The sequence below is a fragment of the Pseudolysinimonas sp. genome, assembly GCF_039912695.1.
Taxonomy (GTDB): Bacteria; Actinomycetota; Actinomycetes; order Actinomycetales; family Microbacteriaceae; genus Pseudolysinimonas_A.
This window is the reverse complement of record NZ_JBDSPJ010000022.1, coordinates 338,842-394,553: the sequence shown is the minus strand read 5'-3', so window position 1 is coordinate 394,553 and position 55,712 is coordinate 338,842. Positions and strand designations below refer to the sequence as shown.

Below are 55,712 nucleotides of genomic sequence, written 5' to 3'. Positions count from 1 at the left end.
TCGCGCGCGCACTCGTCATCCTGCTCGAACGGGCCAAACTGGTGGTCGAACCCGCGGGGGCTGCCGGCGTTGCCGCGCTGCTCACCGGCGCGGTCACCGCGCTCGGGCCGACGGTCGTGCTGCTTTCGGGCGGCAACATCGATCCGATGGTGATGGAGCGGGTCATCAGCCGGGGTCTCGCCGCCGACCACCGGTACCTGAAGGTGCAGATCCCGCTTCCCGATCGACCGGGGCAGCTCGCCCGCATCGCCGAAATCATCTCGGATGCCAACGCGAACGTCGTCGAGGTGTTGCACACCCGACACGGCTCCGGCTTCGAGATCAACGAGGTCGGCATCGACATCCACATGGAAACACGCGGTCCCGAGCACGCCGAACTGGTGCTGGCACGGCTTCGTGAGGCGGGGTACCGCCCGCACATCGGGGAGAGCTAGCGCGGCTTGTAGGTCTCGACTGCGACGATTTCGACCGCGATCTCTTTGCCCGACGGCGCGATGTACGACGCCCGCGCGCCGACCTTCAGGCCGAGAATCGCCTGCCCGAGCGAACTGGTCGCCGGATAGACCTCGATCTCGCTCGTGTCGTCGGCGATCTCGCGGCTGCCCAGCAGGAACGTGCTCTGGTCTCCTGCGATCTTCGCCGTCACGACAGTGCCGACCTCGACGACACCCGTAGATTCCGGGGCCTCGCCGACTGTCGCCGAACGCAGCAACTGGGTGAGCTGCCGAATGCGCGCCTCAATCTTGCCCTGCTCGTCTTTCGCGGCGTGGTAGCCACCGTTCTCTTTGAGGTCGCCCTCTTCGCGCGCCGACTGGATCTTCTTAGCGATATCCGAGCGCGCCGGGCCCTCAAGTTCGGTCAGTTCGGCGCTCAGTCGGTCGAAGGACTCCTGCGTGAGCCACGTCGTGGCAGCGGTGTCAGACATGCGAACTCCTCGTGAGACGGGCGGGACGGAAACCAGCAAGGGTGCCCCGCAATGAGTCAGCCCGGCCGAAGCCGGGCAGTTGGACAATGCTAGGTCAGCCAGCAGCGGTAGATCAACCCGGTCAGCGCCGGTTCCGCCGTGCGCACGACCTGGGTGAACTGGCGAGTGCGGGTGTCGCTCGGGGCGAGTTCGACCACCTTCCAGCCGACGACTCCGAAGTCTTCGTTGAGCGCCTGGAGTGCACAGGAGACGGCTGTTCCCGGTTCGGTCGTGACCTCGAACCTCACCTCGACGGTCTGATCGGGGAGGTTTCGGTAGCCGAGGTCGCGGGATTCCAGGCTCGCCGTAGGGCTGAACAGTCCAGCCCAGAGAACCCAGACGACGGCCGCGATAAGCACCGCAACGCCCGTGACGACGGCGAGAGTCACGCGTCGTCGGCGCGAACCGGCCGTGCGACCGTAACGCTCGGCGACATGGATGTCGCTCATCTCACCTCCGGTTACCCTGGAACCAGGCTATTCGCATCGGGAGGGCTTTCGTGTTCTGGTTGCTACCGCTCAGCACTCCCGACCCTGGCGAGGTCAACCCCAACGTCGTGACCCCGGGCGTCACGGGCTTTATCGTGACGTTCGCTCTGGCCGTGGTCGTCGTGTTGCTGATGATCGATATGGTGCGTCGAACCCGACGCCTGCGATATCGAGTCGAGGCGAACGTGCGGCTCGACGCCGAAGAAGCGCGCGCCGCCGAGAAAGACGCCTGACGGGTCTCGCCGCCCGACTCCTGCCCGCCCCGCCGCCGACGCCGCCCGTCGGCCGACACGTGCCTTCGCGCGCGCCAATCGGTCCACCTCACGGCTTCGGGAGAACCACTTTCGACGCGCGAACCGAGTGAATCACCGCGCCGCGCACGCGAGGGACTACCAGCCGAGCGGGTGGGTGAGGATCAGCAGCGTCGCCGTCCAGTGACACATGAATGCGATCACCGTGCAGGTGTGGAACAGCTCGTGAAATCCGAACACGCCGGGGATCGGGTTGGGCCGCTTGAAGCCGTAGAACAGGGCACCGGTCGTGTACGCCAGTCCGCCGACCGCGATGAGGATCATCGCCACCCCGTTGAACTGCACGAGGTCGCCGACGTAGAGCAGAGCCGCCCAGCCTAGGAGCAGGTACAACGGCACGTACGACCAGCGCGGGGCGCGAAGCCAGAACACCCGGAACGCGATACCGAGAAGTGCGCCGCCCCACACGAGGCAGAGCAGCACAATGCCTTCGCCAAACGGGAGTGCGGCCGTCGCGAGCGGCGTGTAGGTGCCTGCGATCAGCAGAAAGATGTTGGCGTGGTCGAGACGACGAAACACGGCCTTGACCTGTGGGCTCCAGTTGAAGCGGTGGTAGAGCGCCGAGATGCCGAACAGCAGAACGGAGGTCGCCATGAAGACTGCGGCTGCGGCCTTGGCGGGTCCACCGTCGGCGAGCACGATGAGCACGATTCCTGCGGCAACGGCGAGCGGAAACATCCCGGCATGAATCCAGCCGCGCCAGGTCGGCTTCGTCTCGACTGGTGGATGCTGCAGCTCGTCGTCGAGCAGCGGAATGTTCGGGATGTCGCCGCCGACGTCAGCGCCGGTGGTACCGCCCGTCTCACCCTCGGCGACGATTTTGATGCGCGGAGGGGTCATGCGGGTGAGTGTACGTTCTCGTCCAGCCGAAGCACCGGGAACACTCGACTACCTTGGGGGGGTGCCACAACGAAAGGGCTCATCGGGCGTAGGGCTCTTGTATGGCCTCTACTCCGCACGGCTTCGCCGAGAGCTGGTCGACGCATCCCTGCCGCACCACGTCGGCATGATCATCGATGGCAATCGCCGCTGGGCACGGGAGCGAGCGCACGAGACCGCGGCCCACGGCCATCGGGCTGGAGCCGCGAAGATGCACGAGTTCCTGGGCTGGTGCGACGGGCTCGGCATTCGAGTCGTGACGATCTACCTGCTGTCCTCGGACAACCTCACGGGACGTGACCCCGAAGAGCTTCGACAACTGTTCGAGATCATCGCCGCCCTCGCCGACGATCTCTCGCGGTCCGGCGATTGGCGGGTACAGCACGTCGGTCGCGATGACGGCCTCCCTCAGCCTCTCGTGGAAACCCTGAAGGCCGCCGAAGATCGCACCCGTGACAACGTGGGCCTGCACATCAACCTCGCCGTGGGGTACGGCGGGCGCCGGGAGATCGCGGATGCCATGCGCAGCATTGTGAGCAGCCACGGCAAAGGCGGCGGGACGATCGACGACCTCGCCGAGATCCTCACCCCGGAGCTGATTGCCGACCATCTCTACACTCAGGGTCAGCCCGATCCCGACCTCATCATCCGCACCTCAGGCGAGCAGCGACTGTCGGATTTCATGCTCTGGCAGAGCGCCCACAGTGAGTTCTACTTCGTCGAGGCGCTTGGTCCCGACCTGCGTGAGGTCGACTTCCTCCGAGCGCTGCGCGCCTACGCGACCCGTGACCGGAGGTACGGCACGTGACCGCGCTTGAGGACTACCAGGCCGGGTTCTCTGAGGAGCCCGGCTACCTCGACTACGCCCGGATCGCACCGGTCGGCCGCGCGGTGCTCGAGGAGCAGACCGCGCTCGGCACCGTGCTTGCAACGGCCCGCTTCGGATCTCTCGGCGTCCTGCTCGGCCAGCACGACCGGATGCGGCGGGCCGTCGCCGCGGTCGGTGGATTCCGACCGGACCAGGTGGTGTTCCAACCGAACACGTCGCAGGGTCTGATGCACACCATGTTCGGCATCACGGGCGGGGTCGCGCTGTCGCCGACCGAGTTCCCGTCCCTGACGTTCGCCGTATCGCGAGCCACGTCGGCGTTGGGTGCTGTTGTTCCGCTCTGGCTGCAGACGGATGCCGGCCGCGTCACCCCTGACATCCTCCGCGACCAGCTCACCCCGGATGTTGTCGCCGTCGGCGTGAGTCTCGTCGACTTTCGCACGGGCTACCTTGCGGACCTCGACGGCATTCGGGATGTCATCGGCGATCGTCTCCTGATTGTTGACGCGAGCCAAGGGTTCGGCGTCGTCGAGGTCCCCTTTGCGCTCGCCGATGTCGTCGCCGCCAGCGGTCAGAAATGGCCGCGCGCGGGAACCGGCACCGGCTTCCTGGCTCTGAGTGATCGGGCGCGCGAACAGCTCACCCCCGTCTGGTCGGGTCTCGCGGGAGCAGAAGACGGCTTCTATGACGGGGTCACGCCATCGCTGCCCGGAGCAGACGCCTTCCAGGTTTCGCACGCCGAACCCGTCGCAGCCGCCCGACTCGCGGCCGCGCTGGAGCAGATCGCTCTGGTGGGGGTGCCGGTGCTCAACTCGGCGATAGCTCACTCGGTATCTCGGCTGATCGACCTCGCCGACGAGTATGCGGTACCGGTCGTGTCGCCGCGAAACGAATCCGAGCGTGCCGGCATCGTCGTGCTCGAGCCGACGGCCGAGCAGCTCACGATACTCGTGGCCTCCCTGCACAACCACGGGGTGACGGTGACGGTGCGCGACGCGACGGTTCGACTGTCGGCGCACGCCACCGTCGATGAAGAGACCTTCTCGATGCTTCGCGCCGCGTTGGTCTCGTTCGCGACGACGATCTAAATCCGCGTTTCGAATCGTTCACACGCCCGTAACGCGCGGGACGCGTGTCGAAACGCGGCTGGCCCCGCGCGCGGGGTTAGCGTCTGGACATCAGGCACGGCGCCTGGTCGGAGCGGCCACGTAAGTTCGCATCCGAGTTGAAGTGGCCGCCACGAGACAGAGCCGGGGAGCATCCCCGGGGATGGAGTGGGAGTGCCCGCACTCGACAAGCCTCAGCAGAGCACCTCCGCCGGAAACGGTGGATCGACGAAACCGAGGCAGGGGGAGCGCACTTTCGTGCTCGATACCTCGGTGTTGCTGAGCGATCCCAAGGCGATGTTTCGGTTCGCGGAACACGCTGTTGTGCTGCCCGTCATCGTCGTGTCGGAACTCGAGGCGAAACGCCACGATCCCGAGATTGGGTACTTCGCGCGGCAGGCCCTGCGCAACCTCGACGAGTTGCGCATCCAACACGAACGACTGGACTTCCCGATGGCGGTCGGTGACGACGGCGGCTCGTTGCGGGTCGAACTGAACCATTCGAACCAGGCAGTTCTGCCGTCGGGGCTACAGCTCGGCGACAACGACTCCCGCATCCTCGCGGTCGCGATGAACCTCGCGAACGACGGACTCGCGGTCACGGTGGTCTCGAAAGACCTGCCGATGCGCGTCAAGGCTGCGTCGATCGGCCTCGCCGCCGAGGAGTACAAGGCAGAACTTGCCGTTGACTCCGGCTACACCGGCATGGCCGACATCGACCTGTCGAGCGAACAGATGTCGGAGCTGTACGAGAACGAGGTGCTGTCCTCGCGCGCGGTGGCTGACATCCCGATCAATACCAGCCTCGTCGTCCATTCCGACCGGGGCTCCGCTCTGGGTCGGGTCACCGGCCGCGGACAGTTCAAGTTGGTGCGCGGCGATCGGGATGTCTTCGGCCTCCACGGTCGCAGCGCCGAACAGCGCCTCGCGATCGACATGCTGCTCGATCCCGAGATCGGCATCGTGTCGCTCGGCGGACGGGCAGGCACCGGTAAGTCGGCGCTAGCCCTCTGCGCCGGCCTGGAGGCCGTCTTGGAGAAGCAGCAGCACCGCAAGATCATGGTCTTCCGCCCGCTGTACGCGGTCGGTGGCCAGGAGCTGGGCTACCTGCCCGGCGACAAGGACGAGAAGATGAGCCCCTGGGGTCAGGCGGTCTTCGACACCCTCGGCGCGCTGGTCAGCGACAACGTGCTTGAGGAGATCGTCGAGCGCGGCATCCTTGAAGTGCTGCCGCTCACCCACATCCGCGGACGCTCCCTGCACGACGCCTTCGTGATCGTTGACGAGGCGCAGTCGCTTGAGCGCAACGTGCTGCTGACGGTGCTCTCCCGGATCGGTCAGAACTCCCGAGTCGTGCTCACCCACGATGTCGCTCAGCGCGACAACCTTCGGGTGGGACGCCATGACGGTGTCGCCTCGGTGATCGAGACCCTCAAGGGCCACCCCTTGTTTGCCCACATCACCCTGACGCGCTCCGAGCGGTCGGCCATCGCGGCCCTCGTCACGGAGATGCTGGAGAGTAACGAGCTGGCGTAACCCCCCCCAGGCACGGCCCGTCCAAGTTCTCGCGCCTTCGCGCGCGCCAATCGGTCCACCTCAAGCGTTCAGATGGACAACTTGGTGCGCCGGAGCGTTAGCGTTCCGTCATGCAGGTTCTCGATCCGACCACCGCCGACGGCTACGTCGAGCAATTGAGCGTGCCCGACCTCTCGGTGGGGATGTACCGCATCCCGGCGGGCGGCGTCGACCCACAGTCGCCGCATACCGAGGATGAGATCTACGTCGTGACGGCTGGCCGGGCCACCTTCGTGGGCGACGACACCGGCTCAGTGCCGGTCGGTCCGGGCTCGGTCATCTTCGTGCCCGCCGGCGAGGGGCACCGATTCGTCGACATCATCGAAGACCTCGCCACGGTGGTCGTGTTCGGGCCTGCGGAAGGATCCCGAGCCTGACCCGCTGGCGCGGCTAACATCGCGGCATGCGACGGATCGGGTGGCAACTGCCGGTCGTGATTGCGATCGGGATGCTGGCCTGGGTCGCGATCGGACCGGTCGTCGCCGCGATCCCGGCTCTCTACATCGCAGCGGTCGCGCCCGAACTGACCCGGTTCGACCTCACCCAGCACCGGCTGCCGAACCGACTTGTCGTGCCGGGGCTGATCGTTGGCGTCCTCGCCGGAGCGGGATCGTGGGCGACGACCGGGCATCCACGTCTCGTTCCGCTGATCGCCGGTGCCGCCTACGGGGGCGTCCTGTTCGTGCTCGCGATCGGCGGCGGGATGGGCATGGGGGATGTGAAGCTCGCCGCCGTCCTCGGACTTGCGTCGCCGACATCCCTCGTTGCGATCGCATCCCCGCTGCTCGCGTTCACCCTCGGCGGGCTCGTTGCCCTCGTGGTGTTGATCGTGCGCGGCCGGGGAAGCCGGATTGCGTTCGGACCGTTCCTGCTGCTGGGTTACGTCGGCGCTCTGGTCGCCTGCGTGGTGATGGCGCCCGCTGCCTAACTAACCGATCCGACGACGGTGGATGACGGTCGCGACCGCCACGGCGACCGCAAGGATGCCGACACACCAGGCGAGCGCGATCGGCAGTTCGATGCCCACGGGCTGCTGCGTCAGCAGAGCCCGGATCGAGTTCACGATCGAGGTCACCGGCTGGTTCTCCGCGAACCAGCGCACCGGCCCGGGCATCGACGCTGTGGGGACGAAGGCCGAACTCAGGAACGGCAGGAAGATCAGCGGATACGAGAACGCGCTCGCGCCGTCGACCGTTTTCGCGGTAAGGCCGGGGATCACAGCGATCCAGGTGAGCGCCAGGGTGAAGAGGGTCACGATTCCGGCGACGGCCAGCCACGCGAGCGGCCCCGCGCCCGAGCGGAAACCCAGGATGAGGGCGACTCCCACCACGAGCACGACGGAGATCAGGTTCGCGACGATCGAGGTCAGCACGTGCGCCCAGAGCACCGCAGACCGTGCGATCGGCATCGACTGGAACCTTTCGAAGATTCCCCTCTGGAGGTCGAGGAACAACCGGTATGCGACATACGCGATGCCCGACGCGATCGTGATGAGCAGGATTCCGGGCAGCAGGTAGTTCACGTATGAGCCTTCGCCGGGTCCGGTGCCGGTGTCGATCGCCCCGCCCAGCACGAACACAAACAGCAACATGAAGGCGATCGGCATGATCGCGGTGGTGATGATTGTGTCCGGGCTGCGCAGGATGTGGCGCAGCGATCGGCCCGTCAGGGTCAGCGTGTCGCCGACGAAGTGCGTGGTCATTTACGGTCTCCTTCCGGGAGGTCGTGTTTCCCCAGATCGTGCGATGTGCCGGTGACAGCAAAGAAGACGTCTTCGAGCGTGGGCTGCTTCTCGACGTACTCGACCTTCGCCGGAGGGAGCAGCTTCTTCAGCTCGGCGAGGGTGCCGTTCACGATGATCCGACCTTCATGCAAGATGGCGATTCGGTCGGCGAGTTGCTCGGCCTCCTCGAGGTACTGGGTCGTCAGCAGCACCGTGGTGCCCGCGCTGGCGAGCTTTTTCACCGTGGCCCAGACCTCGAGCCGAGCTTCCGGGTCGAGGCCCGTTGTCGGCTCGTCGAGGAAGACGACGGGCGGTTCACCGATCAGGCTCATCGCAATGTCAAGTCGCCGGCGCATGCCGCCCGAGTACGTCGAGACCTTGCGATCGCCGGCCTCGGTGAGCGCAAAACGTTCGAGGAGGCCTTCGGCGATCGCCCGCGGGTCACGGAGGTGCCGCAACCGGGCGACGAGGATCAGGTTCTCACGTCCGGTCAGGATGTCGTCGATGGCCGCGAACTGCCCGGTGAGACTGATCGACTCGCGCACCTCGCTGGCCTGCCGTGCGACGTCGAAGCCGGCGACATCCGCCGATCCGGCATCGGCCTTCAGCAGAGTCGCGAGGATCTTGATGACGGTGGTCTTGCCGGCTCCGTTCGAGCCGAGCAGCGCGAAGACGCTGCCGCGCTCAACCTCGAAGTCGACGCCCTTGAGAACGTGCAGTTTCCGATACGACTTTCGCAGATCCGTGACCCGGATGGCTGTCGCCGTGCTCATGAGTCCCCGTCCTCACGGGCTGCGTCATCGACGGCCTGGACGAGCCGAGCCCGGGCCTTCGCGATCCAGCCGCCGTCGGAGTAGCTGCGAGCGAAGGTCTCGGCGAAGTCGGCCGGGTCGTCCCCGACGATGTCGCGGATCGGAGTCCCATCGGTCGCCGCTCGCTCGAACAGGTCGGCGAGGCCATCCAACATCGCGGCCGCGCGGGGCCATTCGGTCGGCGTTTCGCCGAAGTTCCAGAGGTACTTCTCGATTGCGCCGACCGTCGCGCGGTAGCTGGCGGGCAACTGCTTGATGCGGGCGCGATACACGCGCCATTGCTTCTTGTCCTTCAACGAGCCGGTAACCAGCTCGATCGGGTTCTTGGCCATGGTCTATTTCCCTTCGGTTCGGAGTTGTTCGAGTCGTTCGGCGAGGAAGTTCCAGGTCGCCCAGAACTCGTCGAGGTAGGTACGTCCTTGGCTATTGAGCGAGTACACCTTGCGCGGCGGTCCCTTCTCTGACGGGACCTTTTCCACGTCGACGAGGCCGCGTTGCTCGATGCGGACGAGGAGCGCGTACACCGTGCCTTCGGCAATGTCGCTGAACCCGCTGTCTCGTAGCCAGGCCGTGATCTCGTAGCCGTACGCGTTGCGCCCGGCCAGGACCGCGAGGATGAGGCCTTCGAGGGTGCCCTTGAGCATCTCGGTCATCTGCTTGGCCATGCGACCTCCCTTCACTAATCAGTAACGCTGAGTACCGGTACAAAGTAACACTTAGTACCGGTAGTTAGCAACACTGAATACCGAAGGGATGCCTGGCCAGTTCGACGGCGCTCGCGCTACAACGACACGAGCGCCCCGGTCGAAACGGGGGCGCTCGTGTGGTGCTGGACCGTGGGCGGTCGGCTAGCTGGCTTAGTCATTCGCGGGCTTTGGCCCGGCTTAGTCATTCGCGGGCTTTAGCCCGGCTTAGTCATCGACAAGACATCCAGAGCCTTGTCCAACTGCTCGAGCGTGAGTTCGCCGCGCTCCACGAAGCCGAGGTCGATCGTCGCCTCGCGCACCGTCATCCCGTGTGAGACCGAGTGCTTCGCGATCTTGGCCGCGTTCTCGTAGCCGATCAGCTTGTTGAGCGGCGTGACGATTGACGGCGACGACTCGGCCTGAGCGCGGGCCCGGTCGACGTTCGCCACGAGGCCGTCGACGGTTCTGTCGGCGAGCAGACGTGTGGAGTTGGTGAGCAGGCGGATCGACTCCAGCAGCGCGGTTCCCATCACCGGGATGGCGACGTTGAGTTCGAAGCTGCCCGAGGCGCCGGCCCAGGCGATCGTGGCGTCGTTGCCGATCACCTTGGCGCAGACCATGAGGGTCGCCTCCGGGATGACCGGGTTGACCTTGCCGGGCATGATCGACGAGCCGGGCTGCAGGTCGGGGATGTGGATCTCACCGAGCCCGGTGTTCGGGCCTGACCCCATCCAGCGGATGTCGTTGCAGATCTTGGTGAGTGAAACGGCGAGCACCTTCAGTGCGCCGGAGGCTTCGACGAGTCCGTCGCGCGCACCCTGAGCCTCGAAATGGTCGAGTGCCTCGGTGATCGGCAGGCCGGAGGTCTCGGCGACGATCGCGATGACCTTCGGCGAGAAGCCCTTCGGGGTGTTGATGCCGGTACCTGTCGCGGTGCCGCCGAGGGGAACTTCGGCAACCCGTGGGAGCGCCGCGTTGATGCGGTCGATTCCGAGATGGATCTGCCGCGCGTAGCCGCCGAACTCCTGGCCGAGCGTGACGGGAGTGGCATCCATCAGGTGGGTGCGGCCCGACTTCACGACCAAACGCCACTCATCTGCCTTCTTCAGCAGCGACTTCTCGAGGTGCTGGAGGGCCGGGATGAGGTCGCCGATCAAGGCCCCGGTCACGGCGACGTGCACCGAGGTCGGGAAGACGTCGTTGCTGGACTGCGACATGTTGACGTGGTCGTTTGGGTGCACCGGCGAGCCGAGCTTCTGCGAGGCGACGGTCGCCAGCACCTCGTTGATGTTCATGTTCGACGAGGTGCCAGATCCGGTCTGGTAGGTGTCGACCGGGAACTGATCGTGGTGTGCCCCGCCGATGATCTCGTCGGCCGCGGCGACGATCGCGTCGGCGATTGGGGCGTCGAGGATGCCGAGCTCTTTATTCACGAGGGCGGCGGCGCGCTTGATGCGCGCGAGCGCGACGATCTGGGCGGGCTCGAGGCCGGCGCCGGAGATCGGGAAGTTCTCGACAGCCCGTTGGGTTTGCGCGGAGTAGAGGGCGGAGGCGGGAACCCGCACCTCACCCATGGTGTCGTGCTCGATACGGAAACCGGAATCGGACGTCGAGGTCTCGGTGCTCACGGTGACGTGGCCTTTCGTTGAAACGGTCTTTCGGCGAAACGGGCGGTTAGGTTTCGACCGAACCGAGAATGACATCCGGAATCACGCGACCCTCGAGGAGCCGGTAGTTCGCTCCGACGACTGCCAGCGTACTCATCGCAATTGCCGCGCCGATCAGTTCGGAGCGCTCCAATAGTTCAGCCACGGTGTCGCGAAGATGCTCGCGTCCGACTTCGAGGATGTCGGGGTGCGGGTCGGGGTCGCGCGCGAGCACGCGCCGCACCGCCGGGGCGATCGGTTCGATCAGCTGCGCGATGTGCGGCGGGAGGGGGACGGCATCCGGCTGCTGGGCGTCGATCGCAGCGCGTACGGCCCCGCACTCATCGTGGCCGAGCACGACGATGAGCGGCACGTGCAGCACGGCAACCGCATATTCGAGCGAACCGATGACCGAATCCGAAATGATCTGGCCGGCGTTGCGCACCACAAACAGGTCGCCCAGACCCTTGTCGAAGATGATCTCGGCGGCGAGGCGGGAGTCGCTGCAGCCGAACAGGGCGGCGTGCGGCTCCTGGGCTTCGGCGATTTCGGTACGTCGTTCAACGTCTTGCCGAGGATGCTGAGGTTCGCCCGCGACGAAGCGCTCGTTACCGCGCGACATCTCGCGCCAGGCCTGGGCCGGGGTTCGCGCGCTCACGGTCGACCCTTCGCAATGGCGGTGGCGAGCACGGCGAATTCCTCATCGGATGCCGTGCCTCTGAGCACGATCGTGGAGGAGCCCGAGACTGTCGTGAGGGCGTACGCCACGTTCCCAGGGTCGGGTGCGTCGCGACGGTCATAGGCGGCCCAGTCGAGACCGCCGAGCTGGATGTCGCCCGACGACCGGGCGTTCGCGACCTGGTCGGCGAGCCACGAAGGGTTCGCGTCGACTCCCTGGACGAGGCCGATGTAGGCGCCGCCGGGTGTCAGGAAGCCGATCTCCCAGCGCACCACGCCATCCGTCGTGCCGGTGACGAGTTCGGCGCGATTCGCGGTCCAGTCGGCCGGCAGGTCCGGGATGACGAGGGTGTCGGAAACATCGGACTGCGCCGCGGCGCCCACCGAACGAAAGTCGACGGTCAGCGGCGCGACTGTCGGACGTACGACGACCACGACCAGGAAGAGCACTAAGCCGAGCGAGGCGACCACCGCGAGCACCAGGTTGAACGTGGTCTGGTTGGCCTGACGGGCTGCGCGGCGTTGGGCCGCGTTCGAGACCGCGGTAGCTGCGGGCTCGGTGGAGGTCGGAGCGCTCACGACGCGCCGACACCGGGGTCGGTCGGCGCAACGCGCGCCGCGTCAAGTCGAGCTTTCGCGCCGATCAGCCATTCCTCGCAGCGCCGAGCAAGGGCCTCGCCGCGCTCCCAGAGGGCGAGTGATTCCTCAAGCGAGGCGCCGCCCTGTTCGAGGAGGTTGACGACCTTCACCAGTTCATCGCGGGCCTGCTCGTAACTCAGATCTTCGAGCGGGGGAGTGTCGGCCACGGCCTCCACTCTAGCTTTGGTCGGCGACCGGGGTTCGGTCGTCATCCACCGTCGCCGCCAGTTCGCCGCTCGCCAGCGTCAGCCGTATGCGTTCGCCGGCCACGGCATCCGCTGCCCGTCGCAACACTGCGCCCGAGGGGAGTCGGGCGATCGCGTACCCGCGTTCCAGCGTGCCCTGCGGCGACAGAGTGCGCAGTTGCCCGCGCAACTCGACGATTCGCAGGCCGGCGCGCTCGAGGTGATAGTCGACGAGTTCGGCACCGCGCGCAACCCACCGGGTCAACTCCTCAGCGCGGTCGGACACGATGCGATCCGGGTCAGCCAGCACTGGACGAGATCGGATGCTGGCGAGCCTGTCGATCTCGGCGGACACGAGTCCGGTGGCGCGCACCGCCATCCGACCTCGAGCCTGCCGAACCCGTGCCAGCTCGTCGGAGATGTCGGGAACAACCCGCTTCGCGGCGTCGGTCGGGGTCGACGCCCGAAGATCGGCGACATCGTCGAGCAGCGGGTGGTCGGCTTCGTGCCCGATCGCGCTGACCACCGGGGTGCGGCATTCAGCGACGACCCGGATGAGGCGCTCGTCGCTGAAGGGCAACAGGTTCTGAAAGTCGCCGCCGCCACGGGCGACGATGATCACATCAACCTCGGGGTCGGCGTCGAGCGACTTGATCGCGCCCGAGACCTCCGACCAGGCTCGGTCGCCCTGCATCGTCGCGTACCGAATCCGAAAGTTCACCGCCGGCCAGCGCAGTTGTGCGTTGCGCAGAACGTCCTTCTCAGCGTCGGAGTCCTTTGCTGTGACGAGGCCGATGCAGCCCGGCAGAAACGGCAGCCGCTGTTTGCGATCCAGGTCGAACAGACCCTCGTCGGCGAGCTTGCGGCGTAGCGCCTCCAGCTTGGCGAGCAGGTCGCCGACGCCGACATGCCGGATGTCGTAGACCTGCATCGTGAGGGTGCCCCCTTTCGGCCACCACTCCGACTTGACCAGCGCGACAACTCGATCGCCCTGCCGGAACTCCTCCTTGAGTTTCATCAGGGTCGTCGACCAGACCCGGAAAGACAGGGTGACGTCTTCGCTGAGGTCTTTGACTTTGCCGTAGGCGTTGCCGCCGGAAAGCCCCCACTGGGTGATCTCACCCTCGACCCAGACCGTGCCGAGACGCTCGATGTACTCCTTGAGCTTTCCCGACATCACGGCGACCGGCCAGGGCGCCTCGGGCGAGGAGCGCTGGTCGGATGCGTTGTCCTCAGCCACGCGGTCAGGTTAGCCGAGGCGGGGGACGCAGCCACCGTCCACGGTTCTGGCAGACTTGACCTGACCGTTACATCAGGCGGTCATCGAATGGCCAGGAGTGTCCCATGAATGTCATGTCCAGATTTGTTGTCGTTCCCGTTGTGGCGCTCGCCATCGTCTTGGGGGTTTCTTCGTGCTCGTTGACCCCCGGATCCCCGGTTGTCGCGGCGTCGCAGCCGGCGGCGCAGACGGTGACCTACACCTCCCCAGACTTCGGCTACAGCGTCGACTTCGGCGGCACGGCCGTCGAGAGCTCAGTTCCGCAGTCCGTGGGGGGCTACAACCTCGTCATCAAAATCGCGAGCTGGACCGGAGGCGACCGGGTACAAACCGTGAGCGCGCTTAAATTCCCGGATGGGCTGATCAGTACCGTTAACGACGCGCTCCTCACTGCCTCTCTTGAGGGTGCCGCCACCTCGAGCCAGGGAACGCTTTCCGACCAGAAGTTCATCGATGTCGACGGTGAGCGCGGAGCCTCGGGCACCGTTACGGTTTCGTCGGGCGTCGTTCGCGTCGTGGTGTTCTTCCACGACGGTGCGCAGTTCACGATCTCGACCGTGAACGGCAGCCAGGACCAGCAGGATTCGCTGGTCGGGAGCTTTGTCTTCGGCGCCTGACGCACCCGGGCGGCGCGGACTCGGTCGGTCTTCGTAGACTCAACCTGTGTCCAGCATCACGAACGGCGCAGTTGTTGTGGCCGCGCCCCGCGCCCCCGCGGTCCGCGGAAGGCTGAGCGACCTTCCGATCGCGGGTGCCAAACGCGTGCTGCTGGCTGCGCCCCGAGGCTATTGCGCCGGGGTAGATCGCGCCGTGATCGCGGTCGAGAAGGCTCTCGAGAACTACGGCGCTCCCGTGTATGTGCGCAAACAGATCGTGCACAACGTGCACGTGGTGAGCGAGCTCGAGCGCGGCGGGGCGATCTTTGTTGACGATGTCGCGGAAGTTCCCGAGGGCGCCCACGTGGTGTTCAGCGCTCATGGAGTCTCACCGGCGGTCGTGTCAGCCGCAGCGGCCCGCGGGCTTCAGGCCATCGACGCGACCTGTCCGCTGGTAACCAAGGTGCACCGCGAGGCGACCCGATTCGCGAAACAAGACCTCGACATCCTGCTCATCGGCCACGTCGGCCACGAAGAGGTTGAGGGCACGATGGGTCACGCGCCGGAGCGCACGACGCTCGTCACCTCGCCCGACGATGTTGCCGGGCTTGAGGTGCGTGATCCCGACAACTTGGTCTGGATCTCGCAGACCACGCTCAGCGTTGACGAGACGATGGAAACCGTGCGCCGGTTGCGGGAGCGCTTCCCGAATCTTCAAGACCCGCCGAGCGACGATATTTGCTACGCCACCCAGAACCGCCAGGTCGCGATCAAGAAGGTCGCTCCGCAGGCTGACCTGGTGATCGTCGTCGGGTCGGCGAACTCGAGCAACAGCGTGCGTCTCGTGGAGGTCGCCCTTGAGCACGGCGCCAAGGCCGCGCACCGCGTCGACTACGCGAGCGAGATCCAGCAGTCCTGGCTCGACGGCGTTCAGACCGTTGGCGTGACGAGCGGCGCCTCGGTGCCCGAGGTACTCGTGCGCGAGGTTCTCGACGATCTGGCGGATGCCGGCTACCGCGACATCGAAGAGGTGAAGACCGCGGAAGAAGACTTGATGTTCTCGCTTCCCAAGGAACTGCGCCGCGACGCATCGGGTCAGACCGATAGCCGCGCGCTCGGCGGGCGAACTCGCACATGAGCGAGGAATCGCTGCGTCCCGCGTCCCGACCCGCCCCCCAGTACGGCGAATACGCCACGCCGGAGGAGGTCGCCGCTCTGCGCGGCACCCCGCTCGACGCACAGCTCGTCGTCACGCCAGCTCCGCCGAACGCACCCCCAACGAACGCACGTCCGCCGGTCTCTCGCGACGTGCCCGTCGTGCCGGTGTTGCGAGCCCGCCGATTCGATCCGATGATCACGATCGCCTTGCTCGTGTTCGGGGCCGTCAACGTCGTCCAGACGGCTCCGTACTACCTCGCGTTTGACAACCTTCTCGAAGTATCGACCGCTCACACTCCGCTCGAGAAGATCGATTTCGGGGAGGCGGCCCGCGTTGGCGGGTATTGGCTGCTCGCGATCGGCGTTGTCCTGATGGTCGCGGCGGTGGTGATTTCCTTCGCTCGGCTCCGTCGCTCGCGGATCACGTTTTGGGTGCCGCTCACGGCCGCGGCTCTGATGCTCGTCGCCACCGTCGCGACGCTCGCCGTCGTGTTGGCGCAGACTCCCGGCGCTTTCTCCACGGTCGGCTGAGGATGCGCGTCGGCATCCTGCCCCGCGAGACGGCCTCGGCCGTTATCACCGGGGCGATGTCGGTCACCGGCTGGGCGGTCGCTGCCGTCATTGTGCTGCTCACCGTTCCGGTGCTGGTCGAGACGCTGATCATCCGCGAGCGCGCTTCCGATCTGCCCCTCGCGCTGCTCCTGCTCGGAGTCGTGCTTGGCGGTGTCGCGGCGGTCGCCGTTCGACCGCGGCGATGGGTGGTGCTGCTCTTTCTCGCGGGCGCGGGGCTTGCGGGCATGGGCTACGAAGTGTTGCTTCTGACCTCAGACCCGGGGCTCATCGCGGCCAGCCCGTACCTCGTGAACCGCCCCTCGTTGGTGCTGGTGATGGTCGGGATTCCGGCATCCCGCCCCCTGATCGGCATCGCGTGGACGTTGGTCGGCTTCGCGGTGTCGCTGGTGGTGGGTCTCGTTTCGTTTGCCATCGTCGGGCTTCCGTATGCCCCCGGCTTCGGGCCGATCATCGTGCTCGGGGTGTCGACAATCGTGTACCTGACGGTGGCCGCGATCCAGGGGCGCATCCGCAAGAGCGTGCCCAACTTCGACGACCTCGAAGCCGAGACTCTCTCGATCGCGCACGGTGAAGACCTCGCTCGGCTCACAACTGCCGTCGTTCACGACACGTTGCTCAACGATCTGGCTGTCGTGATGAATGCTCCCGAGCGGCTGGACGACGTCGCTCGCCAACGCCTGCTCGCCGACCTGGAGACCGTGCGCGGGGCCGACTGGATCACGGCGACGGCGCGCACCCCAACCCCCGGGGATGGCGACCGCGAGTTGCGCCACGAGCTCGCCCGGATCGCGACCGAGTTCCAATGGCGCGGGCTCAGCATGCATCTGACCAGCGCGCCGTCGGCGCGATTCCAGGTGACGGCCGAGGTGACCGAGGCCCTTCTCGCGGCGGTGCGGGCCAGTCTGGAGAATGTCGTGCGCCACTCCGGTGCCACGACGGCCGAGCTCGAGGTGATCGCCGAGGCGGGGTCGGTGACGGTGATGGTGACCGATCCTGGCTCCGGCTTCGACCTGGGTTCTGTCGCGGGCGATCGGCTGGGACTGCGTGCCTCAGTGATAGCCAGGATGGCGGCGGTCGGCGGTACCGCGAAGATCTGGTCTGCGCCGGGTGAGGGAACCTCCGTCGTGATCTCTGCTCCGGCGACTCGGGGGGTTCCGGCGTGACGTCGCTCAGGTTCGATCGGCGCATCTGGCGCCTCTCCGCTCAGCAGGCCCACCCCCTGAGCTGGTTTACCGGGCAATGGGTGCCGCTCGCCTTCGGCGCTCTCACCCTGCTGTACGGCGGAACGTTCGTCGTGATCAACGGGACGACGGGTCCCAACCTGCTGCTTCAGGTGATCGGTGTCCTCCTCTGTACCGGTGCGTGTGTTCTGATCCACTTCTTCACCCGTCCCATGCGCGCCCGACTGGGTTGGCGCGGGGCGATTGCGGCCGTCGCGGTGGGCACGATCGGGTTCGGGTTCTCGGCCGTCGGGTACTCGACCGTCCCTGTGGCGATCGAACTGTGGTGGGCTCCCTTCGGGCTCGCGCTCGTGCTCGCGAGCCTGGGGCCGTACCTTCCCGTTCGCACGCTCCTGGCGATCGGGGGCACGGTCGTCGTGGTTGCGGTGCCGTTCGCGTACCTTCAGGTGCGCGCCGAAGCCTCGGTATGGGGGCCGGTCAGCACCGCGGTCATCATCGCCGCCGCGCTCATCAGCGGGATCGTCGCGACGGCGGCATTCGCGGCCGCGGTTGTGGGCCGAACCCTGCCACTCCTCGAGAAGCGCACGCAGAGCCTGTTGTCGCTTGACCTGACCCACAGCTCCCGAGGTGAGGAGTTGGAGCGGCGGCGACTCGAGGGACTCATTTCTCGTGCGGGAACTTTCATCGAAGGTCTCGCACAAAGCGGCGTTGTCACACCCGCCGACCGCGACCTCGCCGGGCAATTCGCGCGGCAGCTGCGCGATGATCTGGTCGCTCAGTCCAACCTCAGCTGGCTCGACGCGGTGGCGCGCGACCGGATCGTGGTCGTTGACCCCGATCGCCAAGCGGGTCGGATGCGTTCCTCCCAACGCACGGCACTGCGCGCGTTTCTGCGCGCCATCCTTCGCACGCCAGGAACGGATGCCGGTTCGCTGCTGGTGGAACTGCGTGCCCAACCGGACGGCTCCACGGCTGTCGGTGTCAAACTCGACATCGAACTCCCGGAAGGTCGGCGCGTCATGCACCTCGCGCCTTACTACCTCGCCCTTCGGGGGAGCGTCGACGACCTCGCCTGGAGCGACGACAAGTTTCTGCGGCTGACCTTCAACCTGCCGGCGGCCGATCAACCGGAGTTGTGATCTACCGGGGTTGTGATCAACCCGGTAGGAAAGGCGCGGCGGGCTGCTCGCTATTTCGAGCTGATGCTGTGGCCCGCGCTGCCGAGCTGGTGGGTCGCTTCGACCACCCGTGCCGCCATCGCCGTCTCGGCGAGTTTGCCCCAGGCCCGCGGGTCGTAGATCTTCTTGTTGCCGACCCCGCCGTCGACGTGCAACACGCCGTCGTAGTTCTTGAACATCGTGTCGGCGATCGAGCGGGTGAACGCGTACTGGGTGTCGGTGTCGATGTTCATCTTGATCACGCCGTACGAGACCGCGTCGGCGATGTCCTGGTCGGACGATCCTGACCCACCGTGAAAGACGAGGTCGAGCGGCTTGGGCCCGGTGCCGTACTTCGCTTCGAGACCTTTCTGGATCTCGTCGAGCAGTTCCGGCTTGAGTTTGACGTTGCCCGGAGCGTAGACGCCGTGCACGTTGCCGAACGTCAGCGCGGCCATGTAGCGACCCTGGGGGTAGCCCGCAGAGCCGCCGAGGCCGAGGGCCTCGACGAGCGCGATCGCGTCATCCAGTGTCGTGTAAAGGCGTTCGTTGATCTCGTGGCTGACGCCATCCTCTTCGCCGCCGACGACGCCGATCTCAACCTCGAGTACGGCATGGATCGCCTTCAGCCGGGGCAGCAGTTCTTTCGCGATTTCGAGGTTTTCGGCCAGCGGTACGGCCGAACCGTCCCACATGTGCGACTGGAAGATCGGGTTGCCGCCGGCCTTCACGGCCGCCTCGGAGGCGGCGATGAGGGGCTCGACGAAGCCGGGCAGCGCGTCCTTCGCGCAGTGGTCGGTGTGTAGTGCGACCGTCACGGGATAGTTCTTAGCTACCTCAGTCACGAAGGCGGCGAAGGCGAGGGCGCCCGATGCGCGAGCCTTGACGGTCTGCCCCGCGAAGTAGTCGGCACCGCCGGTCGTGACCTGGATGATGCCGTCAGACCCCGCTTCGCTCAAGCCCTGCAGCACGGCGTTGATCGTCGCCGAGGACGAGACGTTGACGGCCGGGAAGGCGAATCCCGACTTCTTGGCGGTGTCGAGCATCTGCGCGTACTGGTCAGGGGTTGCGATGGGCATGGGTCGAGCCTACCGAGGCTCGGTAGGCTGGTCGGGCGCCCTCCCCGCCACCGAGGTGCGCGTCCTGACCGTATTTCACGACGACGAGGATGCCCCCATGGCGGATGCCGAAACCGCAACCCTGTTCCTCCACCCCGACCGCAACCTCGGGATGGAGTTGGTGCGGGCCACCGAGGCTGCCGCCATCCGCGCGTTCCCCTTCATCGGGCACGGCGACAAGAACGCGGCCGATGGAGCTGCGGTGGATGCGATGCGCAAGTTTCTGGGCACCGTCAACTTCGCCGGCACTGTCGTCATCGGTGAGGGCGAGAAAGACCAGGCGCCGATGCTGTTCAACGGCGAAGTGGTCGGCAACGGCCGAGGACCGGAGTGCGACATCGCGGTCGACCCGATCGACGGCACCTCGCTCACCGCGGCCGGACGCAGCAACGCGATCTCGATGATCGCCGCCGCCGACCGGGGCGCGATGCTGGATGCGTCGAGCGTGTTCTACATGAACAAACTCGTCGCGGGGGCCGAAGGCATCGGGGTGCTCGACATTCGGCAGCCGATCGGAGAGAACATCCGGGCGCTCGCTGCGGCTAAGAAGAAGTCGCTCGACGAAATGCTCATCGGGGTGCTCGATCGCCCGCGGCACCAACAGCTCATCAACGAAATCCGCGCCGCGGGCGCAGGTACGCGGCTGCTGCTCGACGGCGATGTCGCGGGCGGAATCAACGCCGCCCGTTACGACAGTCGACTCGACATGTGCGTCGGCATCGGGGGGAGTCCCGAGGGTGTCGCCACCGCGTGCGCGATCAAGGCGCTGGGCGGGTTCATCCAGACGACCCTCTACCCGCAGACGGATGCCGAGCGCGAGAAGGGCGCTGCAGCCGGCCTCGACTTCGACAAGGTCTACGAAGCCGACGATTTGGTCACGGGCGACAACACGTTCTTCGTCGCGACCGGGGTCACCGACGGGGGTCTGGTGCGCGGCGTCGAACGCAAGGGTCCGATCCTGCGCACCGAGAGCATCGTGCTGCGCGCCCGCTCGGGCACCATCCGCCGGGTGATCGCCGATCACCTCGTCGAGAAGTGGCTCGGCGAAGACTAGCCACCCAGCGCCTGCTCGCGGGCGACGTGACTTCGCGCGTGAGCAACGGCGGCGGGTAGCTCGTCGAACAGGTGGCGCTGGTCACGAAGTGCCGCCAGCACACCGACAGTTCGAAACAGTTGGGTGTGACCCGGTCGCACCCCCTTGATCAGCACCGTCACCCCGCGCGCCTCAAGACGGTGGACGATCTCGGTGAGCACGTGAGCACCGGTCGCATCGACGAGTTCGATCTGCGACATCCGCAGGATGACCACTGAGACCCCGTCGAGACCGGTGACGGTGTCGAGGATGCGATCGGCGGCCGCGAAGAAGAGCGACCCGTCAAGGCGAACGATCGCGATCCGCTCGTCGCCGGGCTGCGCATCGCCCTCGATCGGTTCGCGATGGATGCTGGTTGACCGCGACAGCGCGCGGAGGGCGAAGATGCCGGCCACGATCATCCCGATCACGATGGCCACGATCAGGTCGACGGAGACGGTGATGACGGCTGTGATCACGAATGCCGCCGCATCCGCCCGGGTCGACGTCAGGATCGATCGCGCGGTTGCGAGGTGAACCATGCGGAATGCGGTGACCATCAACACCCCGGCGAGGGCGGCGAGGGGGATGCGTCCCACCGGGTCCGCGGCGACCAGCACGATGAGCAGAAGGACGAGGGCATGCGCGGCGGCCGCGACCCGGGTCATCGCGCCGGAGCGAACGTTAACCGCCGTGCGGGCGATCGCTCCGGTCGCCGGCATCCCGCCGAATAGGCCGGCGACGATCGAGGCGAGACCTTGACCGACAAGTTCCCGGTCGGGGTCGAAGGGGCCGGTGTCGGCCAACGACGCCGCTACGCGTGCGGAGAGCAGCGACTCGATGGCCGCGAGCGCGGCGACCGTCAGCGCAGGCATCGCGAGCTGGCTGAGCAGAGAGGCGTCGAACGCCGGGATGGTCGGCATCGGCAGCGGGTGCGGGAGCGCGCCGATGATCGACAGCGGGCTCGGCACGACCAGCGCGAGGAGCGTGACCAGCACGATGCCGACCAAAGACCCGGGGATCGCTGGGTGGAGCCGGGGAAGCAGCAGCATCGACGCTGCGACGATCGCGACCGCGCCCAGCGACCACGGCAGGTAGCCGAGGTCCCCCGTCGCGATCGCTGACACGGCAGCAACGATCGCGTTGCCGTGCACCGCACCGTGCTCGGTCGGACCGACGAGAGCCGGCACCTGCTGCAGGAAGATGATCACCGCGATCCCGAGGGTGAAGCCTTCGAGCACCGGCCACGGGATGACCGAAACCGCACGACCCAGGCGCAACGCGCCGGCGATGAGTACGATCACCCCGGCCATCATGCTGACGATCGCGACGGCGGCCAGGCCCTGGCTCGCAACGATCGGCGCGAGGACGACAACCATCGCTCCGGTCGGTCCCGAGACCTGCACATTCGATCCACCGAAGGCGGCCGCGACCACTCCCGCCACGATCGCGGTCACGAGTCCGGCTTCGGCGCCGGCGCCCGAGGAGATTCCGAATCCCAGCGCCAGTGGCAGGGCCACGATGCCGACCGTCAGCCCGGCAAGCAGGTCACGTCGCCAGGATCGACGAAGCCCGACATAGTCGCGGGGTCCGGGGAGCAGACGCCGGAGGTACCCGACTGCCCGATTCATCGGCGAGCGAGCGGCGGCAGTGCTGCGACATCGCCCAACTGTCGGGCTTCGGCGACCAGCACGGCGTTGAGCAGGCGCCGGGCGACGGCGAGTAGCTCGGCGACGTCGGAGTCGGCGATGCGGTAGTAGACGTGGCTGGCCCGCCGATCGGATGCCACCAGGCGATGGCGTCGCAGAACCGCCAGGTGCTGCGAGAGATGCGACGCCTCCAGCGCGGTCTCGCGTTGCAGTTCGGCGACGCTGTGCTCGTCGCCGTCCGCGAGCAGTTCGAGCAGGCGAATGCGCAAGGGGTGCGCGAGGCCTTTGAAGAGTCCGGCTTTCACCTCGTATAGCGGACGTTCGCTCCGAGTTAGTGACATGATGAAATCATCATATGGGGACAAGCCGCGGATTTGCTTTGAGCACCGTCGATTTGCGGAGTGAGTGCTCACTCATTTAGGATCGCCGCGTGGTCACAGCAGGAGAGGCGTTCGTCGACGTCGCGGAGTTCTCGCGGGAGCGCGCGCGTCCGCTGACCCCCGACGACCGGCGCGAAGCCATCCTGGCCGCAGTCGTCCCGCTGTTCCGGGAGCGCGGGCGTGAGGTCTCGTCGCGCGAACTCGCCGAGGCGGCTGGCGTGGCAGAAGGAACGGTTTTCCGCGCTTTCGGCGACAAAGAGAGTCTCATCAACGCCGCGATCGAGAAGATCTTCGACCCGCTGCCGATGTGGGCCAGCCTCCGTTTGATCGATCACGACCTGCCGCTCGAGCAGATTCTCACCCAGCTGATCTCCCGCCTCAACGCGCACTTCCGAGGTGTCGTCTCCGCCGTGATCGTGCTTGGCCTTCACGAACGTCCCCCCATCGACCACCGAGCCCACGACGAAAAGCGCCTCGCGGGCATCCTCGAAGAACTGCTTGCCGCCCATCGCGATCGCCTCGTCCTCCCGGTCGAGACGATCGCCGACTACCTGCGCCTGGTGGCGTTTGCGTCGGCACTCCCCATGTCGCCGGATCTCGGCGATAACGTGCTCGCGGGGCTCATTGCCCGCGGGATCCTTACGAAAGAAGAACTCTGATGCTCGGTCGGATTCTTGTCCGGTTCGTCAAGCCGTATTGGCCCCTGCTGGTCGGCGTGCTGGTCTTTCAGGGGGCGCAGTCCATTGCGTCGCTGTGGTTGCCCAGCCTCAACGCTGACATCATCGACACCGGTGTCGCGCAGGGCAAGATCGACTACATCATCCAGGTCGGCGGCATCATGCTCGCCGTCACGCTCGGGCAGATCATCTGCGCGATCGTTGCCGTCTACTTCGGCGCGCGCCTGGCGATGGCCTTCGGCCGCGACCTCCGGGCGGCGATCTTCGCCCGGGTGGGCGAGTTCTCCGAACAAGAGGTCTCGCGCTTTGGTGCTCCGTCGCTGATCACCCGCACCACCAACGACGTGCAGCAGGTGCAGATGCTCGTGTTGATGACGTGCACCCTGATCATCTCGACCCCGATTCTGGCGATCGGCGGGGTGATCTTCGCGATTCGCGAAGACCCGACCCTGTCGTGGATCATGGTGGTCGCCATTCCCGTCCTGCTCGTCGCGATCGGGTTGATCATCATCCGGATGGTGCCGCTGTTCCGCAAGATGCAGGAGCGCATCGACGGCGTGAACCGCATCTTGCGCGAACAGCTCACCGGCATCCGCGTGGTGCGCGCTTTCGTGCGCGAGCCCGTCGAGACTGCTCGGTTCGGTGGCGCGAATGAAGCCCTGACCGACACCGCGATGCGGGCCGGGCGGCTGTTCGCCCTGATGTTCCCGATTGTGTTTCTGGTGCTCAACCTGTCGAGTGTCGCCGTCCTGTGGTTCGGCGCCTACCGGATCGACAGCGGCGACCTTGAAGTCGGCTCGCTGATCGCGTTCCTCAGCTACCTTGTGCAGATTTTGATGGCCGTGCTCTTCGCGACCTTCCTCGCCTTCCTCTTGCCGCGCGCGACGGTATCGGCCACTCGGATCGGCCAAGTGCTCGAAACCGAGTCGAGCGTCAAGCCGTCGGTAGCTCCGGTCACTGAGTTGCACGGAACCGGGCTGGTCGAGCTACGCGACGTCGAGTTCTCGTATCCGGGGGCCGACTCCCCGGTGCTGCGCGGGCTCACCTTCGACGCGAAACCGGGGACCACCACCGCGATCGTCGGCAGCACGGGGGCCGGCAAGACCACCCTCGTCAACCTGCTGCCGCGCCTCTTCGACGTCTCGACGGGTTCGGTGTTGATCGACGGGGTGGATGTGCGCGAGGTTGACCCCGACCTGCTCTGGGGTCGCATCGGACTCGTGCCGCAGCGCGCCTACCTGTTCTCGGGAACCATCGCGAGCAACCTTCGCTACGGCAAACCGGATGCGACCGACGACGAACTGTGGGCCGCCCTCGAGGTGGCGCAGGGCAAGGACTTCGTCGACGCAATGCCGGAGAAGCTGGATGCCCCCATCACCCAAGGCGGTACCAACGTCTCGGGCGGTCAGCGTCAGCGCCTCGCGATCGCGCGTGCCCTGGTGAAGCGTCCGGAGATCTACGTCTTCGACGACTCGTTCTCGGCGCTCGACACCGCGACCGACGCACGCTTGCGGGCCGCCCTCACCAGGGCAGTGCCGGAGGCGACGAAGATCATTGTCGCCCAACGGGTGGCGACGATTATCGACGCCGACCAAATTCTCGTGCTCGATCACGGTGCGATCGTCGCACGGGGAACCCATTCGGAATTGCTCACGACGTCGGCCGAGTACGCCGAGATCGTCGCGAGCCAGCTCTCAGCCGAGGAAGCAGCATGAGCGACAGCGAGAAGTCAGAAGCTCCGGCACGTCCGGCAGGCCCGCCCCGGCGTGGCACGGGTGGCGGCGGGCCGTTCGGTGGCATGGGAATGCCGACCGAGAAGAGCATCACGTTCGGACCCTCCGCGCGCCGTCTCATCGGCCGACTTCGCCCCGAAGCGATTGGCGTGTTCTTCGTCGTCCTGCTCGGCGCCATCAGCGTCCTGCTGTCCGTCACCGGCCCGAAGGTGCTCGGGATGGCAACAGACATCATTTTCGGTGGCGCCATCGGCGGCCAGATGCCGTCCGGCCCCACGAAGGCCGAAGTCATCGCCGGGCTGGTCGCCCAAGGCAACCAGCAGCAAGCCGACCTGTTGGGCAACATCGACTTCACGCCCGGCGTTGGAATCGACTTCTCCGCGCTCCAGGTGGTGCTCGGCTTCGTGCTGCTGCTCTACGTGTTCTCATCGGTGTTCCAGTACGTGCAGGGATTCGTACTCAACGGCATCACGCAGCGCACCGTCTTCCGCTTGCGTTCGGACGTCGAGTCGAAGATCCACCGCCTGCCGCTGTCGTACTTCGACAAGATGCCGCGCGGCGAGCTGCTCAGCCGGGTCACGAACGACATCGACAACGTGTCGCAGAGCCTGCAGCAAACCCTGAGCCAGATGCTCACCTCGATCCTCACCGTCATCGGCGTGGTCGTGATGATGTTCCTCATCTCGCCGCTGCTCGCCGCGATCGCGTTGGTCGCCATCCCGCTCACCCTCGGCATCACGGTGGTGATCGCCAAGCGGTCGCAGAAGCTGTTCGCCGCCCAGTGGAAGCACACCGGGGAGCTCAACGCGCAAATCGAGGAGGGCTACTCGGGCCACGCCTTGGTCAAGGTCTTCGGCCGTCACCGCGAGGTCGAGGCCCGATTCGGAGAGAAGAACGAGGAGCTGTTCAAGGCTTCGTTCGGCGCCCAGTTCATCAGCGGCATCATCATGCCGGCGACCACGTTCGTCGGAAACCTGGTCTACGTCGCAATTGCTGTCGTCGGGGGAATCCTGGTCGCCGGCGGCTCGATAAAGATCGGCGACGTGCAGGCCTTCATCCAGTACTCGCGTCAGTTCACCCAGCCGCTTGCACAACTCGGCTCGCTCGTTAATCTGCTGCAGTCGGGCGTCGCGAGCGCCGAGCGCGTCTTCGAGCTGCTGGATGCCGTGGAGCAGTCGCCCGATCCGCTGGACGCCGCGTCGCCCGCGCCGACGGCTGGACGCCTGGCCTTTGAGCACGTCTCGTTCCGGTATGCCGCCGAGACGCCGCTCATCGACGACCTGTCGCTGGTCGCAGAACCGGGCAGCACCGTCGCGATCGTCGGACCGACCGGGGCAGGCAAGACCACCCTGGTCAACCTGATCATGCGCTTCTACGAACTCGACGGCGGAAAGATCACCCTCGACGGGGTCGACATCTCGACGATGACGCGCGGCGACCTCCGGGATCGCACCGGCATGGTGTTGCAAGACACTTGGCTGTTCAAGGGCTCGATTCGCGACAACATCGCCTACGGTCGGCCCGACGCTACTGAGGAAGAAATCCTCGAAGCGGCGACGCAAGCGTATGTCGACCGATTCGTACACGTGCTGCCTGACGGCTACGACACCGTGCTCGACGACGAAGGTTCCAACGTCTCGGCGGGCGAGAAGCAGCTCATCACGATCGCGCGGGCGTTTCTGTCGCGACCCGAGGTGCTCATCCTCGACGAGGCGACCTCGTCGGTCGACACCCGCACCGAGTTGCTCGTGCAGCGCGCGATGCAAGAGTTGCGCAAGGCGCGCACCTCGTTCGTCATCGCTCACCGGCTCTCAACGATCCGGGATGCCGACCTCATCCTCGTGATGGAGGCCGGAGCGATCGTCGAGCAGGGCACCCACGCACAGTTGATCGGCAAGGGTGGCGCGTATGCGCGGCTCTACGAGGCGCAGTTCGCGGCACCCCTAGAAGAGACGCCGGAAGGCACCCCCGTCGGACGTTAGGCCGCGAGAGCGCCGTGGCGGCGTAGGGTCGATCCGTGGTGGAAGACGCCTGGGCCGTCGGAGGTGACTACGAGCCCTATGTCGGGCGGTGGAGTCGTCACGTCGCGTCGGAGTTCCTGCGCTGGGTGACGGCACCGGCTGGACTGACATGGCTCGATGTCGGGTGCGGTACCGGCGCTCTGAGCGAGGCGATTCTGGATGAGGCGGCCGCCGCTTCGGTCACCGGGATCGACCCCTCGGCAGGGTTCGCTGACTTCGCCGCACGCCGTCTCGCGGACCGACCCGCCACGTTCGACGTCGGCGACGCCCGCGAACTCCCCTACAGTCGGGCGTCCTTCGACGTCGTGGTCTCCGGGCTGGTGCTGAACTTCGTGCCCGATGCCGCGCTAGCGATCGGCGAACAACATCGCGTGCTGCGACCGGGCGGGATGGTCGCTGCCTACGTGTGGGACTACCCGGGCATGGCGATGATGGCCCACTTCTGGGCGGCGGCTGAAGCCGTGGACGGCCGCACCGAGTCGCTCGACGAATCGCGCCGCTTCGCCGGTTGGGATCGCGCCGGCCTCGCCGAACGTTTCGGAGCGGCAGGCTTCGAGTCGGTCGAGACGACCGAGATCGTCATCCCGACGGTGTTCCGCGATTTCGACGACCTCTGGACACCGTTCCTCGGCGGGCAGGGTGCCGCCCCGAGTTATCTGGCGAGCGTCGACGATCTCACTCGGGATGCCATCCGCGCCGAGTTGCGGGCAAGCGTTCCGACGGGACCGATCGAGTTGACCGCCCGCGCCTGGGCGGTACGGGCGGTACGACCGACTTCCGGCTAAGCCGTCTTGGGCTTGCGGATCGTCGCCTCGGTTTCGAGGTTGACGAGCCCGAGGTCGAGTTCGGCCCGGCCGATACCGGTCTCGTCGAGGGCCGCGAACTCCATCTGACTGAGCGACTTCGGCTGTGTCTCGATCGTGCCCGGGGTTCCGATGACCTTCGACTCGTCGAGCACATCGAGCTTTCGGGCTGTCACGAGGACTCGCTGCTCGAGCGAACTCGCGAACTGGTTGTAGTTGGTGACGGTCGACTCGATCGATCGGCGCAGCTTGTCGGCGTGCTCCGACAGGGTCGACAGGCGCGAGTACAACTCCTTGCCGAGGTCGAACAGGGTCTTGGCGTCTTCGGTCAGCACGTTCTGCTGCCAGGTGAACGCGATCGTCTTGAGCAGCCCCCACAGGGTTGCGGGGTTGGCGAGCACGATGCGCTTCGAGAACGCGTACTCCATCAGGCTCGGGTCTTGTTCCATCGCTGCGGCCAGCAGCGGTTCGTTCGGGATGAAGGCGATCGTGAAGTCGGGGCTGGCGGCAAGGCCGGTCCAATAACTCTTGCCGGCGAGCGCATCCACGTGGTTGCGCACCTGCTTTGCGTGCTGCGCAAGAAGCTGCTGCCGACGAGCCTCTTGTTCGCCGGTTGCGGTCGCGGGGATGGCACTCGCGTCGATGTACGAGTTGTACGGAACTTTCGCGTCGACCGGGATCGACTTGCCGCCGGGCAGGTTGATCACCATGTCAGGGCGACGCGTGCCGCTCTCGGACTCGATCGTCGACTGAAGGAAGTAGTCAACGCGGTTGATCAGCCCGGCCGACTCGACCAAGGTGCGCAGTTGCGTCTCGCCCCACACTCCGCGGGTTGCATTGTTGCGCAGCGCGGACGCGAGCGATTCCGTCGTCGCACGGAGCTGTTCGCCGCTCACCCGTGAGGCGCTGAGTTGTTCGGTGAGGGCGCCGTATTGGGTCGCCCGGTCGCGCTCGAGTTCGGCGACCTTGCCGCTCATTTGCCGCAACGTTTCTTGCACGGGAGCCAGCTGCTGGAGAACCTTGTTGTCTTCTTCGGTGCGAGCCTGTTGGGCACGCTGTTCGGCGAGCAGCGCTTCAATCTGCGCGCCGCGGGCAGTGGCGAGGGACTCCGCCGCAGCCGTGCGTTCGCGGAACGAGATGAGGTTCTCGGTCGCAGCAGTGGCATCCGATCGGCGTGCGCGCGCGATCAGCCAACCGCCGAGCACGCCGAGCACGAGACCGGCGCCGAGGCCGATCAGCAGGGTGAGAGTCGCATCCATGTCTGAAGTGTCGCAAGCAGGACCGACATCCTCGGTCTGCCCATCCGAGAACGAGGAAAAATGTTCGCGAAATGTCTTGCGCGTAGCCTGTCGGAATGGCTACATCCGTGCTCGATCACTGGGTTTCTGGCACCGCGTTCAGCGGAGTAAGCACCCGCACCGCCCCCGTCTATGACCCCGCCCGTGGCGTCGTCCAGCGCGAGGTGCGGCTGGCGTCAACGGCCGACGTCGACGAAGCGGTGAAGGTTGCAACCGCAGCCTTCCCGGCCTGGTCGGAGGCGTCCTGGGCCAAGCGGCAGCAGGTGATGTTCGCGTTTCGGGAGATCGTGAACGCACGCAAGGGTGAGCTCGCCGCCATCCTCACGAGCGAACACGGCAAGGTGACCGCGGATGCGCTCGGCGAAGTCGCCCGCGGACTTGAGGTCGTCGAGTTCGCCTGCGGCATCCCGCACCTCGCGAAGGGCGAGTACACCGAGAACGCGTCGACCGGCGTCGACGTCTACTCGCTGCGCCAGGCGCTCGGCGTCGTCGGAATCATCAGCCCGTTCAACTTTCCCGCGATGGTGCCGATGTGGTTCTTCCCGGTCGCCCTCGCGGTGGGCAACACCGTCATCCTGAAGCCGTCCGAGAAGGATCCGTCGGCCGCGATGTGGATGGCCGCGGCGCTCAAGGAGGCCGGGCTTCCGGACGGCGTGTTCAACGTCGTGCACGGCGACAAGGAGGCGGTGGATGCTCTGCTCACCCACCCGGGGATCGCGGCGGTGAGTTTCGTCGGCTCGACCCCGATCGCGAAGTACGTCTATGAGACCGGCACCAAGGCAGGCAAGCGCGTGCAAGCGCTTGGCGGCGCGAAGAACCACATGCTCGTGCTGCCCGACGCCGACCTCGACCTGGTGGCGGATTCCGCGGTCAACGCCGGATTCGGCTCCGCGGGCGAGCGCTGCATGGCGATCTCGGTCGTCGTGGCCGTCGGCGGCATTGCGGATGACCTCATCCCGAAAATCGTGTCGCGGATGGCAGGACTCAAGGTGGGCGACGGCACCCGCGGCTGCGACATGGGGCCGCTCATCACGAAGGAGCACCGCGACAAGGTGGCGGGCTACCTTGACACCGCCGTGACCGACGGCGCCACGCTCGTGGTCGACGGTCGCGGCATCTCGGTGGATGGTGACGACGCTGGGTTTTGGCTCGGCCCGACCCTCATCGATCGGGTGCCCGTCACCTCCGATGTCTACCGGCACGAGATCTTCGGCCCGGTGCTCTCGGTCGTCCGCGTCGCCACCTACGAGGAGGGCGTCGCCCTGATCAACTCCTCGCCGTACGGCAACGGCACCGCAATCTTCACCAACGACGGCGGGGCCGCGCGGCGGTTCCAGCGCGAAGTCACGGTCGGGATGATCGGCATCAACGTGCCGATCCCGGTGCCGGTCGGCTACTACTCGTTCGGCGGTTGGAAGGATTCCCTCTTCGGCGACACGAAGGCGTACGGCCCGGATGCCATCCACTTCTTCACCCGCCAGAAGGCGATCACCTCGCGCTGGCTCGACCCGTCGCACGGCGGAATCAACCTGGGCTTTCCCACCAACTGAACTGGCGCGCTGATGGGTCTCGATGACGATCCGTTCGAATACCGGGTAACGAAAGACGGTCGGGTCCTCGTGAGTCGTGGCGGCCGGCCGGTGGTCACGATTGCCGGCGGGCGTGCCGAACGCCTGATCCCGATGCTGGGGACGGATGACGTCCGCGACCAGGAACTACTCGCTCGGGCGACCGGCAACTACCGCCGCGGCAACGAGCGGCACGAGTCCACGCGGGACTAAGCGGTCGCGGCGGTGGGAAGCGCGACGATCGACGAAATGCGCACTCCCGACATGGCGGTGAGTTCAGGAACGTCGATCGCTCCGTAGCGATCGGCCGCGTGGATGATGATCGCCGCGCAAGCTTCGGCATCCGCTACCGCGTCGTGGTGCGGGAAGTCTTCGAAACCCGCTGCCAGCGCGACCGACGGCAGCCGGTAGGAGTCGAGCGTGTAGGTGTTGCGCGCGATCTGGAGTGAGCAGAAGTAGTTGTAGGCCGGAGCAACGATTCCGGTCACGGCGCAGGCCATCTTGATGACGCCCATGTCGAAGCCGGCGTTGTGGGCGACGAGGTGGTCGTCGTCGATGAACGCCATCAGGTCGACCATCTGCTCGACCCAAGTGGGGGCACCCTGCACCATGTCGATCGTGATGCCGTGGATGCGGGTGTTCCAGTCGATGAAGTGGTCGTGCGGAGCCGGCGGCTGGATGAACCATCCGATGCGATCGACGATCTGACCGTCGCGCACCTTGATCAGCCCGACCGAGCACGCGCTCGCCATTGAGGAGTTCGCCGTTTCGAAGTCGATGGCGGTGAAGTCGAGCGGCACGTCCTGACTCTGACATGCCCCTCCGACGCCGCCCGCTTGGCTCGCCGCTTCGCGACCTAACTCTCGGAAATCCGGCCCCTCATCGCCATGACATCGACAACGGCTCATCGCGCCGAGAGTTGCGGCCGCGCGGGCGGCCTAACTCTCACGCAGGCGTCGCAATGACTGCGCCCTGTGGGTAGCACCGCGCTGGGGTGAGAGTTGGGGCCGGATAGGCTCGTCCACCGTGGCACTCACCATCGGAATCGTCGGCTTGCCCAACGTCGGCAAGAGCACCCTCTTCAACGCACTCACGAAGAACAACGTGCTCGCGGCGAACTACCCGTTCGCGACGATCGAGCCGAACGTCGGAATCGTGAACCTCCCCGACCCGCGGTTGAAGGTGCTGGCCGGGATCTTCGGCAGCGAACGCATCCTGCCGGCGACCGTGTCGTTCGTTGACATCGCGGGCATCGTGAAGGGCGCTTCAGAGGGGGAGGGGCTCGGCAACCAGTTCCTCGCCACCATCCGCGAGGCCGACGCGATCGCCCAGGTAGTGCGCGGATTCGATGACCCGGATGTCGTCCACGTCGCCGGCGCGGTGGATGCGGCATCCGACCTCGAGACCATCACCACCGAACTCGCGCTCGCCGATCTGCAGACCCTCGAGAAGGCGATCGTGCGCATCGAGAAGGAGGTGCGTGGGAAGAAGACGGAACCCGCAGTTCTGGATGCCGCGCTCGCCGCCCAGAAGGCGCTCAACGACGGCATACCGCTGTCACGCGCGAAGGGCGTCGACCTGCCGCTGCTGCGCGAGTTGGGTCTGATGACCGCGAAGCCGATCATCTACGTGTTCAACGTGGACGAGGCAGTGCTCGGCGATGCCGCGAAGAAGGATGCGCTCGCCGCACTCGTCGCTCCGGCTAAGGCCGTCTTCCTGGACGCGAAACTCGAGTCGGAGTTGATCGACCTCGACGACTCCGACGCCGCTGAGTTGCTCGCGAGCACCGGCCAGACCGAGAGCGGACTCGACCAGCTCGCCCGCATCGGCTTCGACACCCTCGGCCTGCAGACCTACCTCACTGCCGGTCCGAAAGAGTCGCGTGCCTGGACCATCCACAAGGGCGACAAGGCCCCGCAAGCCGCGGGCGTCATCCACACCGACTTCGAGCGCGGCTTCATCAAGGCCGAGATCATCGGCTTCGACGACCTCGTCGCGACCGGCTCGATCGCCGAAGCGCGTGCGAAGGGTAAGGCGCGCATCGAAGGGAAGGACTACGTCATGCAGGATGGCGACGTGGTCGAGTTCCGCTTCAACGTCTAGGAGCAAGGGCTGAGTGCTTAAAAAAGCTGACGGCCGACCACAAGGTGGGGAGCTCTGATGCGCCCGCGGCACACACATAGACAGCGGCTAAGTTGGCCACTAGCTTGAGCGCATGACGACCGCCCAGCCCCTCGACCATTCGTTCACGTCCGTGTTGCAGGGCGATATGGGGCCTAACAAGTGGACGTGCGCAATCATGACCGACTCACATGCGGTGCTCGGCACGGGCAAGGCGATCAAGGTTGTCGCGACGGTCGATGGTGAAACCATCTCCACGTCGATGTTGCCGCACAAGGGCGGACACATGTTGGCGATCAAGAAATCGGTGCAGGATGCCATCGGCAAGCACGCCGGTGACACGGTGAGTGTCCATCTCACGCAGCGCGAGGGATAGACGCAACCGCTAGTGCGCTTCGGCAGCCTCAACCCCGGTCAAGAGTCTTGGCCAACGGGAGCGTGACGCCGGTCGATGCGAAGTTCGGCTAGCGACCCAGCGCTTCAATCACCGCGGACTTCGAGAAGCTGGCGGTCGGCAGGGCACTCGTAACGGCCGAGAGAATCGACCCATCGGCGTCCACGACGAAGGTGCCACTGTGCTGGAGCATCAGGAAACGGCCGAGCCCGAGATCGGCGTGGTGATCGCCGGATGCCCAGACCTTGAGTGTGGTGAGGCGTGCCACGGTCGGGGCCTGGGAACGGCCACCGGGCACCACGATGACGACGGTCGCGTCGCCGAGCGTCCCCGCGTCGCGCATCCGCTCGAGGGCGCGAACGTGCGCGCGGCAGATCGGGCAGTTGCTCGCCCGCATGAAGAAGATGACAGTCCGCCCGACGGTCTGGCGATGCAGTGTCGACGCCGTGCCATCCGCGGCGGTCAGAGGGATGTCGGGAAGTTCGGTTCCGATGGCGGGAACGGCGGTGGTGGTGGACATGGGGGCCTCACTCTTACGATGAAGTCCGGTAGGAAACCGGGTTGCCCAAATTGTCAACCGCATTACCTAATTTGTCAAGAGGGTTGCCTATGTATGGGGATGCGCTGGTCGAGTTCGCCGATGCTGCGCGCAACGATCTGGGACTCCTGGTGTCTCAGGCGTCGGCCCGACTGATGGGGGAGCTGTTCGGGGCCCTCGCGTCGAAGGGCTATCCGGAGGTACACCTCGCCCATTCCGCAGTCTTCGTCGGGCTCGACCCGGAAGGTACTCGCATCAGCGATCTCGCGCGGCGCGCCAACGTCAGCCGACAGGCGATGAGCATCCTCGTGCGTGACCTCCACCGTGCGGGCTATGTCACCGTCGAGACCGACCCCACCGACCAGCGTGCGACGGTCGTGACGCTCGATCGACGCGGCGCGGAGTTCTGCCGCGCCGCAGCGGTCGTGTCGTGCGAACTGAGCGCACGGGCTGATCGCCGTCTCGGGCAGCCAGATGCGGCCACCTTGCGGCGGACTCTCACAACCCTGCTCGAGCCGGACTCCGGTTCCGGCTAACCGCCGGGGGTCTGTCCCACCTCGGTCGCGCCGAACCAGCCGAGCCAACCGCCATCCATCGGCATGACCTCGTAGTCGCCGCAGGCGTACACGTCGTCGGGCCAGTCTTCGGTCGACCAGTCTGCCGAGAGCTGCGGGATGCCGTGCCGAGCACCCAGCGTGCACGACGACGGCAGTTCGGACGGCGACGTGACCCGCACGACCGACACGGTCTCGTCGGTCGTCGCCAGGTTGTGAATACCCCTCGAGTCGGCCGGGATCCACGGCGGGATGTCGACCCCGACCCAGCCTTTAGCTGCGGCGGCGTAGGTGGCGAAATCTTCCCGGTGCTGCTTGTGTGCGAGGTCGGCGATCTGGGTGCAGCCGGTGAGAGCGATCAGGAGGATGCCGCCCGCGAAGGCGGTAGCGGCGACATTGGCGGAGTCGAATCGTGACATGACTCAAGACTCGGCACGCACGTCGAGGAAAGCGACCGTCGCAGGATCGATCAACGTCATCCCGAAGACGGATCGACGCCCCGACCCGAGAGGGAGGGGGCGTCGATCGATGCGATGCCGGTTACGGGGTTTTGGCGGGTTCCGGGTTCGACGCCTGCTGCGCCGCGTACTCGTCGCGCAGCTGGTGGATCTCGGCGTCGATGTCCGCGAGGTTGGTCGGGTCGCTCAGGCCGCACTGGCCGAGCTCCTGGTCGACCTGAAGGGTCAAGCCATCCTTACCGGCTGCATGGGCGTCGGCCACGGTGCCGTGAACGACTACGTTGTTGGCCGCGTCTTGCGAAGTCTGCTGAAGCGAGGGGACGTCTTCACAGAGGTGGTAAACGTGGCCCTGCGGCGTCCAGGCGACGTCGTCGCCACCGGTGAGCTCCTGCACGATGGTCGTGTACTCGTCGACCTGGCCCTCATTGACGATGCCAGTCTCAGTGTTGGCCTCCTGCGACGGGGGGTTGTAGGAGATTCCGAGCAGCACCGCAACGATGAGCAGGACGCCCCCCACGGCACCAGCGACGCCCTTGGTGCGGCCGTCGAGGTTCTTGCTGAGGAGGATCACGATGATGATCGGAATGAACGCGATGAGCGGGATGATCGCCCCGAGCTGGTTCTGAACGAAGAAGCGGAATCCGTCCTGACGTGAGGCCGGGTCGGCCTGGTTGGCCGCCTTCCACAGCTGCGAACCGATGATCGTCAGGATGCCAATGACGACCAGCAGTCCGATCAGCGCCCAGAAGAACCAGCTGGGCTGAACGTTCGGGTCACCGTCGACGTTGGTGCCGCGCAGGATGAACAGCATGTACCAGATGCCGACAGCCTCAAGGGCGATCGCGACGATCCACAGGATCCAGGCGATCACGCGCTTGGTGCCGGCCGAAGCCTTCGCCTCCGGCGTGGCCTTCCAGCCGGTGCCTTCGCTGACACGCTTGTTGGCCTCAGCCCTGACGCTGGCGGCCGAAGCTGTCTGCTTTTCGGTCGCCGGTGCGGAATCCGCCTGAACGACCTTTTTGCCGCTACGGCTCGTCGGTTCTGCCATGTTCTGTGCCCTCCTGGGTGCTAACTGAGCATGATCATAGCGGCGCGCAGAGTCGCGCTGACGACCCGCTTTCCGTTCGGGACGGTGTCAGGACTTCGCGGCAGCCCGCGCGATTCGCGTGGCGTCGATCCCGAGTTGCCGCAGGTTGCCGGTCAGCGGATTCGAGTAGCCGATGAAATACAGCCCCGGATGCTCGGGCAACTGCGCGGCAGCGTTCACAGTGGGTCGACCCTTCGCGCCGAGGACGCCGAGATGCCCGACCAGCGGCTCGAGTCCGCGCTGAAAACCGGTCGCAACGACGACCGCGTCGGGAGTGATCCGGGTGCCGTCGCCGAGTAGCACGGCATCCTTGTCGAATCCGGTGACCTCCGCGACTGCGGTGACCTTCCCCGCGCGGAGGGCGGGCAGCATCCCGACATCGAGTGTTGGGGTGACGTCGTCGCGACGCATCTGGGTGACCAGCCCGCGCGGGGGTTTCGGGATGCCGTACTTGGTCAGATTGCCGACGGTCACGCGCTGCATGAGCGCGGCGATGGCATCCTGCATCTTGACGGGCAGCCAGTCCATCGCGATGACGAGAGCCTGACTCGGGATGCCCGCCACCGCCCGCGGAAAGATGTTCGGTGGCGTGCGCACGGCGAGCCGCACCTTCGCGCCACTCTCGGCGAGGTCGGCCGCGATCTCGGCACCACTGTTGCCCGGGCCCACGACGAGCACATCCTTCGCGGCGAGCGTGGCGGGGTTGCGGTACTCGCTGGAGTGCACGATCTTGCCGGTGAACGTCTTCAGACCCGGCCAGTCGGGAATCTTCGCCGTGTGGTTGTACCCGGTCGCCACGACGACGACACTCGTGGCGATCGTGCCCTGCGTCGACCCTTTTGACCAGTTCACGGTCCAGCCTTCGACGCGTTCGTGAACCTGATCGGCACTGACACCGAGATGGATGTCGAGCCCCTGCAGGCTCGCGTACTCACCGAGGTAGCGCACCACGTCGTCACGGGCGACCCAGCGCCCGTAGCGGCGCGGGATGCCGAAGCCCGGCAGGCCAGACAGGCCGCGGGAGGTGTGCAGGTGCAGCCGGTCGTAGTGCTTCGTCCAACTCGAGCCGGGCTGGTCGGCCTTCTCCAGGACGACGACGTGGAGCCCCGCCCGCTGAAGTTCGGCTGCTGCGGCCAGGCCACCCGGTCCCGCACCGATGACGACGGCATCCGCGCGATCCGGCACGTTCGACGTTGTCGTGCTCACCTGTCCATCATCGTGGGTGCACGCGGGTCCCGCGACTGTTCCCCGTTGTGGGCGAGGCAGCGGGCGCTAGGCTGGCCGCACAATCGAACATCGGGCCGCACGCAATGCGGGAGAGTTCACCGGTTCGCCCGGATGAACACCGAAGGAGCAAGCCTCCCCGCCAATCTCTCAGGTACACGTACCGCATCGCGCAGGCCACTCTGGAAAGAGCCCGTCGAACCTAGGCGAGCCGCCGTCGGTGAAAGCGCCCCGCTGAACAGGGGCGCGAAACTCTCAGGCACCATGACAGAGGGGGAGTTCTCACCACTCATTCGATGGAGAACTCCGTGCCTGATTCCGAGCCCACATCCCGCGATTCGCCGCTGCATGACGTCCATGTCGCGGTCGGCGCAGCCTTCACCGACTTCGGTGGATGGCGGATGCCGGTTCGCTACGGCTCCGACTTGGCCGAACATGAGTCGGTACGCACCGGCGCCGGTCTCTTTGACCTGAGCCATATGGCCGAGTTCATGGTCGAGGGCACCCATGCCGCCGCGTTCCTCGACTACGCGCTGGCTGGAGCGGCGTCGGCGATCACGATCGGCCGCGCGAAGTACTCGCTGCTGCTGGCTGAAGGGGGCGGCATCCTCGACGATCTCGTCGTCTATCGGCTCGACGAGCAGCGCTTCCTGGTCGTCGCCAATGCCGGAAATCACGACGTCGTCGCGGCCGCGCTCGCGCAGCGCAGGGCGGAGTTCGACGTCGCGGTCACCGACGACACCGATCGGTGCGCGCTCATCGCGGTGCAGGGTCCGCGTTCGGTCGAGGTGCTCGAGCGGGTCTCGGCGCTGAGGGCATCGTTTGCGGACCTGTCGTACTACGCGATCACCGAGGGCAGCTACGCGGAGGCGACAGTGCTCGTCGCGCGCACCGGCTACACCGGCGAGGACGGTTATGAGCTCTACCTGGATGCCGCTGCCGCTCCGGCGCTCTGGAACGACCTGGTCGCCGCCGGCGCAACCCCCGCCGGACTCGCGGCCCGCGACACTCTGCGCCTCGAAGCCGGGATGCCGCTCTACGGCCACGAACTCTCGACCGAGACGTTCCCGGTGCAGGCCGGGATCGGCCGGGTCGTCGCGCTGAGCAAGCCGGGCCCGTTCGTCGGCCGAGAGGCCGTCGAACACGGGCCGGCCGAAGGCGCCCGCGTGCTCGTCGGTCTAGAAGCCGACGGCAAGCGTGCGGGTCGAGCCGGCTACCCGGTCCTGGCGGATGGCGAGGTGATCGGCGAGGTGACGTCCGGTGCGCTGTCGCCGACGCTCCGCATCCCGATCGCCATGGCGTACGTCGACCCCGCGTTTGCAGCGGTCGGCACCGAGGTGGGCATTGACGTTCGCGGCACGGCCGTTCCGGCCCGTGTCGTTCCTCTTCCGTTCTACTCGAGAAAGGCCCTGCCGTGAATAACAACAGCATGAGCGAGCTGCGCTACACGAAAGACCACGAATGGGTGTCCGTCGACGGCGACGTCGCCACCATCGGCATCACCGCGTACGCGGCCGACAAGCTCGGTGACGTCGTCTACGTCGACCTGCCCGAGGCGGGCAAGTCCGTGGCGGCCGGGCGAGTCGTCGGCGAGATCGAGTCGACGAAATCAGTCGGCGAACTGTTTGCGCCGGTCGACGGCGAGGTGCTCGAACGCAACGAAGCGGTGATCGCCGAGCCCGCGCTCGTCAATGCCGACCCGACCGGCGCTGCCTGGCTGATCAAGGTGCGTTTCACCGAACTCCCCGAGTTGCTGACGGCCGCCGAGTACGAGGAGCTGACCCAGGGATGACCACCTTCGCCGACCGTCACATCGGAACCGACGCCGCCACTCAGGCGATCATGCTGCAGGCGGTGGGGTATTCCACCGTCGATGAGCTGATGGATGCCGCGGTGCCGTCCGGCATCCGCATCGAGGCGGCGACCGTTTTGCCACCGGCGCGCTCCGAACGGGAGGCGCTCGCCGAACTCCGCGTGCTCGCCGGCCGTAACCGCGTGCGCCACTGCATGATCGGCATTGGGTACTACGGCACCATCACGCCCGCCGTGATCCAGCGCAACGTGCTCGAAAATCCCTCCTGGTACACCGCCTACACGCCGTACCAGCCCGAGATTTCTCAGGGTCGTCTTGAGGCCCTGATCAACTTCCAAACGATGGTCGCCGACCTGACCGGGTTGGCGACGGCGAACGCGTCGATGCTCGACGAGTCGACCGCAGTCGTCGAAGGGATGCTGCTCGCGCGGCGCGCGTCCGGGTCGACATCGACGACGTTCCTGGTCGACGAAGACGCCCTTCCTCAGACGCTGCGCCTGCTGGCGCACCGGGCCGAACCGCTCGGCATTTCGCTCGTGACGACCGACTTCGCGGGAGACCTGCCCGAAGCGTTCGGCGCCTTCATCCAGTACCCCGGGGCGTCCGGACGGGTCTGGGACCCCCGCGCCGTCATCGACGCCGTGCACGCCAGCGGGGGACTCGCCGTCGTGGCCGCCGACCTGCTCGCGATGACGCTCCTCACGTCCCCCGGAGAACTCGGAGCAGACGTCGCCGTCGGCACCTCGCAGCGTTTCGGCGTGCCGATGGGCTTCGGCGGACCGCACGCCGGCTACCTCGCCGTACGCGCCGGACTCGAGCGCCAACTGCCGGGTCGCCTCGTCGGCGTCTCGGTGGATGCCGCCGGCCACCCCGCCTACCGGCTCTCGCTGCAGACGCGGGAGCAGCACATCCGTCGTGAGAAGGCGACCTCCAACATCTGCACCGCGCAGGTGCTGCTCGCGGTGATGGCCTCGATGTACGCCGTGTATCACGGGGCCTCGGGCTTGAAGTCGATCGCTCATCAGGTGAACCGGCTGGCCCGCCTGATGGCGGACGCTCTGGGTTCTCGCGTGGTCCACGACTCCTTCTTCGACACGTTGCTGGTGTCTGTTCCCGATGCGTCTGAGGTTGTCGCGCGGGCTGCCGAGGCCGGGTACCTGCTGCGGCTGGTCGATGCGGGGCACGTCGCGGTCTCTCTCGATGAGACGACGACACAGGATGATGTCGAGACCGTTCTGAAGGCGTTCGGCATTGAAACGGTGCTGGGTTTCAAGCCCGTTGGTGCGGGACTGCCCTCCTCACTTGTGCGCACGTCGCGGTATCTCGAACATCCGGTCTTCTCGGCGCACCGCTCGGAGACGACGATGATGCGCTACCTCAAGCACCTCGCCGACAAGGACTACGCGCTCGACCGCGGGATGATCCCACTCGGCTCGTGCACGATGAAATTGAATGCCGCCACCGAGATGGCCGCCGTGACCTGGCCGGAGTTCGCCGACATCCACCCGTTTGCGCCGGAGGCCGACACCCTCGGCTACCGAGACTTGATCGCGCAACTCGAAGGCTGGCTCGGGGAACTGACCGGATACGACGCCGTCTCCCTTCAGCCCAACGCGGGTTCGCAGGGCGAGCTCGCGGGGCTGCTCGCGATCCGCGGCTACCACCGTGCCAACGGCGACCTGAACCGCACCGTTTGCCTGATCCCGTCGAGCGCGCACGGCACGAACGCCGCGTCGGCCGTCCTGGCCGGAATGAAGGTCGTCGTCGTCGCCTGTGATGAGGAGGGCAACGTCGACCTCGACGACCTCCGGGCGCGCATCGACGAGCATGCTGCCGACCTCGCCGCTCTGATGGTCACCTACCCGTCGACGCACGGGGTGTACGAGCACGAGATCCGCGCGATCACCGACGCCGTGCACACGGCCGGTGGCCAGGTGTACATCGACGGGGCGAACCTCAACGCGCTGCTCGGCTACGCCCGCTTCGGCGACATGGGTGGGGATGTCTCGCACCTCAACCTGCATAAGACCTTCTGCATCCCGCACGGCGGGGGAGGTCCCGGTGTCGGGCCGGTCGCCGCGAAGTCGCACCTCGCGCCCTATCTACCCAGAGGTGAAGCGAACCCGATCTCGGCCGCACCCTACGGCAGCCCCAGCATCCTGCCGATCTCGTGGGCGTACGTGCGCATGATGGGACCGGACGGTCTCGCCGCCGCGACCGCGGCCGCCGTTCTGTCGGCGAACTACGTAGCTGCTCGACTGCGCGAGCACTTCCCGGTGCTGTACTCGGGTGACCACGGACTCGTCGCCCACGAGTGCATCCTCGACCTGCGCCCACTGCGAGACGCGACGGGAGTGACGGTGGATGACGTGGCGAAGCGCCTCATCGACTACGGCTTCCACGCCCCGACGATGTCGTTCCCCGTCGCGGGCACCCTGATGGTCGAACCGACCGAGAGCGAAGACCTCGCCGAGATCGACCGCTTCATCGACGCGATGATCGCGATCAAAGCCGAAGCCGACGCCCTCGCCGCCGGCAGCTGGACCGCCGACGACAACCCGCTCGTGAACGCCCCGCACACCGCCGAAGCAGCAACGGCGACCGACTGGCCACACCCGTACCCCCGAGAGCTCGCGGTCTACCCCGCACCAGGCCAGGTGCGAGCGAAGTACTGGCCGCCGGTGCGAAGGATCGACCAGGCCTACGGCGACCGCAATCTCGTCTGTGCCTGTCCACCGGTGGAGGCGTTCGCCTAGTTGTTCGTTGCCGCGTCACCCGGAAGGGATGCGCGAGCCGAGAGAGCGGGGACCCCTACCCCGATCGACTCGCGCATCCCTTCCGGGCGCCGCTCCGCTCGTCCGCCTATCCGGAGGTGCTGAAGAGGGCGGGCCAGGCGGCTGCGGCCGCTGGGGCTCCTACGAAGACGACCGCGTCGATCGTGAAGTGTGTGACGACGAGCGGGATCACGCGGCGCTCTGTGCCCCGGGAGTAGAACCAGCCGAACACCACTCCCATGGCGAAGTTGGCGAAGAAGGCTCCGAAGCCCTGGTACAGGTGGTAGGTCCCGCGGATGGCGGCAGAGAACAGGATGATCTGCCAGCGTCCCCAGCGGGCCTCGCCGAGGCGTGAGTACAGGTAGCCGATCATGATGATCTCTTCCTGTAGGGCGGCGCGGGCGGCGATGAGCAGCAGGATCGGGATTGTCCACCAGTGGTCGGTGAGACCTGAGGCGTTGATGCCGACGCCGATGCCGAGTTGTCGACCAATCAGGTAGATGCCGAGTCCGGCGACGCCGATCGGGACGGCGATCGCGAGACCGAGGAGAACATCCCGAATGGGATGCTGTCCGTCGATCCCGAGGCGGCCGAGGTGGGGCTTCGAGACAGACCAGAGGAGATAGCACACCAGGGCGACCGGGGCGAGGTCCGAGGCGATGCCCAGCAGTTGATAGAGGAGGTCGAAGATCTCGCGCGGGTCGCGGCTGGGCACGATCGTCGCCGTCTGCTGCCCGATGGGTGTCTCGAGGGTGGCCCGGTTGATCAGGATGACGATTGCGTAGAGGGCCGACATCCCGAGCGAGACGGCGAGCACGATCCCGATCTCCCAGCCGATCCGGCGGCGGGAAAGCGGTGCGGGAGTTGTCACGCCTAGGTGTTCCGGCGAGCGGGAACCTCGTCGGCGCTGGCGTCGCCGACGAGGCCAGAAATGGCCTCGCCTCTAGTCTCCAGCGCGCAAGCTGCCGTTCCCCCAGGCAGGCGGTGACGGAAGCGCGCGATGAAGGCGTAGGCGATCGCGGCAGCCCACGAGAACGGGGGAGTGATGAGCAGGTTGCCGAGGAAGCGCCAGCCGATGTTGTTCTGAGATCGAAGCAGAGCGGCAACGGCGGCGTGGCCACGGAAGCGCTTGCCTCCCACCAAGTACCAGACGTAATGGGTCACGTCGTGCCGGCTCAGGCCGAGGTCATCCAGTGCCAACCATTGCCACGGTTGGGACTCCGGAAAGACGGGGAGCACGCGCTCGAGGCGGTGCACCCACGTTGTACAGAACGCACAATCGCCGTCAAAGACCAGCAAGGCCGTTCGGGATGCCACGTTTCGATCGTACGCCGCGCTTCTGCGGCAAAATACAAGGTCGGTTCAGCCTGTTTGCAAGATTCTTGCGTCGCGCGCCTGTTTTGTGCACGATCCACGCGTTGGCGCAAGAATCCTCAGACCTCGTTTCCGCCGTGTAACGATTCCTCTCAGTAATTTTGCCCAGCGGTCACCCCCTCTTTAGGGTCAGTACTATCCGGCGTGGCACGTCGGGGTCCGCCTCCGTGCCTCGCTCACATCTGCACACAGGAGGAACCACCGTGAGATCCAAGAGGCTCGTGGCAGCAGGGGCAGTCGTCCTTGCCAGCGCCATCGCCCTGAGCGGCTGCACACCGCCGCGCGCATCGGAGATTGTCGCAGGCACCAACATCACGGTCGCCATGAACGACGTCTTCAGCGGCTACAACACCGCGTTGACCAACCTCAACAGCCTGTACAACGCGCAAGTCGCGTACATGGCCCTTGATGGGTTCAGCTACTACGACGACACGCCGAACCTCGTCAAGAACACCGACTTCGGCACCTACGCGAAGACCTCCGACGACCCGTTGACCGTTAAGTACACGATCAACCCCGGCGTCAAGTGGTCCGACGGCACTGCCGTCGACGGCGCGGACATGCTCCTCTACTGGGCCTCCATCACCACCCACCGCACCGACGGCAAGGCTGAGACCGACGAAGACACCGGAGCAGTGACGAGCCAGACCGGCACGTTCTGGAACACCGGCGCTGCCGAGGGAACCGGTTTCGACCTCGTGTCGGCCGTCCCGACGCTCAGCGACGACAACCGCTCGATGACGGTCGTGTACGACAAGCCGTATGCGGACTGGGAGCTCGTGAGCCCGATCGGCGTTTCGGCGCACGGCACGGTTCAGATGGCCTACCCGGGCAAGTACGACACCGACGCAGCCAAGGCGAAGTCTGACTTGATCAAGGCCGTTCAGGATGCCGACTACACCTTCCTCGCTCCGGTATCGAAGTCGTACAACAACGACTACACGTTCAACGTGATGCCGGACGCCGCTCACAAGCAGGCGCTGCTGTCGAACTACGCGTACACGATCACGGGCATGAAGGCCGACGACTCCGTCACCCTCACGGCGAACCCCAACTACACGTGGGGCCCCTCGCCGAAGTTCCAGACGATCACCGTGCGTGCCATCCCGGATTCGCAGGCTCAGTTGACGGCTCTCCAGAACGGTGAGATTCAGATCGCCGCCGGCCAGCCGACTCCGGACATCGCGGCTGCACTTGCCGCGGGCATCCCGAACGTCGCCTACGTCGGCGCGTCCGAGGGTTCGTTCGAGCACGTCGACCTTCAGGTCACCAACGGCGGTCCGTTTGACCCGGCCTCCTACGGTGGCGACGCGAAGAAGGCTCTCGCCGTCCGCCAGGCATTCCTGAAGACGATCCCGCGTCAGGACATCATTGACAAGCTGGTCAAGCCCCTGCAGAGCAACGCAGAGGTCATGAACAGCCTGGTGTTCTTCCCGGGCACTGACGGGGCCGACAAGGCTGCCGCCGTCAACGGTCTCCCGGAGCTCGAAGTTCCGGACACCGCGGGTGCGAAGCAGATTCTCACCGATGCCGGCATCACCACGCCGGTCGACGTGCGACTGCTGTTCAGCCAGACAAACACTCGACGTAACGCCGAGTACGGGCTCTGGGCGCCGATCGCTGCGGAGGCAGGCTTCAACCTGATCAACGCGTCGTCGACCACTTGGTCAGGGGACCTTGACACGAAGCAGACGTCGTATGACGCCGCGCTCTTCGCGTGGATCCTGAACAACACGGGCCGCACTCAGAATGGTCCGAACTACATCACTAAGGGTGCGAACAACTACTACGGATGGTCGGACCCGGACGTGGATGCAGCATTCAAGGCAATCGACACCGAGTCTGACGGCGCCAAGGCCGACTCGCTCCTCGTCGACGCTGAGAAGGCCATGGGCGCGCAGGCGTGGACCGTGCCGATCTTCCAGTTCCCGGGACTCACGGCGTGGGATGAGAGCAAGGTGTCCGGCGTGACCGCGATGCCCATCACCCCGCAGTACTTCTGGAACTTCTGGAAGTGGACCCCGGTCGGCGTTACCGCGTCGCCGGCCGCCGGCTAGCCGGAACCGCAACTAAGGAGGGGTGCCGGGCTCAATGCCCCGGCACCCCTCCCGTTGTGGAACATCCCACTCAACAGAAGGGACACGGCGCTGTGTTCGCCTATGTCATCCGACGGTTGTTGATCATCGTCCTGGTCATCTTCGCCGCCAGCTTCCTGATCTACGTCATGGCCGCCAACGCTGGTGACCCGCTTGAAACCCTCCGCGGTTCGACCGCACCCAATAAGGCGCAGCTCATTGCAGCCGCCACCCAGCGACTGCACCTCGACGTCTCACCACCGTTGCGTTACTTCATTTGGCTCGGCGGCGTGCTCAAACTTTTCGTCGGCGATCTCGACCTCGGCCAGACCCTCAGCGGCCTCGACGTCACGACCGTGCTCGGTCAGTCGATGTGGTCAACCCTGCAGCTCGTCACCGTCGCGAGCCTGCTCGCCATCACCTTCGGTATCGCGATCGGCATGATCTCGGCGCTGCGTCAGTACAGCGGCTTCGACTACGCCGTCACTCTCGTCGCCTTCGTCTTCTTCGCCCTCCCGGTGTTCTGGGTGGGTCAGTTGCTCAAACTGAATGTGGCGATCGGCTTCAACGACTTCCTTCAACATCCGGTGATCCCCACCGTGGCGATCGTCGTCATCTCGATCGTGGCCGGTTTTATCTGGGCGAGCGCTATGGGCGGGCAGTTACGACGCTGGGGAATCAACTTTGCCGGAGGCACCGTCGCCTCTGCCGCCGTGTTGATTTATGCGAACGTCAGCAACTTCTTTCTTCAGCCGAACCTCGGTCCGCTCTGGATTGGCATCATCGGGGTGATCGCGGCGGTCGTCGCCACCCAGTTGACGACCGGCCTGTCCAACCGCCGCGCTCTGGGTGCCGCCCTGACCACGGCACTCATCGGTGTGATCTCGTGGTGGCCGGTGCAGTTCGCCTTCTACTACTTCCCCAACTGGGGCGCGATCATCGGGCTTGCCGTGATCGCCCTGCTGATCGGCGCCGCGGTGGGCTGGCTGTTCGGCGGTGACGACCGGCGAGTCTCGATTCGCGCCGCCGTCATTACCGCCTTCTTCTCGGCGGGCGCGGTCTTGATCGACCGCATCATGGGTGCCTGGCCCGACCTGATGCAGAACACCAGCGGCCGCCCGATCGCGACGATCGGCTCCGAGACCCCGAACTTGAACGGCAGCATCTGGCTCACGGCGGTCGACTCTTTCAGCCACGTGCTGCTCCCGACGCTGACGATCATGCTCATCTCCCTTGCCGCGTATAGCCGGTACTCGCGAGGCAGCTTGCTTGAGGTGATGAGCATGGACTACGTGCGCACCGCGCGCGCGAAGGGTCTGCCCGAGCGCACGGTCATCATGCGACACGCGTTCCGCAACGCGCTCATTCCGATCGCGACGATCGTCGCCTTCGACCTCGGTGGTCTGATCGGCGGCGCCGTCATCACCGAAACGGTGTTTGCCTGGAAAGGCATGGGCTTGCTGTTCGTCAATGCACTGCGCCAAGTTGATTTGAATCCGATCATGGGCGTGTTCCTCGTGACGAGCATCTTCGCGCTCGTCTTCAACCTGCTCGCTGACCTCGCCTATACCGCTCTCGACCCCAGAATCCGGGTGAGCTGACCATGTCGAACCCTCTCGCCAGTCTCCCGTCCGAGTCGCCGTCGGACATCGTCACGATCGAGCAGCGCGCCGAAGCCGGTCTCTCCCAAGGGCAGATCGTCATCCGACGTTTCGTGCGCAACATCCCCGCGATGGTGTCGCTCGGCTTCCTCCTCTTCATCATCGTGTTCTCGTTCTCGTCGGTGGGCTTCGACGTGTTCGGTCTGCACGTTCCTGGGTGGTGGAAGTTCGACTACATCCATTACACCGACATTGAGCGCCCGTCGGGTGCCCCGACCTACGACTTCCCGTTCAGCTTCGGCAATCATCCGCTCGGGCAGGACGACATCGGCCATGACGTGTTCGCGCAGGTCATGCGCGGTTCTCAGCAGTCAATCATCGTCATGTTCGTCTACACCGCGGTAGCTGGCGTCATTGGTGTCGTGATCGGCGCCCTGGCCGGCTTCTACCGCGGCTGGGTGGACGCGGTGCTGATGCGCCTCACCGATGTGATCATCATCGTTCCGGTCGTCATCCTCGGCGCGATTGTCGGTCGAGCGTTCGGCGCACAGGGTGCGTTCGTCCTGGCCGCGATGTTGGGCATCTTCGGGTGGGCGGTCCTGGCCCGCCTCGTGCGCGGCGAGTTCTTCAGCCTCCGCGAACGAGAATTCGTGGATGCGGCCCGCGTTGCCGGCGCCTCGAATGCACGCATCATCTTCCGTCACATCCTGCCCAGCACCGCGGGCATCCTGATCGTCAACCTCTCTCTGACGATGAGCGGGGCGATCCTGCTCGAGGCGGCCCTCAGCTTCCTGGGCTTCGGGATCAACCCGCCCGACGTTTCGCTTGGGCAGATCTTGGCGCTCTACCAGACCTCGTTCACCACCCGGCCCTGGCTGTTCTGGTGGCCCGGCGCGATTCTGATCACCATCGTGTTGGCGATCAACTTCATCGGTGACGGCCTGCGCGATGCGTTCGATCCGCGTCAGCGCCGGATGCCGCGCAAGGCGGGCCCCTACCGCCAGTTGGCGAGCCTCATCGCTCGACCGTTTCGCCGCGCGCGCTCCGATGGGGAGTTGACCCGATGACCCGGGGAAGCGCTCAGACGAGTGCCGAGATGACCGAGATCGCGGCGAGCATCACGGCGGCCGCGGCGGGCAGTACGTTCCACCGCGTCACGACGCCTCCGGCAGAAGCGGTGCCGGTCGATGCGGCGCCCGATGAAGCGGCAGCCGTTGCTCGGCGTTTCGATGCCTCACGCTGGACGGCACCCGCGAGCCCCATGTCACGCTTGTCACGGTCGGGCTCGATGCCACGGCGCAGCAGCCGCGGGTTGGGTCGTCGCCGGGGGGCAGGTGCGGCCCAGGCTGTGATTGACCGGCCCGCCGCCGTCACGACCAGCGAGAACTGGTTCTTCACCTCGTCGATCGCCTCCCAGTCGATGTCGAAGGTACGCAGCGGATTGCGGATGACCAAGACATCCTTCGCTAGTTCGACCATCGGCCACCAGAACAGCAGCCAGGCGAGGTACGCGACGGTGACGAACGGCGGACCGTACCTGCGTGCCGTTTCGATATCGCCAGACTGCAGCAGGAGCGCAACGCTGACGACCGCGACGACCGCGACCAAGATCGTTACCGCGATGCCGGTGGATGTGCGGATCACGAGACGCTTCGCCATGCGCCCATCGTCGCATGCGCATCCATCGCGTCAGGAAATTCAAGGAGGAGCCCGATGAGCCGCGGCGACGAAGCCCGACCGCGTACCGAACGGGCCGGAGGATCACGCTTCTCAAAGCGTCTGACTTCCCGCGGCGAGGGCGAATCGATCATCGAGGTCGAGGACCTCTCGGTTGACTTCTGGGTTGCCGGCGCGTGGGTGAGCGCCGCCCGTGACGTGAACTACACGGTCAACCCGGGCGAGGTGCTGGCAATCGTCGGCGAGTCCGGCTCGGGCAAGACTGTGACGTCGATGTCGCTGCTCGGGTTGCTGCCCGCGAACTCCCGCTCGCAGGGCCACGTGCGGTTGCACGGACAAGACATCCTGGGTCTGCCGCTCGAGGAGTTGTACCGGATTCGCGGCAAGAAGATTGCCGTGATCTTCCAGGAGCCGATGACGGCCCTCAACCCGGTCTACAAGGTCGGGTTCCAGCTCGTCGAGGCGCTCCGTACCCACTTCCCGATGTCGCCCACCGAAGCGCGGGCGCGGGCGATCGAGTTGCTCGGCATGGTCGAGATGCCCGACCCCAAGAAGGCGTACAACTCCTACCCTCACCAGCTCTCCGGCGGCCAACGTCAGCGGGCGATGATCGCGATCGCGATCTCGTGCGACCCCGACCTGCTGATCGCCGACGAGCCGACCACGGCTCTTGACGTGACGATTCAGGCCGAGATCCTCGACCTGCTGCGCAGCCTGCACTCGCGGCTGCAGAGCGCGATCATCCTGATCACCCACGATCTGGGCGTCGTCGCAGATATCGCCGACAACGTCATCGTGATGCGTGAGGGTGTCATCGTCGAACGCGGCGCCGTCGACCAGGTGTTCAACCACCCCGAGCACGAGTACACCAAGCAGCTGCTGGCTGCCGTTCCTCACCTCGGCGTTGAGGCCACGACCGAGCGGAAACTGGCCGATGACAAGCCGATGCTCACGATCACGAACGCGTCGATCGACTACCCCGGACGAGGCCGCCTGCCCGGCTTCCGCGCTGCCGATAACATCTCGTTCTCGATCCGTCCCGGCGAGGTGGTCGGCCTGGTCGGCGAGTCCGGTTCGGGCAAGACCACGGTCGCGCGCGCGATCGTCGGACTGCTGCCCTTCTCTGAGGGATCGGCGACCCTGCTCGGCACCGAACTGGTCGGCATCAAGTCCGACAAGTTGCGCGAGCTTCGTCGCTCGATCGGCATCGTGTTCCAAGACCCCGGCGCCTCACTCAACCCGCGCTGGCCGGTCGGCCAGTCGATCGGTGAGCCGCTCGAGCTCTCCGGTACGGTCTCGCGCGAAGAGATTGGGAAGCGGGTCGAAGATCTGCTCGACCAGGTCGAGCTGCCGCGCTCATTCCGCAACCGCTACCCGCACGAACTCTCCGGCGGCCAGCGTCAGCGCATCGGCATCGCGCGCGCCCTCGCGCTGAGCCCGAAGTTGCTCGTCGCTGACGAGCCGACCAGCGCGCTCGACGTCTCGGTGCAGGCCCGGGTGCTTGATCTGCTCGAGAAGTTGCAGACCGAACTGCAGTTCGCCTGCCTCTTCGTCAGCCACGACTTGGCTGTCATCGACCGCCTCGCTGACCGGATCATCGTGATGAACCACGGCAAGTTGGTCGAGCAGGGTTCGCGGGATCAGATTCTGCGCAACCCGCAGGAGGAGTACACGAAGCGGCTCATCGCGGCCGTTCCGGTGCCCGACCCGGCCGAGCAGCGTGAGCGTCGCATCGCCCGAGCCGCCCTGCTCGCCGATGAGCGTCGCCACCGGTAGTCCGTTTGCCGCGACCCGCGCCTAGGCTGAGCGCGATGATCCTCAACAGCCTGCGCATCGTCGCGGTGGGAGCCGTCGCGGTCGTGCTGCTTACGGGCTGCACGGGCCCGACGGTTGTCGCCGGCAGCGAGGTGACCGTTGCGGTCGCGGAGCCCTTCACGTCGCTCAACCCGGCGACCTCCTACGGCCGCACGACCTCGACGAATGCGAACGTCGCGTACCTGGCGGGCGCCTCGTTCGCCTACTACGACGATCAGTACCGCCTCGTCGACGACCTGTCGTTCGGCACTGCCGAGATCATCGCCGACGATCCGCTCACGGTGAAGTACACGGTCTCGCCCGACGCGCGCTGGTCGGACGGGACGCCCATCGACGCCGCCGACCTGCTGCTGGCCTGGGCCGCAAATTCGGGTGCGCTCAACACTCCCGATTTCGACGACTCCAGCTACGTCGACCCTGCGACAGGTCGGTACGCGACCGACTTTCCCGCGGGCACTGTCTACTTCAACGGCGCGGTGGGCGCGGGGCTCGAGAAGGCCACCCAAACCCCGCAACTCGGCAGTGACGGTCGCACGTTGTACGTGCACTACGACACCTTCGTGCCTGCCTGGAAGACGCTGCTGGCGCCCGGCATCCCGGCCCATGTTCTGCAGGCGATCGCGAGCGGCCAAACCTACGACGACGCCCGAAAGGCGAAGGACGACCTGATCGCGGCAATCACCACCGCTGATCAGCTCGCCCTGGGGAAGCTCGCGCGAGCCTGGAATGACGCCTACAACGTGACCGCGACGCCCGCCGACCCGAGGTTGCTGCTGTCGTCGGGTCCGTATGCGGTGTCGGCGATCGACGAGACCGGCGTGACGCTCGACGCCAACTCGCAGTACCGCGGCGATCGCCGACCGAAGATTGAAACCATCAAGCTGCGGTATTCGCCTGACGAGCTCGACACGATTAAGCTGCTCGAGGATGGTGACGTCGACATCATCACCCCCGAACCGAAGGCGGACACCGCGACGACTCTGGGGGGCATCGGTGGGGTGACCGTCGTCACCGGTTCTGAGAGTCGCAACGAGCACCTCGACCTGCAGTTCGCCGACAGTCGCAGCGGAATGTTTGGGGATGAGCGCATTCGCCGGGCTTTCCTTGAGGTCGTGCCGCGGCAGCAGATTCTCGAACAACTTGTCACCCCCTTACAGTCCGACGCGACCGTGCTCGACTCGTTCGTGCTGCATCCGGGCTCGGTGGGCTACGCCGACGCCGTCGCCGCGAACGGTTCGGTCGCCTACTCGGGCACCGATGTGGCCGGCGCGACGGCTTTGCTCGCCGAGGCCGGAGTCACAGCTCCGACGGTGTGCATCCTGTACGACCCGGCGAGCGACCTTCGACAGACCGAGTTCGCCCTCATCCGAGACAGCGCGGCACGTGCCGGGTTCGTGGTCACCGACTGCTCGAGCCCGGACTGGCAGGGGTTGCTCGGGGTCGGCGGTGCCTACGACGCCGCACTCTTCGCCTGGGATACCTCGCGCCTCGGACCGGGAGCGGCCGGCTCGATTTTTCGCAGCGACTCAACCCTGGCCAACTTCTCGCGCTACTCCGACCCCGCGGTCGACACCCTTGTCGACCAACTTGCCGCCGAACACGACCCCGCGAAGCAGGCGGCACTGGCCACGCAGATCGATACCGCGCTCTGGGATGCCGCCTACGGCGTGCCGCTGTACGCCTACCCAACGCTCACGGCGGTTCGCGACACCGTCACCGGGGTCACGCGCTCTCCGCAGGCGCACGGGGTTTTCTGGGACGCCTGGCAGTGGGCGCCCGCCCCTGCCGGGTAGGCTAGAGGGCAATCCCCCCCTGAAGATTTTCGAGGTACATCCATGGCCGAAGCACGCCGCGCAGACCTGCGCAACGTCGCCATCGTCGCTCACGTCGACCACGGGAAGACGACTCTCGTTGACGCCATGTTGCGTCAGACCAACTCCTTCGGCTCGCATGAGCACATGGAGGAGCGCGCCATGGACTCCAACGATCTGGAGCGCGAGAAGGGGATCACGATCCTCGCAAAGAACACCGCGGTCACCTACTCCGGAATCCACGCCACCGACGGTCCGGTGACGATCAACGTCATCGACACCCCGGGCCACGCCGACTTCGGTGGCGAGGTCGAGCGCGGGCTCTCGATGGTCGACGGCGTGGTGCTGCTCGTCGACGCGTCAGAGGGTCCGCTTCCGCAGACCCGTTTCGTGTTGCGTAAGGCGCTCGAGGCAAGGCTCCCCGTCATCCTGCTCGTCAACAAGACCGACCGACCGGATGCTCGCATCGATCAGGTGGTCGAAGAGAGCCACGACCTGCTGCTAGCTCTCGCGAGCGACCTGCACGACGACATGCCCGACCTCGACGTCGACGCGCTGCTCGACCTGCCCGTGGTCTACGCCTCCGGACGCAACGGTGCCGCATCGTGGAACAAGCCCGAAAACGGCACGCTTCCCGACAACGACGACTTGGAGCCGCTGTTCGACGCGATCCTCAAGCACGTTCCGGCCCCGACCTACGACGACGAAGCCCCGCTTCAGGCGTGGGTGACGAACCTCGACGCCAGCCCGTTCCTCGGCCGCATCGCGCTACTGCGCGTCTTCTCAGGAACGATCAAGAAGGGCCAGACGGTCGCCTGGGTGCGCCACGACGGCTCGCACACGACCGCACGCATCACCGAGTTGATGCTCACTCGCGCGCTCGAACGGTATCCGGCCGAGAGTGCGACCGCGGGCGACATTGTCGCAATCGCGGGCTTCCCCGACATCACGATCGGCGAGACGATCGCCGACCCCGATGACATCCGTCCGCTTCGGGCGATCACTGTTGACGACCCGGCGATCTCCATGACGATCGGCACCAACACCTCGCCGCTCGTCGGCAAGGTCAAGGGCCACCGGCTCACCGGTCGCATGGTGAAAGACCGGCTCGACCGCGAGCTCGTCGGTAACGTGTCGCTCAAGGTCGTCGACATTGGCCAGCCCGACGCCTGGGAGGTGCAGGGCCGCGGTGAATTGGCTCTCGCGATCCTCGTCGAGAACATGCGTCGTGAGGGCTTCGAACTCACGGTCGGCAAGCCACAGGTCGTCACGCGCGAGGTGGATGGCAAGACGCACGAGCCGTTCGAGCACCTGACGGTTGATGCTCCCGAAGAGCACCTCGGCGCCATCACGCAGCTGCTTGCCGCCCGCAAGGGCCGCATGGACACGATGACGAACCACGGCACCGGCTGGGTGCGGATGGAGTTCATCGTGCCCTCGCGGGGGCTGATCGGCTTCCGTACCGAGTTCCTCACGATCACCCGGGGCACCGGCATCGCGAACGCCATCTCGCACGGTTACGAGCCGTGGGCGGGCGCGATCACCACGCGCATCAACGGCTCGATCGTGGCCGACCGATCGGGCGTGGTGACGCCGTTCGCGATGGTCGCGCTGCAGGAGCGCATGTCGTTCTTCGTGAAGCCCACGCAGGAGGTCTACGAGGGCATGGTGATCGGCGAGAACTCGCGTGCCGACGACATGGACGTGAACATCACGAAAGAGAAGCAGCTCACCAACATCCGCTCGTCGACCTCGGACAACTTCGAGAAGATGACCCCGTCGCGCGAGCTGACGCTCGAGGAGTGCCTCGAGTTCGCCCGTGAAGACGAGTGCGTCGAGGTGACCCCCGACATCGTGCGCATCCGCAAGGTCGAGCTCGTCGCCTCGGCCCGCGCCCGCAACCTGTCACGGTCGAAGAAGCAGGGCTAGGGCGGGGCTGACCGCGCGCGAATTTCGCGGGCGTGTCAACCCCTCAGCGGGTGTCGCGCGTCGAGACATTGCCGGGGTCGCGAGATACGATTCCGGGGGTGGTTCAGCCACCGAATCCGACCACGAGGAGTCCTACGTGAACGTCCGAATCTCCAGAATCGCGACCCTTGTGGTCGGGGCAACACTGCTGCTCAGCGCGCCGCTCGCGCTGAGTGGATGTTCTCTAGTCCAGGGCGTCGTCCAGCAGCAGACCGGCGGCACCGGCGGTACCGACGGCACGGTGCTCGGCTCCGTCCCGGCTGACTTCCCCAGCGATCTTCCGCTCGTTGACGGCAAGGTCACCTTCGGGGCTGAGATCCCCACCGGCAGCGGCCAGAAGGCATGGACCGTGATCGTTCAGACTCCCGGATCCGAGAATCCGGGCACCGCGATTCAGGCGCAGATCGAGGCCGCAGGCTGGACCACCGCGGCTGAGGGCATCGGCGGGGTCACCGATCAGGGAGCGGTGTTCAGCTACACCAAGGGCAACCTCGGCGCCGCCATTTTGGTCGGCAAAGACGGCGACACGTGGACCGTCAGCTACACCGTCACGACGATCACCCCATGACGCGCCACGGGAGTTCTGCGGCCATGGGGCCCGTCGCCGCAACCGCGCTGTTGCTGACCCTGCTGCTCGGCGGGTGTGCCGCGGGCGGTACCGGCACCATCGGCGGCTCGGGAACGGGTGCGTCGAGTGCGCCGTCCGACAGCTCGACGCAGCCATCCGACGGTTCGACAGGTTCGTCGGGAATCGACATCGGCAACGACGCGGGTCACACCGAGATCCCCTCGACCTACCCGCAGGGCGACGTGCCGCTGATCGACGACGACGCAGTCTTCGCGGTCGATTTGGGTACCGGATGGAGCATCATCCTGCCCACCGATGACCGGGCGGGCGACCTCACCAAGATCGACGGCATCCTGATCGGCAAGGGCTTCGTGCAAGACCTCACCAGCTCGAGCGCCGACGCCACCTTTACGCAGTACTCCAACGACACGTACACCGTTCAGATCACGGGGTCGAACACCGCCGACTTCGGCGAGGTTGTTCAGTACGTCGTCATCCTGAACTGATGGCAGCCCGACTGATTGCTGCAGCCCTCGCCCTCGTGACGGGGGCCGCAGCGGGGTTCGTGTTGACCTTCGTCCACCGCGAGTACGTCGTCGAGACCTCGGGCGTTCCGATCCCGCTCGGATTGCTCGGCGCGCTGGCGATCGTCGTGGCGCTGGTCGCCGGATTCCGGTTCGCCTTCAGTGACCGGCTGATGGCGATCGGCGCGGCTCTGGGCATTGAGGTGATGATCGTGCTGTTGGCGACTCTGCCTGTGTTCGGCGTGGGAGCAACCCTGGTCGCCAACGATCCGTTGGGCTACGCCTGGGCGATCGGTCCTGCTGTGCTCTGCACGCTCGTCATCCTCTGGCCGGCGCGGAAGGTGACGCACACCGCCTAGGCATCGGCCGGCTCAGTCGAACAGACCGGCGCCGACGAACGACCCACTGTGCGCGCCGGGTGGCACCGCGAATACCGCCGACGATACGTGCCGGATGTACTCGTTCATCGCGTCTTTCGATAGCGACCGCTGCACCGTCGAGAATTGCTCGGGCGAGCGTTGCATCGAGATGAAAAACAGGCCGGCGTCGAGT

Annotated in this window: 59 protein-coding genes and 1 riboswitch (2 of these 60 only partly in view); of the genes, 34 read left to right on the top strand and 25 right to left on the bottom strand. The window is 66.1% G+C overall.

The window, feature by feature from the left end; translation table 11 throughout:
* A protein-coding gene (ilvA, locus tag ABIR17_RS10280; RefSeq protein ID WP_348004279.1) for a threonine ammonia-lyase crosses the window boundary here: on the top strand, positions 1–434 show its 3' portion. It extends 814 nt beyond the left edge of the window; the window shows 434 of its 1,248 coding nt (coding positions 815–1,248); its start codon lies beyond the left edge, outside the window; the stop codon is at positions 432–434.
* On the opposite strand, the gene greA is transcribed toward ilvA, so the two are convergent.
* A complete protein-coding gene (greA, locus tag ABIR17_RS10275) occupies positions 431–925 on the bottom strand; it encodes a transcription elongation factor GreA (protein ID WP_348004278.1) in 495 nt (164 codons plus the stop codon). The genes ilvA and greA overlap by 4 nt on opposite strands.
* Before the next feature lie 89 nt (positions 926–1,014).
* Positions 1,015–1,413, bottom strand: coding sequence for a DUF4307 domain-containing protein (locus ABIR17_RS10270; protein WP_348004277.1), 399 nt, complete (start codon positions 1,411–1,413; stop codon positions 1,015–1,017).
* 50 nt (positions 1,414–1,463) lie between these two features.
* Here ABIR17_RS10270 and ABIR17_RS10265 point away from each other — a divergent pair, with 50 nt between their 5' ends.
* On the top strand, positions 1,464–1,685 hold the full coding sequence (locus ABIR17_RS10265) for a hypothetical protein (RefSeq protein ID WP_348004276.1): 222 nt from the start codon (positions 1,464–1,466) through the stop codon (positions 1,683–1,685).
* Positions 1,686–1,841: 156 nt separating this feature from the next.
* On the opposite strand, the gene ABIR17_RS10260 is transcribed toward ABIR17_RS10265, so the two are convergent.
* Positions 1,842–2,603 carry a hemolysin III family protein gene (locus ABIR17_RS10260; protein WP_348004275.1) on the bottom strand — a complete coding sequence of 254 codons (762 nt, stop codon included), beginning with the start codon at positions 2,601–2,603 and terminating at the stop codon, positions 1,842–1,844.
* A gap of 61 nt (positions 2,604–2,664) precedes the next feature.
* Between ABIR17_RS10260 and ABIR17_RS10255 the strand changes: the two genes are divergently transcribed.
* The 5 genes from ABIR17_RS10255 (at position 2,665) to ABIR17_RS10235 (ending at position 7,080) form a co-directional block, all read left to right on the top strand.
* The gene (locus ABIR17_RS10255; RefSeq protein WP_348004274.1) at positions 2,665–3,450 is read left to right on the top strand and encodes an isoprenyl transferase; all 786 of its coding nucleotides are present in this window, start codon (positions 2,665–2,667) and stop codon (positions 3,448–3,450) included.
* Positions 3,447–4,559, top strand: a complete 1,113-nt coding sequence (locus tag ABIR17_RS10250) for an aminotransferase class V-fold PLP-dependent enzyme (RefSeq protein ID WP_348004273.1) — start codon at positions 3,447–3,449, stop codon at positions 4,557–4,559. Before ABIR17_RS10255 ends, ABIR17_RS10250 begins: the two co-directional genes overlap by 4 nt.
* 276 nt (positions 4,560–4,835) lie before the next feature.
* Positions 4,836–6,113 carry a PhoH family protein gene (locus tag ABIR17_RS10245; RefSeq protein WP_348004313.1) on the top strand — a complete coding sequence of 426 codons (1,278 nt, stop codon included), beginning with the start codon at positions 4,836–4,838 and terminating at the stop codon, positions 6,111–6,113.
* 110 nt (positions 6,114–6,223) lie between these two features.
* Positions 6,224–6,529 (top strand): cupin domain-containing protein, encoded by a 306-nt coding sequence (locus ABIR17_RS10240; protein WP_348004272.1) that lies wholly within the window; start codon positions 6,224–6,226, stop codon positions 6,527–6,529.
* Between the two features lie 26 nt (positions 6,530–6,555).
* Positions 6,556–7,080, top strand: coding sequence for an A24 family peptidase (locus ABIR17_RS10235; RefSeq protein WP_348004271.1), 525 nt, complete (start codon positions 6,556–6,558; stop codon positions 7,078–7,080).
* On the opposite strand, the gene ABIR17_RS10230 is transcribed toward ABIR17_RS10235, so the two are convergent.
* The 9 genes from ABIR17_RS10230 to xseA form a co-directional block, all read right to left on the bottom strand.
* Positions 7,081–7,854: an ABC transporter permease gene (locus tag ABIR17_RS10230; RefSeq protein ID WP_348004270.1), complete on the bottom strand. Its 774-nt coding sequence runs from the start codon at positions 7,852–7,854 to the stop codon at positions 7,081–7,083.
* Positions 7,851–8,648: an ATP-binding cassette domain-containing protein gene (locus tag ABIR17_RS10225; protein WP_348004269.1), complete on the bottom strand. Its 798-nt coding sequence runs from the start codon at positions 8,646–8,648 to the stop codon at positions 7,851–7,853. The genes ABIR17_RS10230 and ABIR17_RS10225 overlap by 4 nt, the downstream gene beginning before the upstream one ends.
* Positions 8,645–9,019, bottom strand: coding sequence for a DUF1048 domain-containing protein (locus ABIR17_RS10220; RefSeq protein ID WP_348004268.1), 375 nt, complete (start codon positions 9,017–9,019; stop codon positions 8,645–8,647). Before ABIR17_RS10220 ends, ABIR17_RS10225 begins: the two co-directional genes overlap by 4 nt.
* A 3-nt stretch (positions 9,020–9,022) precedes the next feature.
* Entirely contained in the window at positions 9,023–9,352 is a 330-nt protein-coding gene (locus ABIR17_RS10215) for a PadR family transcriptional regulator (protein WP_348004267.1), read from the bottom strand.
* A 236-nt stretch (positions 9,353–9,588) separates the two neighbouring features.
* Positions 9,589–11,001, bottom strand: coding sequence for a class II fumarate hydratase (locus ABIR17_RS10210; RefSeq protein ID WP_348004266.1), 1,413 nt, complete (start codon positions 10,999–11,001; stop codon positions 9,589–9,591).
* Between the two features lie 46 nt (positions 11,002–11,047).
* The gene (locus ABIR17_RS10205; RefSeq protein ID WP_348004312.1) at positions 11,048–11,641 is read right to left on the bottom strand and encodes a carbonic anhydrase; all 594 of its coding nucleotides are present in this window, start codon (positions 11,639–11,641) and stop codon (positions 11,048–11,050) included.
* A 32-nt stretch (positions 11,642–11,673) separates the two neighbouring features.
* A complete protein-coding gene (locus tag ABIR17_RS10200; RefSeq protein ID WP_348004265.1) occupies positions 11,674–12,276 on the bottom strand; it encodes a DUF4245 family protein in 603 nt (200 codons plus the stop codon).
* On the bottom strand, positions 12,273–12,548 hold the full coding sequence (locus tag ABIR17_RS10195; protein WP_348004264.1) for an exodeoxyribonuclease VII small subunit: 276 nt from the start codon (positions 12,546–12,548) through the stop codon (positions 12,273–12,275). The genes ABIR17_RS10200 and ABIR17_RS10195 overlap by 4 nt, the downstream gene beginning before the upstream one ends.
* Positions 12,514–13,698 carry an exodeoxyribonuclease VII large subunit gene (gene xseA / locus ABIR17_RS10190; protein ID WP_348004311.1) on the bottom strand — a complete coding sequence of 395 codons (1,185 nt, stop codon included), beginning with the start codon at positions 13,696–13,698 and terminating at the stop codon, positions 12,514–12,516. The genes ABIR17_RS10195 and xseA overlap by 35 nt, the downstream gene beginning before the upstream one ends.
* A 176-nt stretch (positions 13,699–13,874) precedes the next feature.
* Between xseA and ABIR17_RS10185 the strand changes: the two genes are divergently transcribed.
* From ABIR17_RS10185 to ABIR17_RS10165, 5 genes are read left to right on the top strand one after another with little or no spacing between them, the layout of a single operon-like run.
* Complete coding sequence (locus ABIR17_RS10185; protein WP_348004263.1) at positions 13,875–14,417, top strand: hypothetical protein; 543 nt, start codon at positions 13,875–13,877, stop codon at positions 14,415–14,417.
* Between the two features lie 46 nt (positions 14,418–14,463).
* Positions 14,464–15,534, top strand: coding sequence for a 4-hydroxy-3-methylbut-2-enyl diphosphate reductase (locus tag ABIR17_RS10180; protein ID WP_348004262.1), 1,071 nt, complete (start codon positions 14,464–14,466; stop codon positions 15,532–15,534).
* A complete protein-coding gene (locus tag ABIR17_RS10175; RefSeq protein ID WP_348004261.1) occupies positions 15,531–16,085 on the top strand; it encodes a DUF6264 family protein in 555 nt (184 codons plus the stop codon). Before ABIR17_RS10180 ends, ABIR17_RS10175 begins: the two co-directional genes overlap by 4 nt.
* Before the next feature lie 2 nt (positions 16,086–16,087).
* On the top strand, positions 16,088–17,290 hold the full coding sequence (locus tag ABIR17_RS10170; protein ID WP_348004260.1) for an ATP-binding protein: 1,203 nt from the start codon (positions 16,088–16,090) through the stop codon (positions 17,288–17,290).
* Complete coding sequence (locus ABIR17_RS10165) at positions 17,287–18,447, top strand: hypothetical protein (protein ID WP_348004259.1); 1,161 nt, start codon at positions 17,287–17,289, stop codon at positions 18,445–18,447. The genes ABIR17_RS10170 and ABIR17_RS10165 overlap by 4 nt, the downstream gene beginning before the upstream one ends.
* A gap of 50 nt (positions 18,448–18,497) precedes the next feature.
* Here the strand turns inward: ABIR17_RS10165 and fbaA are convergent, their stop codons facing one another.
* Complete coding sequence (fbaA, locus tag ABIR17_RS10160) at positions 18,498–19,544, bottom strand: class II fructose-bisphosphate aldolase (protein WP_348004258.1); 1,047 nt, start codon at positions 19,542–19,544, stop codon at positions 18,498–18,500.
* A gap of 97 nt (positions 19,545–19,641) precedes the next feature.
* On the opposite strand from fbaA, the gene glpX reads away from it, so the two are divergent.
* The gene (glpX, locus tag ABIR17_RS10155) at positions 19,642–20,637 is read left to right on the top strand and encodes a class II fructose-bisphosphatase (RefSeq protein ID WP_348004310.1); all 996 of its coding nucleotides are present in this window, start codon (positions 19,642–19,644) and stop codon (positions 20,635–20,637) included.
* Here the strand turns inward: glpX and ABIR17_RS10150 are convergent.
* Positions 20,634–22,286 carry a SulP family inorganic anion transporter gene (locus ABIR17_RS10150; protein ID WP_348004257.1) on the bottom strand — a complete coding sequence of 551 codons (1,653 nt, stop codon included), beginning with the start codon at positions 22,284–22,286 and terminating at the stop codon, positions 20,634–20,636. The two genes, glpX and ABIR17_RS10150, sit on opposite strands and share 4 nt — an antisense overlap.
* Entirely contained in the window at positions 22,283–22,645 is a 363-nt protein-coding gene (locus ABIR17_RS10145; RefSeq protein WP_348004256.1) for a metalloregulator ArsR/SmtB family transcription factor, read from the bottom strand. Before ABIR17_RS10145 ends, ABIR17_RS10150 begins: the two co-directional genes overlap by 4 nt.
* 89 nt (positions 22,646–22,734) lie before the next feature.
* Here ABIR17_RS10145 and ABIR17_RS10140 point away from each other — a divergent pair, with 89 nt between their 5' ends.
* The 4 genes from ABIR17_RS10140 to ABIR17_RS10125 are packed head-to-tail and all read left to right on the top strand — an operon-like array spanning position 22,735 to position 27,900.
* Positions 22,735–23,343 (top strand): TetR/AcrR family transcriptional regulator, encoded by a 609-nt coding sequence (locus ABIR17_RS10140; protein WP_348004255.1) that lies wholly within the window; start codon positions 22,735–22,737, stop codon positions 23,341–23,343.
* On the top strand, positions 23,343–25,076 hold the full coding sequence (locus ABIR17_RS10135; RefSeq protein ID WP_348004254.1) for an ABC transporter ATP-binding protein: 1,734 nt from the start codon (positions 23,343–23,345) through the stop codon (positions 25,074–25,076). The genes ABIR17_RS10140 and ABIR17_RS10135 overlap by 1 nt, the downstream gene beginning before the upstream one ends.
* Positions 25,073–27,076, top strand: coding sequence for an ABC transporter ATP-binding protein (locus ABIR17_RS10130; RefSeq protein ID WP_348004253.1), 2,004 nt, complete (start codon positions 25,073–25,075; stop codon positions 27,074–27,076). Before ABIR17_RS10135 ends, ABIR17_RS10130 begins: the two co-directional genes overlap by 4 nt.
* A 35-nt stretch (positions 27,077–27,111) precedes the next feature.
* Positions 27,112–27,900: a class I SAM-dependent methyltransferase gene (locus ABIR17_RS10125; protein WP_348004252.1), complete on the top strand. Its 789-nt coding sequence runs from the start codon at positions 27,112–27,114 to the stop codon at positions 27,898–27,900.
* On the opposite strand, the gene ABIR17_RS10120 is transcribed toward ABIR17_RS10125, so the two are convergent.
* On the bottom strand, positions 27,897–29,177 hold the full coding sequence (locus ABIR17_RS10120; protein WP_348004251.1) for a DNA recombination protein RmuC: 1,281 nt from the start codon (positions 29,175–29,177) through the stop codon (positions 27,897–27,899). The two genes, ABIR17_RS10125 and ABIR17_RS10120, sit on opposite strands and share 4 nt — an antisense overlap.
* A gap of 95 nt (positions 29,178–29,272) precedes the next feature.
* Between ABIR17_RS10120 and ABIR17_RS10115 the strand changes: the two genes are divergently transcribed.
* Entirely contained in the window at positions 29,273–30,766 is a 1,494-nt protein-coding gene (locus ABIR17_RS10115; protein ID WP_348004250.1) for a CoA-acylating methylmalonate-semialdehyde dehydrogenase, read from the top strand.
* 12 nt (positions 30,767–30,778) lie between these two features.
* Complete coding sequence (locus ABIR17_RS10110) at positions 30,779–30,997, top strand: hypothetical protein (RefSeq protein ID WP_348004249.1); 219 nt, start codon at positions 30,779–30,781, stop codon at positions 30,995–30,997.
* Here ABIR17_RS10110 and ABIR17_RS10105 read toward each other — a convergent pair.
* Positions 30,994–31,584: a 3'-5' exonuclease gene (locus ABIR17_RS10105; protein ID WP_348004248.1), complete on the bottom strand. Its 591-nt coding sequence runs from the start codon at positions 31,582–31,584 to the stop codon at positions 30,994–30,996. The two genes, ABIR17_RS10110 and ABIR17_RS10105, sit on opposite strands and share 4 nt — an antisense overlap.
* A 226-nt stretch (positions 31,585–31,810) precedes the next feature.
* On the opposite strand from ABIR17_RS10105, the gene ychF reads away from it, so the two are divergent.
* Positions 31,811–32,887, top strand: coding sequence for a redox-regulated ATPase YchF (ychF, locus tag ABIR17_RS10100; protein ID WP_348004247.1), 1,077 nt, complete (start codon positions 31,811–31,813; stop codon positions 32,885–32,887).
* Positions 32,888–32,999: 112 nt separating this feature from the next.
* Positions 33,000–33,281, top strand: coding sequence for a DUF1905 domain-containing protein (locus ABIR17_RS10095; RefSeq protein WP_348004246.1), 282 nt, complete (start codon positions 33,000–33,002; stop codon positions 33,279–33,281).
* 88 nt (positions 33,282–33,369) lie between these two features.
* On the opposite strand, the gene ABIR17_RS10090 is transcribed toward ABIR17_RS10095, so the two are convergent.
* Positions 33,370–33,819 carry a redoxin domain-containing protein gene (locus tag ABIR17_RS10090; protein WP_348004245.1) on the bottom strand — a complete coding sequence of 150 codons (450 nt, stop codon included), beginning with the start codon at positions 33,817–33,819 and terminating at the stop codon, positions 33,370–33,372.
* 89 nt (positions 33,820–33,908) lie between these two features.
* Between ABIR17_RS10090 and ABIR17_RS10085 the strand changes: the two genes are divergently transcribed.
* Entirely contained in the window at positions 33,909–34,373 is a 465-nt protein-coding gene (locus ABIR17_RS10085) for a MarR family transcriptional regulator (RefSeq protein WP_348004244.1), read from the top strand.
* On the opposite strand, the gene ABIR17_RS10080 is transcribed toward ABIR17_RS10085, so the two are convergent.
* The 3 genes from ABIR17_RS10080 to ABIR17_RS10070 form a co-directional block, all read right to left on the bottom strand.
* Positions 34,370–34,810, bottom strand: a complete 441-nt coding sequence (locus ABIR17_RS10080) for a hypothetical protein (RefSeq protein WP_348004243.1) — start codon at positions 34,808–34,810, stop codon at positions 34,370–34,372. The two genes, ABIR17_RS10085 and ABIR17_RS10080, sit on opposite strands and share 4 nt — an antisense overlap.
* A gap of 121 nt (positions 34,811–34,931) precedes the next feature.
* A complete protein-coding gene (locus ABIR17_RS10075) occupies positions 34,932–35,897 on the bottom strand; it encodes a hypothetical protein (protein ID WP_348004242.1) in 966 nt (321 codons plus the stop codon).
* Between the two features lie 87 nt (positions 35,898–35,984).
* On the bottom strand, positions 35,985–37,142 hold the full coding sequence (locus tag ABIR17_RS10070; RefSeq protein WP_348004241.1) for an NAD(P)/FAD-dependent oxidoreductase: 1,158 nt from the start codon (positions 37,140–37,142) through the stop codon (positions 35,985–35,987).
* 97 nt (positions 37,143–37,239) lie between these two features.
* Positions 37,240–37,336: riboswitch (glycine riboswitch) on the top strand.
* 120 nt (positions 37,337–37,456) lie between these two features.
* Here ABIR17_RS10070 and gcvT point away from each other — a divergent pair.
* From gcvT to gcvP, 3 genes are read left to right on the top strand one after another with little or no spacing between them, the layout of a single operon-like run.
* Positions 37,457–38,578, top strand: coding sequence for a glycine cleavage system aminomethyltransferase GcvT (gcvT, locus tag ABIR17_RS10065; protein ID WP_348004240.1), 1,122 nt, complete (start codon positions 37,457–37,459; stop codon positions 38,576–38,578).
* Between the two features lie 11 nt (positions 38,579–38,589).
* A complete protein-coding gene (gene gcvH, locus ABIR17_RS10060) occupies positions 38,590–38,952 on the top strand; it encodes a glycine cleavage system protein GcvH (protein WP_348004239.1) in 363 nt (120 codons plus the stop codon).
* Complete coding sequence (gcvP, locus tag ABIR17_RS10055; protein ID WP_348004238.1) at positions 38,949–41,729, top strand: aminomethyl-transferring glycine dehydrogenase; 2,781 nt, start codon at positions 38,949–38,951, stop codon at positions 41,727–41,729. Before gcvH ends, gcvP begins: the two co-directional genes overlap by 4 nt.
* 106 nt (positions 41,730–41,835) lie before the next feature.
* On the opposite strand, the gene ABIR17_RS10050 is transcribed toward gcvP, so the two are convergent.
* Together ABIR17_RS10050 and ABIR17_RS10045 are read right to left on the bottom strand one after the other, a co-directional pair.
* Positions 41,836–42,618, bottom strand: coding sequence for a CPBP family intramembrane glutamic endopeptidase (locus ABIR17_RS10050; RefSeq protein ID WP_348004237.1), 783 nt, complete (start codon positions 42,616–42,618; stop codon positions 41,836–41,838).
* A gap of 2 nt (positions 42,619–42,620) precedes the next feature.
* Positions 42,621–43,064, bottom strand: a complete 444-nt coding sequence (locus tag ABIR17_RS10045) for a DCC1-like thiol-disulfide oxidoreductase family protein (protein ID WP_348004236.1) — start codon at positions 43,062–43,064, stop codon at positions 42,621–42,623.
* A 260-nt stretch (positions 43,065–43,324) separates the two neighbouring features.
* On the opposite strand from ABIR17_RS10045, the gene ABIR17_RS10040 reads away from it, so the two are divergent.
* The 3 genes from ABIR17_RS10040 to ABIR17_RS10030 are packed head-to-tail and all read left to right on the top strand — an operon-like array spanning position 43,325 to position 47,864.
* Positions 43,325–45,178, top strand: coding sequence for an ABC transporter family substrate-binding protein (locus ABIR17_RS10040; protein ID WP_348004235.1), 1,854 nt, complete (start codon positions 43,325–43,327; stop codon positions 45,176–45,178).
* 56 nt (positions 45,179–45,234) lie between these two features.
* Positions 45,235–46,797, top strand: a complete 1,563-nt coding sequence (locus ABIR17_RS10035; RefSeq protein WP_348004234.1) for an ABC transporter permease subunit — start codon at positions 45,235–45,237, stop codon at positions 46,795–46,797.
* Positions 46,798–46,799: 2 nt separating this feature from the next.
* Entirely contained in the window at positions 46,800–47,864 is a 1,065-nt protein-coding gene (locus ABIR17_RS10030) for an ABC transporter permease (protein WP_348004233.1), read from the top strand.
* A 13-nt stretch (positions 47,865–47,877) separates the two neighbouring features.
* Here the strand turns inward: ABIR17_RS10030 and ABIR17_RS10025 are convergent, their stop codons facing one another.
* Positions 47,878–48,456 (bottom strand): hypothetical protein, encoded by a 579-nt coding sequence (locus ABIR17_RS10025; protein ID WP_348004232.1) that lies wholly within the window; start codon positions 48,454–48,456, stop codon positions 47,878–47,880.
* Between the two features lie 54 nt (positions 48,457–48,510).
* Between ABIR17_RS10025 and ABIR17_RS10020 the strand changes: the two genes are divergently transcribed.
* From ABIR17_RS10020 to ABIR17_RS09995, 6 genes are all read left to right on the top strand, one after another.
* The gene (locus tag ABIR17_RS10020; RefSeq protein ID WP_348004231.1) at positions 48,511–50,250 is read left to right on the top strand and encodes an ABC transporter ATP-binding protein; all 1,740 of its coding nucleotides are present in this window, start codon (positions 48,511–48,513) and stop codon (positions 50,248–50,250) included.
* Between the two features lie 35 nt (positions 50,251–50,285).
* Positions 50,286–52,082, top strand: coding sequence for an ABC transporter family substrate-binding protein (locus tag ABIR17_RS10015; RefSeq protein WP_348004230.1), 1,797 nt, complete (start codon positions 50,286–50,288; stop codon positions 52,080–52,082).
* Between the two features lie 42 nt (positions 52,083–52,124).
* A complete protein-coding gene (gene typA / locus ABIR17_RS10010; protein WP_348004229.1) occupies positions 52,125–54,029 on the top strand; it encodes a translational GTPase TypA in 1,905 nt (634 codons plus the stop codon).
* Positions 54,030–54,165: 136 nt separating this feature from the next.
* On the top strand, positions 54,166–54,636 hold the full coding sequence (locus tag ABIR17_RS10005) for a hypothetical protein (RefSeq protein ID WP_348004228.1): 471 nt from the start codon (positions 54,166–54,168) through the stop codon (positions 54,634–54,636).
* Positions 54,633–55,142, top strand: coding sequence for a hypothetical protein (locus ABIR17_RS10000; protein WP_348004227.1), 510 nt, complete (start codon positions 54,633–54,635; stop codon positions 55,140–55,142). The genes ABIR17_RS10005 and ABIR17_RS10000 overlap by 4 nt, the downstream gene beginning before the upstream one ends.
* Positions 55,142–55,519: a hypothetical protein gene (locus ABIR17_RS09995; protein WP_348004226.1), complete on the top strand. Its 378-nt coding sequence runs from the start codon at positions 55,142–55,144 to the stop codon at positions 55,517–55,519. Before ABIR17_RS10000 ends, ABIR17_RS09995 begins: the two co-directional genes overlap by 1 nt.
* Positions 55,520–55,531: 12 nt before the next feature.
* Here the strand turns inward: ABIR17_RS09995 and efeB are convergent, their stop codons facing one another.
* A protein-coding gene (gene efeB, locus ABIR17_RS09990; RefSeq protein WP_348004225.1) for an iron uptake transporter deferrochelatase/peroxidase subunit crosses the window boundary here: on the bottom strand, positions 55,532–55,712 show its end. 1,094 nt of this gene lie beyond the right edge of the window; only the last 181 of its 1,275 coding nucleotides appear in the window; its start codon lies beyond the right edge, outside the window — the gene reads right to left on this strand; the stop codon is at positions 55,532–55,534.

What these genes read in the sequence shown, in the direction of transcription:
- greA (WP_348004278.1), bottom strand. Translation starts at nt 925, where the DNA reads ATGTCTGACACCGCTGCCACGACGTGGCTCACGCAGGAGTCCTTCGAC.
- ABIR17_RS10270 (WP_348004277.1), bottom strand. Translation starts at nt 1,413, where the DNA reads ATGAGCGACATCCATGTCGCCGAGCGTTACGGTCGCACGGCCGGTTCG.
- ABIR17_RS10260 (WP_348004275.1), bottom strand. Translation starts at nt 2,603, where the DNA reads ATGACCCCTCCGCGCATCAAAATCGTCGCCGAGGGTGAGACGGGCGGT.
- ABIR17_RS10240 (WP_348004272.1), top strand. Translation starts at nt 6,224, where the DNA reads ATGCAGGTTCTCGATCCGACCACCGCCGACGGCTACGTCGAGCAATTG.
- ABIR17_RS10235 (WP_348004271.1), top strand. Translation starts at nt 6,556, where the DNA reads ATGCGACGGATCGGGTGGCAACTGCCGGTCGTGATTGCGATCGGGATG.
- ABIR17_RS10230 (WP_348004270.1), bottom strand. Translation starts at nt 7,854, where the DNA reads ATGACCACGCACTTCGTCGGCGACACGCTGACCCTGACGGGCCGATCG.
- ABIR17_RS10225 (WP_348004269.1), bottom strand. Translation starts at nt 8,648, where the DNA reads ATGAGCACGGCGACAGCCATCCGGGTCACGGATCTGCGAAAGTCGTAT.
- ABIR17_RS10220 (WP_348004268.1), bottom strand. Translation starts at nt 9,019, where the DNA reads ATGGCCAAGAACCCGATCGAGCTGGTTACCGGCTCGTTGAAGGACAAG.
- ABIR17_RS10215 (WP_348004267.1), bottom strand. Translation starts at nt 9,352, where the DNA reads ATGGCCAAGCAGATGACCGAGATGCTCAAGGGCACCCTCGAAGGCCTC.
- ABIR17_RS10205 (WP_348004312.1), bottom strand. Translation starts at nt 11,641, where the DNA reads ATGTCGCGCGGTAACGAGCGCTTCGTCGCGGGCGAACCTCAGCATCCT.
- ABIR17_RS10195 (WP_348004264.1), bottom strand. Translation starts at nt 12,548, where the DNA reads ATGACGACCGAACCCCGGTCGCCGACCAAAGCTAGAGTGGAGGCCGTG.
- xseA (WP_348004311.1), bottom strand. Translation starts at nt 13,698, where the DNA reads ATGTCGGGAAAGCTCAAGGAGTACATCGAGCGTCTCGGCACGGTCTGG.
- ABIR17_RS10185 (WP_348004263.1), top strand. Translation starts at nt 13,875, where the DNA reads ATGTCCAGATTTGTTGTCGTTCCCGTTGTGGCGCTCGCCATCGTCTTG.
- ABIR17_RS10175 (WP_348004261.1), top strand. Translation starts at nt 15,531, where the DNA reads ATGAGCGAGGAATCGCTGCGTCCCGCGTCCCGACCCGCCCCCCAGTAC.
- ABIR17_RS10170 (WP_348004260.1), top strand. Translation starts at nt 16,088, where the DNA reads ATGCGCGTCGGCATCCTGCCCCGCGAGACGGCCTCGGCCGTTATCACC.
- fbaA (WP_348004258.1), bottom strand. Translation starts at nt 19,544, where the DNA reads ATGCCCATCGCAACCCCTGACCAGTACGCGCAGATGCTCGACACCGCC.
- glpX (WP_348004310.1), top strand. Translation starts at nt 19,642, where the DNA reads ATGGCGGATGCCGAAACCGCAACCCTGTTCCTCCACCCCGACCGCAAC.
- ABIR17_RS10150 (WP_348004257.1), bottom strand. Translation starts at nt 22,286, where the DNA reads ATGAATCGGGCAGTCGGGTACCTCCGGCGTCTGCTCCCCGGACCCCGC.
- ABIR17_RS10145 (WP_348004256.1), bottom strand. Translation starts at nt 22,645, where the DNA reads ATGTCACTAACTCGGAGCGAACGTCCGCTATACGAGGTGAAAGCCGGA.
- ABIR17_RS10135 (WP_348004254.1), top strand. Translation starts at nt 23,343, where the DNA reads ATGCTCGGTCGGATTCTTGTCCGGTTCGTCAAGCCGTATTGGCCCCTG.
- ABIR17_RS10130 (WP_348004253.1), top strand. Translation starts at nt 25,073, where the DNA reads ATGAGCGACAGCGAGAAGTCAGAAGCTCCGGCACGTCCGGCAGGCCCG.
- ABIR17_RS10120 (WP_348004251.1), bottom strand. Translation starts at nt 29,177, where the DNA reads ATGGATGCGACTCTCACCCTGCTGATCGGCCTCGGCGCCGGTCTCGTG.
- ABIR17_RS10115 (WP_348004250.1), top strand. Translation starts at nt 29,273, where the DNA reads ATGGCTACATCCGTGCTCGATCACTGGGTTTCTGGCACCGCGTTCAGC.
- ABIR17_RS10110 (WP_348004249.1), top strand. Translation starts at nt 30,779, where the DNA reads ATGGGTCTCGATGACGATCCGTTCGAATACCGGGTAACGAAAGACGGT.
- ABIR17_RS10095 (WP_348004246.1), top strand. Translation starts at nt 33,000, where the DNA reads ATGACGACCGCCCAGCCCCTCGACCATTCGTTCACGTCCGTGTTGCAG.
- ABIR17_RS10090 (WP_348004245.1), bottom strand. Translation starts at nt 33,819, where the DNA reads ATGTCCACCACCACCGCCGTTCCCGCCATCGGAACCGAACTTCCCGAC.
- ABIR17_RS10085 (WP_348004244.1), top strand. Translation starts at nt 33,909, where the DNA reads ATGTATGGGGATGCGCTGGTCGAGTTCGCCGATGCTGCGCGCAACGAT.
- ABIR17_RS10080 (WP_348004243.1), bottom strand. Translation starts at nt 34,810, where the DNA reads ATGTCACGATTCGACTCCGCCAATGTCGCCGCTACCGCCTTCGCGGGC.
- ABIR17_RS10075 (WP_348004242.1), bottom strand. Translation starts at nt 35,897, where the DNA reads ATGGCAGAACCGACGAGCCGTAGCGGCAAAAAGGTCGTTCAGGCGGAT.
- gcvT (WP_348004240.1), top strand. Translation starts at nt 37,457, where the DNA reads ATGGAGAACTCCGTGCCTGATTCCGAGCCCACATCCCGCGATTCGCCG.
- gcvH (WP_348004239.1), top strand. Translation starts at nt 38,590, where the DNA reads ATGAGCGAGCTGCGCTACACGAAAGACCACGAATGGGTGTCCGTCGAC.
- gcvP (WP_348004238.1), top strand. Translation starts at nt 38,949, where the DNA reads ATGACCACCTTCGCCGACCGTCACATCGGAACCGACGCCGCCACTCAG.
- ABIR17_RS10030 (WP_348004233.1), top strand. Translation starts at nt 46,800, where the DNA reads ATGTCGAACCCTCTCGCCAGTCTCCCGTCCGAGTCGCCGTCGGACATC.
- ABIR17_RS10025 (WP_348004232.1), bottom strand. Translation starts at nt 48,456, where the DNA reads ATGGCGAAGCGTCTCGTGATCCGCACATCCACCGGCATCGCGGTAACG.
- ABIR17_RS10020 (WP_348004231.1), top strand. Translation starts at nt 48,511, where the DNA reads ATGAGCCGCGGCGACGAAGCCCGACCGCGTACCGAACGGGCCGGAGGA.
- ABIR17_RS10015 (WP_348004230.1), top strand. Translation starts at nt 50,286, where the DNA reads ATGATCCTCAACAGCCTGCGCATCGTCGCGGTGGGAGCCGTCGCGGTC.
- typA (WP_348004229.1), top strand. Translation starts at nt 52,125, where the DNA reads ATGGCCGAAGCACGCCGCGCAGACCTGCGCAACGTCGCCATCGTCGCT.
- ABIR17_RS10000 (WP_348004227.1), top strand. Translation starts at nt 54,633, where the DNA reads ATGACGCGCCACGGGAGTTCTGCGGCCATGGGGCCCGTCGCCGCAACC.
- ABIR17_RS09995 (WP_348004226.1), top strand. Translation starts at nt 55,142, where the DNA reads ATGGCAGCCCGACTGATTGCTGCAGCCCTCGCCCTCGTGACGGGGGCC.